The following is a 57,671-nucleotide window of genomic DNA, read 5'->3' as shown; positions in this document are numbered from 1 at the left end:
GGAGATGGGCGCGGATGCGGTTCTGATCAACAGCGCCATTGCTCTTTCGGGACAACCTCCTCTGATGGCAGAAGCCATGGCCAACGCCGTTAATGCAGGGCGCCAATCCCTGCGGGCTGGGCGGTTGCCAACCCGCCCAGAAGCCTCTCCAAGCTCCCCCACAAGCGGACGGATCAACGGCTAGCAAGGAACATTCCGTCCATCAACCCATTCACCGCCTCGACGTAACAACACATCTCGGGACGTAAAGGAGCATGAAGGAGCAGGGGCGCAACAACGATCCACTCCATAAGGTCCCGTTCAGTTGCAGCTCAATCCATGCAGGTCACTGAAGAAGATGGCGGTCGCCTCAACGCCTTCGCAAAGGAACCGCGCATGGAAGTCATCAGCGAGGGAGCCTCTCTCAGCAACGGCTCTCGGCTCCTGATCATCTCCGGCGCAGTGCTTGTTGTCGCACTCATGGCTCTGTCCGTAGCCGTCAGCTGAAAACCCTGTAGTAGCTTGCCAGAAATCAGCGGCTTGCTCGCTTCAGCAGGAGTTTGGGTTGAAGGTTCTCGTTTTAGGTGGTGACGGCTTCTGCGGCTGGCCTTGTGCGGTGAATTTGGCCGACCAAGATCACGATGTTGTGATCGTGGACAACCTCAGCCGTCGCAAGATCGACATCGACCTTGAGGTGGAATCGTTGACGCCGATCGTGAGCATCGGTGAACGTCTGAACGTGTGGGAAAGCATTGGCGGCAAGCCCATGCGATTCATCCATATGGATATCGCCCACGAGTACCAGCGGCTTCTCGACCTCATCATCGAAGAGAAGCCGGATTCGATCGTGCACTTCGCCGAACAGCGAGCTGCGCCTTACTCGATGAAGAGCAGTGCTACCAAGCGCTACACCGTTGACAACAACGTCAACGGCACCCACAACCTGCTGGCAGCGATCGTGGAATCTGGCCAAGACATCCACGTGGTGCACCTCGGCACGATGGGTGTGTATGGCTATGGATCCCACCGTGGCGCCACCATTCCTGAGGGCTACCTCAAGGTGGAAGTGCCCCAACCTGACGGCAGCCGTTTTGAAGAGGAAATTCTTCATCCGGCCAGTCCTGGCAGCGTTTATCACATGACCAAGACGCTCGATCAGTTGCTGTTCCTCTACTACAACAAGAACGACAAAGTCCGAATTACTGACCTTCACCAAGGCATTGTTTGGGGCACCAACACCGAGGCCACGGATCGCGATCCGCGCCTCACCAACCGCTTTGATTACGACGGTGACTACGGAACGGTTCTGAACCGCTTCCTGATGCAAGCAGCGATCGGATATCCACTCACGGTGCATGGCACCGGCGGTCAAACCCGCGCCTTCATTCACATCCGTGACTCGGTGCGTTGTGTGCAGCTCGCGCTCGAAAATCGACCTGAGAAAGGCGAACGGGTCAAGATCTTCAATCAAATGACCGAGAGCCACCAGGTGGGCGAATTGGCCAAGAAGGTGGCTGCTTTAACAGGTGCTCAGGTCAACAATCTCCCCAATCCACGCAACGAAGCCGTTGAAAACGATCTGATCGTGGACAACCGCTGTTTCATCGAGCTGGGGCTCAAACCCACCACACTTGATGACGGGCTGTTGAAGGAGGTGGTGGAAATCGCCACACGCTATGCGGATCGCTGCGACCGCAATCGCATCCTCTGCACGTCGGCCTGGACCAAGACTCAGGCCCAAGCCATTGGCAACGCTTCCTAATCGGGACGAATCCTTGAAAATCGCCTTTTTTACAGAAACGTTCCTCCCCAAAGTTGACGGCATCGTGACCCGGCTCACCAAAACGGTGAAGCATTTGGTGGATGCAGGAGACGAGGTGGTGGTGTTCTGTCCGGAAGGCGCACCGAGCCATTACATGGGAGCCAAGGTGGTGGGAGTTCCCGCCATGCCCTTGCCGCTCTACCCAGAGCTGAAGCTGGCCTTGCCGCGGCCTGCTGTCTCCGAGGCCATCGATGCCTTCCAGCCGGACCTGATCCACGTGGTCAACCCAGCGGTTCTGGGATTGGGAGGCATCTGGCTCGCCAAGACCAAATCCATCCCACTGATCGCCAGTTATCACACGCACCTGCCGAAGTATCTCGAGCACTACGGCATGGGCATGCTCGAACCCCTGCTGTGGGAGCTGCTCAAAGCGGCCCATAACCAAGCTGTGCTGAATCTCTGCACCTCCACCGCAATGGTGCAAGAGCTAAGTGATAAGGGCATCCAGCACACCGCCTTGTGGCAGAGGGGCGTGGATACGGAGCTGTTCCGGCCAGAGTTGCGTAGCCCCGAACTCCGTCAACGCTTACTCGGTGAATACGACGACCGCGGCGCGCTTCTGCTGTATGTCGGACGGCTCTCCGCAGAAAAACAAATCGAACGGATCCGTCCGGTGCTCGAAGCACTACCCGATACGCGACTGGCACTGGTGGGCGATGGCCCTCACCGACAGCAACTGGAGAAGCATTTCGAGGGAACCGCCACTACCTTTGTGGGCTATCTGGCTGGCGAGGAACTCGCTGGGGCTTACGCCAGCGGTGATGCCTTCCTCTTCCCCTCAAGCACCGAAACCCTTGGCCTTGTGTTGCTCGAGGCAATGGCAGCTGGATGCCCAGTGGTGGGAGCCAATCGCGGCGGCATCCCGGACATCATCAGCGACGGCGTCAACGGTTGTCTCTACGAACCGGACGGTGCAGATGCAGGGGCAGGTAGCTTGATCGAAGCCACCGGCAAACTGCTCGGCAATGACCTCGAGCGTCAAGCCCTCCGCAATGCCGCCCGATCGGAAGCCGAACGATGGGGCTGGGCCGGGGCAACAGAGCAGCTACGCGGCTATTACCGCCAGGTGCTCTCCTCAGACATCAGCTCAGCGGCGTAAGTCAATTCTGTTTGCGATTGCGGTTCCACACCTCAATCACTTTCTTGGCCATCGGCAAAGCATGCACTGAACCACCCCCCGGCGTGTTCTGAGCGAAGGCCACCACAACGATCTCTCCATTCGGATAGGGGGCATAACTGGCAAACCAGGCATGATCTGGGCCTCCCGTGCTGTCCTCTGCTGTACCGGTCTTACCAGCCGCAGGAGGAATGCCCTCACCATTCAGGCCATAGCCGGTGCCGTCCTCCACCACCTTGCGCAAGCCTTCACGGATCTTGGCCAGGGTTGATGGCTTGATCGGCACCTTGGTACGCCGCGATGGAGCTGTCCAATCCAAGCCTTGATCAGCAAGGTGGGGCGTTACCAACCAGCCACCATTGGCAAACACGGAATAAGCCCTTGCCAATTGGAGAGGGGTGATCTGCACCACGGACTGGCCAATCGAAGCAGAGGCCATGTCCTCAGGAATCCAAGGAGTGGAACCAGGCTCCGCCCAGCCTCGCCCCTCCTTTGCCCACTCTTCATCTCCAACGAGACCCACATTTTCCTCCCAACCGATTTCGATCCCCGTCTTACGCCCGAAACCAAGTTGAGTGGCCGCTTTCTTGAGAGCGAGCGAGCCCGAACCAACACCGACTTGATAGAAAAACGTATTGCTGGAGAAGCGCAGGGCGTCGGCGTAGCCAATCCGTCCAAATCCAGCGCCATTGTGATCAGGAAAACAATGGCCGCCATAGGTGATGCAGGAGGTGGTGTTCAACTTGACCTCCGGCGGAAATTTGCCCGACGCCATTCCTGCCATCGCTGTCACGGGCTTCCAAGTGCTTCCAGGGTCATAGGCATTCATGGCACGGCTTAACAGCGGCTTTTTGGGATTGGAAAACAGCGCGTCGTATTCCTTTTGAGTCGTCACCAATTTCGAGAAAAAATTGGGGTCAAAATTCGGGTTGCTCGCAAGGGCCAAGATCGCTCCGTTGCGAGGGTCCATAGCCACGATTGCGCCGCCAGGTTTATCAGCCAAAGCCTGCTCAGCCGTCTTCTGAAGATCAAGATCGAGAGTGAGCGTGAGGTCTTTACCGGCAACAGATGGACGATCACCTAGATGCCTCTGCACTTCCCCCATAGCATTCACTTCAAGCATTTGCCCGCCCCACTTGCCCCGCAAGTGCGACTCGTAGGCCGCCTCTACCCCGATGCGTCCAATCCGATCGCGAATCTTGTAACCCCGATCAGCCAGTGCTGTGTATTCCTCTTCAGTGATCGGCTGGGTGTAGCCGAGCGTATGGGCTGCCAGTGTTCCGTAGGGATAGGCACGAAGAATGTCCACGTCCACTTGAGCGCCCTTCAGTCCGAGGGACTGCTCCCGGAAGCGAAGCACCTGCTCGGAACTGAGTTCGCTGGCCAAATTGATGCGGTAGCCATTGCGATCCGGCCCCGACTGGCGGCGACGATCCAGGGTCATCGGGTTGAGATCCATAAGACTTGAAAGGCGATCGCGCAGCTCCGGCCAGGCCGCGTCATCCACCAAGCGCGGCTCCACATAAAGCGAATAGGTGAGCTTGCTGGAGGCCAATACCCGCCCTTTGCGATCAAGGAGACGACCACGCGTTGGCGATCTGGGTACGAGTCGTATGCGGTTTTCATCCGCCAGCTGCCTGTAGCGAGGGCCCTCCAACACCTGGAGCCACACCAACCGAGCAACCATGGCGCTGCAAAACAACAGCACCAATCCGAACAAAACCAGGGGCTGCTGGCGCAAGCCGCTGTGACGCTGAGCGTCCCTTTGAGGAGAAGCGGAGCGCGTCATGCCCTCTAGCTCTCTTGCTCAAGCTGAGCTTCTAAGGCCTGAAGCCGTTGCGTAATCCTCGCCAGAACTTCATGCAACTGGTGTTCTTCCTGTTCTGGTGAACTTCCTTCTTCAATGACGTCAACCACTTCAGCTGAAGGCTCCTCCACAGCCACCTGCACGGGCATCACTGGATTACCGAGTCCAGGACTCACTTGATCGAGTCTTTCACGCACACCCTTCGCAGCAGGTTCACCTTCATCGCGCAACTCTCGCAACGGATCCGACGCACCTGAAGTGAAAGGCTCCACCACCTTGGCTGGACCTCCAGCGCGGACTCGCTCGACCAAAGCAAGCCCCACGGGCAAGACCTCCTGCATCAACGTCAGTCTCAGGGTGTCGAACGGTTGATTCTCAGCCATGAGCAGACTCGTACTCAGCGGACTCCAGTCTGCTCCGGAGGAGGCAAAAGTGTCGGACAACTTGAATTAGATGACCCGATCCACCAGCCACCAACACCTGTGAGCACCAACAAGGCCACAGCTGGGGCCAAAGCGTGATGAGTCGCTTCTAAAGCAAGCCATTCCCCCCACGAACGCCAAAAACGATCACGATCAAATCGACGTCGTTCCCTAGTTTCCTGCTTGGCACGTCGCCGGTACGACTTCTCAACCCAACGCTCGAACGATCGCTTCTTGGTGATCGCCATCTTGCGCTCCACCTCCAGCAAATGCCCGGAGCTGAGCTCTGGATGAAACGTCCCTATCAACTCGAGGCTCTTGAGGAACATCTCCACAGCTCCGTCCTTGATCTCCCGGTTGGAGTCATCCAGCAGGGTCCAGTCGAGCTCGGGATAAAAGCGACTTCGATTCGAGGCAATCTGCTCTTCGGGAAGCTGACCCGGTTCGCGCAACCAACGATCTGTATTGCTGTCGAAGCGACGCCAATACAAGAAAGGGTTGATGTAGATCGTTTTCCCTGCCAACAAAATGCTGTCTTGCTGAAGACGGCGCTGAAGCTGGAGGTCCTGCTCTTGAGCAGCGGTCAAGGGATTGATGCCGGGCGCTAAGGATATCGACGCCAAGGCTCATCCACCAGCCCCCTACCAAAATGCACGCAAGCAAGGTCAACCATCCAAATCAATCAACTGAATTTCTCACCAAGAGCTCGAACATTTGAATGCAATACACTTAATCAAGCCGAAAAGACGCTTTTTCACGAGCAACCATTGAGCAGTATTTGCAGTTTTTAAAGAGGTAGCGCAAAAGAGATCTTGCTACTTCTGAGGCAGATTTACTCAATAACAGCTAACACAAGAGGTCAAGGCAGAGCTGTCAACGTGATTTCTTTTCTATTGAATTCTTGAAAAACCAAACCCTGAACAGCAGGCCCCAAGACACGTAATAGCAACCAGGCCTAACAACAAGCCTAGAACCTTAAGCCTTGAATAAAGAATTCGCCAACAACACAACAATCAACCTATAGCCAGCGCAATGAATCCAGCCAGCCATACAAGCCATACATTAAGAATCCTCTTTCAGCCCACTTCGCTCTGAGCGACATTCAACATGCTTACTTAATAAGCCCAGGAGATTAAGACGATGTTGATAAGGATAAGCGCGAGGCTGGGAAATCTTTTGCCAGCAATCTACAGAGAAGAGCCAACTGAGGTCATAATTTTCAACAGACTCCTTTTCGTTGTCGACAATATCTACCGAAAAGTCATAGGCGGACATCCCATACCTGTTAATAACTCCGTTATTTATCGGATGCGAAAATATTGTATAGAAATGATCTATTACCTCACCTCGCTCAAATTTTTGACTCAAAGATTTATACGGGAGGTCACAGCGATAACATTTCCCCTCTTGAACGATTTCGAGGGAAGAATAATAGGCATGCTTAGTCATGGACCCGCACCAAACAAGAGTTCCGGAAGATTCCAGAAAATCATAGCCGGAACGGCCATATTTTCCACCGCAGACTGCAGCCGTACACAGAATGACAGCGAAACATACTCATGCCGGAGCATTCAACCAGAAGGCCTATCTCTTATCAAGTTACTACACAATTCAAGGCAATCACACTTCAGCCTCTGCAATCGAGCACAAATACTAAACTTTAAAAGAGCTTATTTAGAGCTATTCCCACTCAATAAGTCGGTTTCCCAAGAATGAGGACTGAACTGGGTTCTCAGCACTCATTTTACGGGGTGAAACTGGGGTGAAACTCATTTGTCCCAGTGAGATTGGACGAAAAAGTTCTCCTAGACACATCGGTAGAGAAACTGTTGGGTTTTGCCTCGTAGAGAAGTCATTAGAGGCAAAAAAAAAGGAAGGTCCCCCCAGACCTCCCCAAGTTCGACGCATTCCCGTGTGAGGAACAAGGAGAGTTTTATATATCCGCACGAACTCTTTTGTAGGGACGAGCACCTAATCAGGGTTCCGCATCAGCACCCCAGACAGCAGGAACCTTTTGCCACCCATTTCGTTTTGGATGGTGATTGCCTTTGGTTTGCCACCAGTGCGGGTGTGCCTGCTTTCCACCCTCCATCCCTCCCATTCGTTCCACTTGGAAAACGGAACGTTGCGGGCATCGGTCTTGGCACCAAGAAACGGCACCAGATAGTTCCGTAACTTCCCCTCAATCAGGGCATACCTCTCCTTGGTGATGCTTCTTCTCCCTGCGGCATCCTTGCCCTCCCATTCCTCACGGATACGGGCACGTTTGGTTTTGAGAAACCTTTCCACCACCTCCTCAACAGGCATCGGCAGAACACTTCCTCCCTGTTTGAGAGTGACCCTGATTTCCATCACCATCTCCTCTGCCTTTGCGATGGCATCTGCCCTCTCAATCACCTTCAAGGACTTCCTGATGCCCTTCGTGTTCGGCACGGGCACTCTTATCTGCCACGCACGTGCCTCAACGGGCAGATGAACCTGCTTATCCAGTCATTTGTAGATGTAGGGCACAGGTGCCTCAACATCCACTCTCAGGTGCCTCAGTGCCTCATAAAGGGCATATGAGTTGGCATTACTTCCCCGACTACCCACAACAGACCTCCCGTGCCTGAATACCTAGGCATTCTCCTACGATTTCTCTACAAATAGTCGTAGAAATGTGCTGTTTAGAAGTGGTCTTTTTCTCTACGTCATCTCTACAAACGGACAGAAACCATCCGTAGAGAAAACAGGAGTTCCACGACATCTCCATAGAGACAGTGACAAGGTGACAGGTGAAACGAAGGTGAAACACACCACCCGAGAACCCTTGTCACTCCGTCACCTAAATCTCAGGTGAAACTTGGGTGAAACCGACTTTTTGAGTGAGAGACAGAGGTTTTACCCCCTGAACTATTCCCACTCAATCGTTCCTGGAGGCTTGCTAGTGATGTCCATTACCACGCGATTCACTCCTTTCACCTCATTCACAATCCGATTGGAAATCACTTCCATAAGGTCATAAGGAAGCCTCGACCAATCAGCGGTCATGCCGTCCTCACTCGATACACAGCGCAGCACGATCGGCCAGGCATAAGTGCGCTTATCACCCATCACACCCACTGAGCGCACGGGAAGAAGCACCGCAAACGCCTGCCAAATGTCGTGATAGAGCCCCGCTGCGTTCACTTCCTCGCGCACAATCAGATCTGCATCACGCAAACAATCGAGCTTTTCCTCCGTGACTTCGCCCAAGATGCGAATCGCTAGTCCAGGGCCTGGGAATGGATGGCGACTCACGATCTCCTCGGGCAACCCAAGCGTTCGACCAACCTTACGAACTTCATCCTTAAACAGCTTGCGTAGGGGCTCCACCAACTTGAAGCGCAGATCCTTAGGAAGACCTCCCACGTTGTGATGGCTCTTGATCTTCACAGCCACACGCTCCCCGGTTTTGGGATCCACGTTGGTGCCAGCACTTTCAATCACATCCGGATAAAGCGTGCCCTGGACTAAATAATCAAATGGGCCTAGACGGCGACTCTCTTCTTCAAACACACGGATGAATTCCGTGCCAATGATTTTGCGCTTCTCTTCTGGATCCGTAATGCCATCAAGCTTTTTGATAAACCGTTCACGAGCATTGATATACTCAACATGAATATTAAATTTACGATCAAAGAACTCCATCAGGAATTCAGGTTCGCCTTTACGCATGAAGCCTTGATCAATAAACATGCAGGTAAGTTGATCTCCAATCGCTTTCTTCAATAAAAAAGCAAGGGTTGAAGAATCCACGCCTCCTGAGAGAGCAAGCAGCACTCTCTTTTGACCAACTTGATCACGCACATTTGCCACTGCTTCATCGATAAAAGCCTCAGTGGTCCAATCCGGTTCACAACCACAGATGTGATACACAAAATTGCGAATCATCACCATTCCACCAGTGGAATGAACCACCTCAGGGTGAAATTGAACGCCGTATAAGCGTCGCTTGTGATTCGCGATAGCCGCCTCAGGCGTATTCGCTGTATGAGCCAAACGCAGGAAGCCGTCGGGCAAAGCCTCCACGGAATCACCGTGACTCATCCACATCGTGGAGCCACTCTCAACATTCGTGAGAAGTGCAGTGGGGTCATCCACCTTGAGCGGAGCCTTGCCGTATTCAGCCTTACCCGTAGCCGCGACCACCTGACCACCAAGCTGCTGAACCATCAACTGCATGCCGTAGCAGACCCCCAGCACAGGGACGCCCAGATCCCAAATCGCTGGATCGCAGAGGGGAGCCTCATCGGCATAAACCGAACTTGGGCCTCCGCTGAGGATGATTCCACGCGGAGCCAAGGCCCGTAATTCTTCAGCGCTGGTGCTGTAGCCCAACACCACCGAAAACACCTCCGTCTCACGAACGCGGCGTGCAATCAGTTCCGAGTACTGGGAACCGAAATCAAGAATGACGATGGCCGGTTTGCGCTGACCTTCGCTCTGGACTGATGACATACCGCACTAGGACCGTCAAAAGAACGGCCTTCCAAACCTTCAGTTCCTTCAGCGTAGAGAAGGACCAAAGCCTGCCTCATCCCCTTCCGAATGAATGCCAAGTCCGCAGCAGGCGAGAAGGGAGAGTCCTGTCAATCCGGTCCAACGCAACTGGCGTTGGCGATCAAATAACGCCGCACCAACCCGCATAGGCCAAGTGCCATAACGCTTTAGGTAAGCCTCGCTTCTTACTTCAACCGCCTGTGCGATCGCTTGCCAGACCTGATCTGCCCTTGTGGAATCGCGCTTCTGAAGCTCTTGCAGCGCCGATTCCATCGACGCACAACCCAGTAGGTCTTTGATCAGATCCACACCAAGTCCCTGCTGCAGGGCAATCGCCGCAAGAACCTCTAATCGACCATCCGCCAAATGGTGGTGGGTATGGAAGATCCCGCCAGCCAATTTGACCAGCTTTCCGTGATAGCCGAGCAACAGCAGGTTGCTAATGCCCGCTTCCGCACTGGCCACAAGCAAAGGTCCAATCCAGTTCCCTGCCTTAAGCAGAGGCTGTTGATCAGCAAGACCCAGTTGATGGGCGAGATCCAACCCGTTTTCCCCAATCACAAGGGTGAGGGATCCGCAAAAATCGGCTGCTCCCGCAATCGCCTGAAGAGCATCAAGGCTGGCGCGCAGCTGATCCGGCGATGCACTCGATTGCACCTCGGCTTGCGTGCCGATCAAGGCCAAGCCATCCACCACGCCAAACGCTGCATTACTCGTGCGCTGGGCCAGCTCGCGGCCGAGCGGAAACACAACTTCCAACTGCAGACATCGACCAGTAGGAACCAGGTCGCGCAGATTGGCCTCCATCACGCGGCGGGCGAAATCAGAAGCGCAAAGATCACCCTCAGACCCCTGTCTACCGAGCCCCTCCCCCGGCACGATCTCCAACCAACCTGTTTCCGGTTGACTCCAACGCACCTGAACCCAAATTTCTAAATCTCGAGTGAGATCGAGACCTGGTCCTGGATCACAGCGGCTGATCGCCAAAGCTTGCTCTCCTCTTTGCAAGGGCGCTGCCGATTGAACCTGCACGCTGAGGGGCTGGTCGCGACCTGGAATCTTCAGCGATTGTGGATTTTCGAACGCCTGTCCACACAACACTTGCGTAGCCGCTCGAGCTGCGGCGGCAACCCAGACGGGGAGAGTCAGCCCTTGGGGGGAGTCTGTGCGGGATTGCGTGATACCGAATAGCAAGCAGATCGTTTTTTAGAATGAACGATTGGCGCTCTTCCGGACGTGCAGGACAAGCTCACCCTGATGATCCCCGGACCCACCCCGGTGCCAGAAACGGTTCTGAAAGCGATGGGACGCCATCCCATCGGGCACCGCAGCGGTGAGTTTCAAGCGGTGGTGGAACGAACAACCGCCCAACTGCGCTGGCTGCATCAAACCAACAACGACGTGCTGGTGATCACCGGTAGCGGCACAGCTGCTATGGAAGCTGGAATCATCAACACACTCAGTCGTGGAGATCGGGTGATCTGTGGCGACAATGGCAAGTTTGGCGAGCGCTGGGTCAAGGTGGCGCGTGCCTACGGCCTTGAGGTGGAGGTCATCAAGGCGGACTGGGGACACCCCCTTGACCCAGAAAACTTCCGGACCGCGTTGGAAGCCGACAGTGACAAAACGATCCGAGCGGTGATCCTGACCCATTCAGAAACATCCACAGGCGTGATCAACGATCTTGAAACGATCAGCCGCCACGTCCAAGCCCATGGCACAGCACTGACTATTGCCGACTGCGTCACCAGCCTGGGAGCCACCAACGTGCCCATGGATGACTGGAACCTGGATGTGGTTGCATCTGGATCCCAAAAGGGCTACATGATGCCGCCAGGGCTCAGCTTTGTTGCAATGAGTGAGCGAGCTTGGAAGGCCTACGAACGCTCGGATTTACCCAAGTTTTATTTGGATTTGGGTCCCTATCGGAAAACTGCAGCCAAAAACAGCAATCCATTCACGCCTGCAGTGAATTTGTACTTCGCTCTCGACGCCGCACTGGAGATGATGCAGGCGGAGGGGCTTGAAGCGATTTTTGCGCGCCATGCGCGTCACCGTGACGCAGCAATAGCTGCGATGAAAGCGATCGGATTGGCGCTGTTTGCAGCCGAAGGCCATGGGAGTCCGGCGATTACGGCAGTTGCACCTGCAGGAATGGATGCGGAACTGCTGCGTAAAACCATTAAAGATCGCTTCGACATTCTGTTAGCGGGCGGTCAAGACCATCTCAAAGGCAAAGTGTTCCGCATTGGCCATCTCGGCTTTGTCTGCGATCGAGATGTTTTAACAGCCGTAGCTGCCATTGAATCCGTGTTGCATTCACTTGGCTTCCACAAGGGTCAGATGGGCGCTGGACTTAGCGCTGCATCAGCCGCTTTAAGCAATAATTAGAACAATTAATCATCAACTCGATTATCGGGCGTGCGATAGAATCACGCCTATGCGGGTGTAATTCAGCGGTAGAATGTCAGCTTCCCAAGCTGGACGTCGCCGGTTCGAATCCGGTCACCCGCTTGGTCAAGATCTTGGTTTAATCAATTGCATCACCTGAGGACCAACGGTGCCTGCGCGCCGTTCCTGTTCAAGTGCTTTCAAAATGAAAGATCCTGAAGACGAGACATCGCCCGCTTCAGCTGCAGATTGTGCTTTCTGAAAAAACACACCTGCTTTAGCAAGATGCTCCTGTTTTTGATTGGGAGCAGATTGCACCATCGTTGAAGTTCTATCGAGGACCGAATTCAACACTAAATGGACTTAAGTTTCAATAGTCTAACGAATGAATGACAAGTCAATCTCAACTCAAGTACCTGGCTCTTCGATGTTGCCCCCGAGTTCAGCAATCTGACCACGAAGCATTTCGCATCTGCTGGCATCTCCCCGCGTGATTGCAACAGCTAGAGCGAATTCCAGCTTTTCAAGCTGGTGACCACCTTCAAAGAAATTTTGTCGGTTGCGCAACATGACTTCGCACATCGCTGCGGAATTGGTGGGTGAATGAGCCATAGGTGGCTTTATTCAAATTGTGGCAACCATGGGATGGGTTAGGCAGCCAAGTCTTGCTCCGAGGACATATCAGAGTTGGATTGATCCACCCATTGCGGCTCAGAACGCAGTAGTAGGTCTCTGCAGTCGGTCAGCAAACGATCGACCCCATCAAGCCGTTCCATCTCATCTGTGGGCATGGTGTTGACCTCAGACGACTGGCGTTCAAGCTGAAGCTCCAAACTCTCAAGGCGATTCTCAAGCTTGATCAGCCGCTGAGATAAAGCATTCAGGGTCTCCGCTACATCCTCAGCGGTACGCGTAATGCGGAAGGAAACGGACTGGGTCATCGCCCTAATAAACAGATATGCCCCGATAACAGCACATCAGAACCACTCGATCCAGACTAAGGATCAATCTGCAGCGTGGTGTTCATGCCCCCACTCACAACGGTGCTCCTCTATCTCCTCGCCGGCACGAGCATGGGATTGCTTGCCACACGCACTGGAATCCCTGCTGCACCACTGGCAGGAGCACTGATCGGAGCCGCCATGGTGAGCATGAGTGGACGCCTCGAGGTGGCTCAATGGCCAACAGGCACAAAGACCTGTCTAGAAATCGCCATTGGCACGGTGATCGGCACAGGCCTGACCAGAACCTCGCTCGATCAATTACAACAGTTGTGGAAGCCTGCGGTCTTAATCACGCTCACCCTCGTCCTCACCGGAATCGTGGTAGGGCTGTGGAGCAGCAGACTGCTAGGCGTTGATCCTCTTGTCACCCTGCTGGGTGCAGCGCCTGGAGGAATCAGCGGCATGAGCCTGGTTGGAGCTGACTACGGCGTTGGCGCAGCTGTTGCTGCACTGCATGCCGTTCGCTTGATCACTGTCTTGCTGGTCATTCCTGTTGTGGTGAAACTGCTAACACCACTTGGGCTGGGTGATTCCTGACTCGGGCCTAGACAGAGCGACTCCAATCGATATTTTAGTTTCTGATCGCTTCAATCGTCCTGCCATGGCCCTTCTGCGCCAGCGCCTTGCGCTCCTCCTCTCTCTGGCGGGTATCGCTGGACTTGGCTTGACCCCTTTAGAAGCGATCGCCGGGACGCCTGAGGCCGTTAAGGGCGCAAAAATTTATTGCTACATGAGAAGCAGCAATAACGATCACACCGTTAGCTGGGAAGCGGCTTATGCCTTGATCAAACGCCAAAAAAGCGGAATGTTCAAAACGTCACCAGAACATGCTGCAGTGATGATCACTGAGGCTGTTGTGGAAGATCCAGGCAGCTACCCCGACTGCGGTCAGTACCTAGGGGATCTTTTTGGAGGCAGCAAAGGTTCTGCAAAATCATTAAACAGCGTCCTCAACTCAACCAATTCGAGCAATTCATCAACGACTTCAGAAACCTCCTCCGACTGGGACAAGGACGACCGCTATAGCTATTGATGTTCCCTTCCATACGATTCATTCCCATCCTGATGATTGGCGGTTTGCTTCTCACAGGTTTGGGATGCCGCAGCCGATCCGAACCGAAGCCTGCAACCGTCTCACCTGAAACGTCCATTGCGGATTGCATGTCAGATCTTGATCTGAACAAGCTCGACAAAGCACTTCAGCGTTGCAATGAGGTCGTCGACGCCCATGGTGACAAACCAGCGGCGCTTGCTGATCGCTCGCTTTTGCTCACCCTGATGGGCAAGACCGACCAAGCCTGCGCAGACGTGACCCAAGCCATCTCTCTATTGCGCCAAGACAAGGGATCCACTGATCCAATGGTGGTCCATGAATTAAATGTGCGTCATAAATCCTGTAAACAGCGAGACACCATCTTGGGCAACGGTTGACGATCGAGCGTGACGCGACGCGGTCCCAGCAACAGTTCGATCCGTTCGGCTTTGCTAGCCACCAAACCGTCCACGAGCTGATCAGCAAGACCAAGCTGAAGCCAATGGCTGGTCAGCCCTCCTTCCATACCAATGCGATGGCAACGATCTTCCGCCTGATCAATGTCCCCAGGCGTCCAAGGCCGTTCGAGAAGAACAACATCCTGAGAGCGGTGGAGCGTAAAACCAAGCCCACCAGCAGCGAAGGTGGCCAAAAGTAAATCGGTCTCCCCAGCTTGAAAGCAGTCCACAGCAAACTGCCGCTGATCAGGTTTCTGACGGCCTGTCAGCAAAACACCTCCCAGACGTTCGTGGAGCAGCAGCAACGGATCCACAAAGCTGCTGAACACAACGATCGGCTTGTGCTGCTGCCGCAAACGCTGAATCAACTGTTGCGCAGCTGGCAACTTGAATTCGGCTGCAATTTGCCGCAAAGCTGTGAGCACCGCCAAAGATTCAGCGTCAGAACGCACCAAACCCTCCGCCACCCTTTGGCGATAGTCATCGATGACCAACCGAAGGCGGTAATCAAAACCCTTCACCTCCTCAGCGTCGAGATCGATCCCTTCAAACATCCTTCGTTTGGGAGGGAGGTCCAAAACCTGCTGCTTACGGCGATGCAAAACAAGCGGTCGGGTCAGGCGACGCAGCTCGTCCAATCGGCTGGCTCCTGCGGTTTGCCAACGCTGCCGTCCGCCTTGCTCGCGGAAATGCCCCTGACAAAACAATTCCTCGTAAGAGTGCTGATCTCTAGCAATGGGATGGTCCATCGCAGCCAGCAAGGGATAAAGCTGATCAGGCCGGCCGTTCTTCATAGGAGTGCCGGTGAGCATCCAAATGGCTCGGAGACGGGGATGCCGGGCAAGGCGTAGGAAACTCTGAGTGCGTTGTGCATGCAGTGTTTGGGCGTAATGGGCCTCATCCACCAGAAGCAAAGTACCCGCCTCCGGGAGCTCAGACGGAAGTCGCGCCCAGCTGCAAAGGTCCGGTATTAGATCAAGGGCCGCGGCCTCTCGGCGCCAATGCGAATGCAATCCCACAGGAGCCACAACCAACAAGCGCAGCGGCAAGGCACGCAGCAAGGCTCTAGCCGCAAGCAACACAGTGAGCGTTTTGCCAAGACCCATCTCATCTGCCAGCACCGCGCCGCGCCGCGCTAACAACCAGCGAGCACCCGAGCGCTGGTGAGGCATCGGTAAGCGACCATCACGCAAACGTTGATCCAGATCCGCGTGCGCGATCAGATCTCGGTGAGGCGGCAATGGGGGTAGCGGATGGCGGTGCCAATGCAACCAACGCATCAGCTCCTCATCCACCCGAAAGCGCCGTTCAAAACGCTGCAACAGAGCCTCAGCTGAGGCAAGAGGAAATTCCCAACCCAGCCGAGAACCACGCCATACGCCCCTTGGACGAATTCTGCGCATCTCCGCATGGGTCACCGCATCAAAGGGGTAACGGGCCTGGACCAAACCAGACGGAGTCAATCCCAGCTTGCAAGATGTTGGTGATGAAGCCGTGATTCAGATTCAAAGACTCAGACGCTAGTCCTCTACACAGCTCCGTAGTGCGCTGGCCCCCACAGCACCCGCGGTTGACTGTTCCAATCATCCATTGATCCGTCCAAAACCCGCATGACCGTGAAAATGCAGCGTTCGACACGTTGACGAACCCTGCCCTCACGTCAGACTCTCAGTAGCTGAGGTGTGGGGATGCACAGCCGGGATGCGGTTTTCCTAGAGGATCTCTGTCCCAAGCTGCGCAATCGACGCTGGCGTCAATCGATTCATCTCCATACCTGCAACCGCTGTATTTATTGCGGCAAACCTTCTGAATCGATCGACCATGTCTTCCCCCTGAGTCGAGGGGGCATGAGTGTGACCGAAAATTGTGTTCCAGCTTGCCTGTCTTGCAACGGTCAGAAATCTGACGCCGATGTTTTTGATTGGTATCGCCGCCAACGCTTTTATGACCCGCGCCGCGCCATGGCCATTCGCGCCTGGACCGATGGCGATCTGCGCCTCGCCATAAGATTGCTGCAGTGGGCCCAGCCTGAACACAACCAACCACCCAACTCCAAACGAGCAAACGACACTCTTACTAAGGGAGATGATGAGCAGAGTTGGGGGCTTCGTACAGCCTGATCACCACACCCGACAGGCAGCTGCGGAGTGATAGTGCTGACAGATCGAGGCGCTTTGCTCCGGCCTCTCTGGAGCCAACAACAGGGCACCTGTCACCAGAGCCGCAGCTAAGAGCGCTGAGCCCGTGCGAAGCCTTGCAATGTCCTGGGCCTGCGCTCTACCACGACGAGACACCCGACTCTGGGGCAGCATGGAATCTCGTGAGGGCGCCAGTGAAAAGGAAGAATCAGCCACAACAAAACCGCGATTAATACGTTTGTACTGATGCTGAACGATCTTGTCAACCGCTGCGCTCCTCTCCCGTCGGGCGCCACGTTGTGCATTCTTGGAGCTGGATTCAGCGGTGGCCATCTCGCCAAGCTGTCCAAAGCGCTTGGGACAAGAGTGATCTGCACGAGCCGCCGACCGGAATCCGGCAGCGATCATCTGCCCTTTGACAGCGCCAAAGGGATCGTGCCCGGCCACGAAGTACTCGCCTCCGTCACCCATCTGATCAGCACAATCCCACCCACCAAAGAGGGAGCGGATCCAGTGCTGTCGTGTCTTGGAGAGCAGCTGCAGCAGCTTCCACTCCAATGGGTGGGCTATTTCTCCACCACCGGCGTCTACGGAAATAGCAATGGCAACTGGGTGAATGAAACCAACGAGCCCCAACCCACTCAACTCCGCAGCCAGAAGCGATTGGACTGTGAGCAGCTCTGGCGCAAAAGCGGCCTGCCGGTGCAGATCCTGCGCTTACCGGGGATCTATGGGCCAGGCCGCTCCCCTTTGGCTGCCGTCCGCTCAGGCGAAGTCACTCCTGTGGATCAACCAGGGCAGATGTTTTGCCGAATCCACGTGGATGACCTAGCTGGAGCCTGCTGGCATCTCATGCATCGAGCCGCAGCAGGACAGCGACCAACAGTGGTGAACATCAGTGATAACAGGCCCGCCTCCCGCCTCGAGCTTCAACGTTTTGCCGCCGAACTCTTGGGATGCAAACTCCCAGCACCGATCCCCTTCAGTGAAGCCCAAGCCACCATGAGCCCAATGGCTCTCTCCTTCTGGGCAGACAACCGCAAAGTGAGCAACGCACTCCTGCGAGACGAACTGGGCTACACCTTTCTGCATCCGGATTATTCAAGCGGTCTCAAGGATTGTTTCGAGGCTGAAGGCTTCAACGCGATGAATCCTGAACCCGAGGCGGAGCCTTAAGCATCGGCAGTTCATGCAACGGAAGCGGCTTGTCTGAACCGGTTTCAATGAGTCCTGCATCATCGAGCAACCGCTGCCACTGCACTTCAATCCAGCCCTTCCTCAACGCCGTTCCCAACCCGTAAAGCAATAACCCCAGGAGCAACCAGCGCAGCATGTCCTTCTCTCATCCCTCCTCTGACGCTACCCACCGCCTGGTGATTGCTCTCGGTGATCCTGCTGGAATCGGCATGGAAGTCACGTTGAAAGCCCTCGCAGACCCTCGATTGCCAGATGGACTGAACCCACTCGTCGTTGGCTGCCGAAAAACTTTGGAGCAGACGTACACCAGGCTCAAAGCCCAACAGTGCCCCCTGCTGATGGATCCCAGCAATCTGGACATTGACGATCTACCGATCCATGACGCAATCACCCCTGGGAGACCAAGCCCTGAAAGCGGCGCATCCAGTTTTCGCTGGCTGAGTCATGCCGTCTCACGCGTGAAAGAGGCGCAAACACTGGCTTTGGTCACAGCGCCCATTGCGAAACATGCCTGGCATGCCGCAGGACACGACTATCCAGGCCAAACAGAGCGTTTGGCAGAACTCGACAATGCGCGTCAAGCCTCAATGCTGTTCACAGCCGTCTCACCAAACCATGGCTGGAGGCTGAACACCCTTCTTGCCACAACGCACATTCCACTGCAAGAGGTTCCCACTGCACTCACCCCCGACCTCATACTCCGCAAGCTGGACGTGCTCAGCGAGTTCTGTCTGAGGTTCAATCCCAACCCGCGCTTGCTCGTTGCTGGCCTCAATCCCCATGCTGGAGAACAGGGCCGCCTTGGCAGTGAAGAAACCAACTGGCTCATCCCCGCACTCCACCAGTGGCAGCACAACCATCCCCACATCTATTTGAGCGGGCCTCTGCCCCCTGACACCTGCTGGCTCAGCGCTGCCAAGGCCTGGCAGCAAGGAGGTCAAGCGGAATCACCGGATGGAATCCTCGCTTTGTATCACGACCAAGGCTTAATCCCCATGAAGCTGATGGCCTTCGATGAGGCCGTGAACACCACGCTCGGACTGTCGTTCCTGCGCACCTCACCAGACCACGGAACCGGCTTCGATATCGCAGGACAGGGGGTGGCGAGATCGACGAGCATGGTGGCAGCGATTCGGGCCGCCTGGGAGCTCAGCCGGGCTTAACCCGCATCAATACCTGACCAAATTCAACAGGGGTGCCGTTTTCCACCAGGATTTCAACCACTTCGCCAGCCAGCTCAGATTCGAGCTCATTCATCAGCTTCATCGCTTCAAGAATGCAGATCGTTTGGCCTACTCCAATGCGAGTCCCAATCTCTACAAACGAAGGCTCTCCTGGCGCTGGAGCCCGATAGAAGGTCCCAACCATGGGGGCCGTCACTTCCAACAAATCTGAGCGAGATCCAGCCGCAGGCGGCGGGGTTCCGGCAGAGAATTCAACAGCAGGACTCTCTGGCGGAGGAGCGACCGGTGCAGATGCCACTGGCGCCAATGGCGCAGCCACTGTGGTCACAGGTAGGTTGCGACGCACTTCCAGGCGGAAGTCGTCTCCCTCCAGGCGGAATTCCTGAATATCACTCTCGACGAGAGCGGCAAGCAGGGTGTGGAGCTGATCGTGGTCGAGCTGCATGATTAACCGTTCTCCCGTCCCAGATAGGTGTCGTTGCGAGTATCAACCTTAATTTTCTCGCCGATCGATAAAAACAGGGGAACCATCACCTGAGCACCGGTTTCCAAAATGGCTGGTTTCGTACCCCCAGTTGCTGTGTCTCCTTTCACGCCGGGATCGGTCTGAGCGATCTCCAACACAACCGAATTCGGCAATTCAACTTCTAAGGGCTTCTCATTCCAGGTCACGACATTCACCTCCATGCCCTCCTTGAGATATTTACGACTGTCTCCGATCTGTTTGGCCGTCAGACGCGTCTCTTCATAGGTAGACATATCCATGAAGACGAAATCTTCGCCCTCCATGTAGGTGTGTTGAAGCGTCGACTTCTCGAGCAGAGCCTGTTGAAGCATCTCCCCAGCTCGGAACGTTTTCTCCACAACACTGCCGCTTTGAACGGCCTTGAGCTTCGTGCGGACAAACGCAGACCCCTTGCCTGGCTTGACATGCAGAAACTCGACCACGCGCCAGACAGCACCGTCCAGCTCGATCGTGGTGCCAGTGCGAAAGTCGTTGCTGGAGATCATTCCCGCGGAACGGTTCAGTGGATCATACGGCTGTGCCAAAGTCCTGACAGCACCTGGGGTTCTCCTTGGCTCACCGCCGTCTGACCGCTCTGCTTCTTGCCTGGCTAGCCGCCTTTGGCCTCTGGCTTGCCAAACCGGTATGGGCAGACCTGCCTCAAGGCAATGCCGTACAGGATCCTGCGGCGATCCTGCGCGATTCATTGCCGATGAATCAAGAGGATCTACGCGAGCTTCAGCATCGGCTGGAATCCACCAGTAACGATTTACGTGCCAAACGCTGGGGTGCTTTGGGCCGCACGGTGAGCCGCACCCAAAAACTAGTGGCCACCCAAGGCAACAACATTGTTGAAGCCGTTCCTGAAGAACAACGCAGCCAGGCAGAGCTGCTGCTCAACGAGGTGCGCTCTGACCTGGTCAAGCTTCAGGACGAGGCGGATGCCAATGATCGAGATGGATTCATCCAAATCCGTCGCGACACCCTGAGCCGGATCGGTGATCTTGAAGCACTTCTGATCGACGATCGTCTTCCTGACATCCCTTCCGAATTCGATGCCTTGCCACGGCTTGCTGGACGGGCAACCGTGGTGATCGAAACAACGCAAGGAAACCTCACAGCCGTTGTGGACGGTTACAACGCTCCTCTGACAGCAGGCGCCTTTATCGATCTCAGCCTGAAAGGCTTTTATGACGGCCTCCCTTTCAATCGCGCCGAAGATTTCTACATCCTGCAAACCGGAGATCCAGAAGGTCCTGATATCGGCTACGTGGACCCAAAAACCAAACAAGAGCGACACGTTCCCCTAGAGATTCGCATTCCAGGCGAAACCGACACCCTCTACAACGAAACCTTCGAAGATGTTGGCCTGTTCAAAGCAGCAGCAGTTCTTCCTTTCTCCACCCTTGGGACTCTGGGCTGGGCCCATTCCGACCAAGCCCTTGACGATGGATCGTCGCAATTCTTCCTGTTCCTCTACGAAGCAGAACTCACCCCTGCTGGTCTCAACCTTGTAGACGGGCGCAATGCCGCCTTCGGCTACGTGGTGGATGGCTTTGATGTTCTCGAAGAACTGGGCGTCGACGACGGAATCAAACGCATCCAGGTGATCGAGGGCGCCGATCGACTCCAAGCTCACGCCTGATGCTGACGTGAGCATCACGCTGGCCGAACTTGGCGAAACGCAGCTGCTGGACCGTCTGGCCCGCTTTGCCCCTCCAGGCCAGCTGAACGACGACACCGCCTTGCTACCGCCTGATTCAAGGGCACTGCTGGTGAACACCGACGTCATGGTCGAAGGTGTTCATTTCAGCGACGCCACCACGGCCCCTGCCGATGTGGGTTGGCGTGCTGCAGTGGCCAATCTGTCTGATCTAGCTGCCAGTGGCTCCGAGCAGGTAGAGGGAATCACCGTGGGCCTGGTGGCTCCTGGCAGCACATCTTGGTGGTGGGTTGAACAGGTGTATGAAGGCATCTCAGAAGCCCTTGAGCGTTTTGGTGGAACTCTCTTGGGAGGTGACTGCAGCACCGGCAACCAAAGAGTCCTCTCGATCAGTGCGTTTGGACGACTCGGACCGCTGCGACTGCATCGGGCACTGGCACGACCTGGTGATCTGCTGATGAGCAGCGGCCCCCATGGGCTGAGCAGACTTGGACTGGCACTCCTGCAGGACACCGCACTCCCCACCCCACTCTCACTTCCACCCATGCTGAAAAAGCAGGCGATTCGTTGCCACCAGCGGCCATGGCCAAGATTTGATGCTCTTCAGACTCTGATGGCCTGCAAACCCGAGCAGCTTCCCTGGAGAGCCGGTGGGACCGACAGCAGCGATGGCCTACTCGCTGCAGTGGAGAGTCTCTGTCGCAGCAGTGGCTGCGGCGCTGTTCTGCGCAGAGAGGCCCTCCCACGCGCCGATGACTGGCCCTGCGAGGAGAGATGGGATCGCTGGTGCCTCAGTGGCGGCGAAGATTTCGAACTGGTGCTGAGCCTGCCTCCTGAGTGGGCTGAATCCTGGAAACGGCATCAGCCTGAAAGTCGATGCTTCGGCACCATCACCGCCGAGACAGGAAGGATTATCTGGAACGAAGATGGTGCGCTCCTACAGCCATCAGGGTTCTCCCATTACCGCTGAAAGAACGCACAAAAAAACCCTCCCTTAGGGGAGGGGATGAGATCAAGTCTCGAACCTGAGGATTACTTCCAGCCTTTGGCAACAACCTCAGCCAAGTCAACGACACGCTGGCTGTAGCCCCACTCGTTGTCATACCAAGCAAGAATTTTCACAGCTTTGTCGCCCATCGCATAGGTGAGATCAGCGTCAAAGATGGTCGATTCGTTCGTGCCGGCGTAGTCGGTGGAAACGAGGGGCAAGTCGGTGTACTTGATGATTCCCTTCATGCCGTTTTCAGAGGCGCTCTTCATGGCAGCTTTGACCTCCTCAACACTTGGGCCCTTGGATGTTCCAAAGGTCAGGTCAACAGCGGACACATTCGGAGTAGGAACGCGCATGGCGAAGCCAGTGAGCTTACCCTTCACTTCGGGGTACACCAGGGCAACAGCCTTAGCTGCACCCGTTGTGGTGGGCACCATGTTCAGCGCTGCTGCACGGGCACGACGCAAGTCGCGATGGTTGTTATCCAGAATTCTTTGGTCACCGGTATAGCTGTGAATGGTGGTCATCAAGCCCCATTCCATGCCGAAATTCTGATCCAGAACCTTGACGATTGGCGCCAGGCAATTGGTGGTGCAACTTGCGTTGCTGAGAATGTCCCAATCTTCGTGGCGATACTGATCGTCGTTGACTCCAACCACGAACGTGCCGACCCCAGCACCCTTACCAGGAGCGGTAAGAATCACCTTCTTGGCACCAGCCTGGATGTGCATGCTGGCCTTTTCATCAGTGTTGAACACACCGGTTGATTCGATGACCAGATCAACACCCCATTCCTTCCAAGGGCAATTGAGGGGGTTGCGATCGGCGAAGAATTTGATTTCCTTGCCATTGATGAACATGGAGTCATCAGTGGTTTTGATATCCACTGATGGGTCCAAGCGACCCAAAATCGAGTCGTAGGTGAGTAGGTGAGCGCTGGTCTTGGGATCAGACGTGGAGTTCATACCCACGATTTCCAGACCAGTGTCAGCACCGCGGCTGATCCAACCTCGCAGCACATTGCGACCAATTCGGCCGAATCCATTGATGGCAACGCGCAGGGTCATGGCAGAAATAAAGCGGTCTTACCGCTAGGAGGTTTTGGCCGCAGATCATACAGAATTTATTTGGAAATTCCTCCTATTGATCTGCTTAACAATTAAAAGGAATGACCTTCTAGCAGTTGGCCACAGGGAAAAGCTGGATTATCGTTTGCCCTCACGTTGACTCCCCTTGGCCGATTCGATCCAGCCCGAGAAGCACATTCACTTCATTGGGATGGGTGGAATCGGCATGTCGGCACTGGCTCTGATCCTTGCTGAAAGGGGCCATTCCGTGAGTGGATCCGACCGGAAACTCACACCTGCAATGCAGGCCCTTGAGACCAAAGCACTCGCCATATTCGAAAGCCAGGTCTCGAAGAATTTTGCCCATCTCCAATCACGCGGCATTGAAGAGCCCTTGGTGGTGGTCAGTACGGCCATACCGAGCACCAATCCAGAGTTGATCGAAGCGCAGCGCTTGGATCTAACGATTTGGCATCGCTCCGACCTTTTGGCCTGGTTGATCGAGCAACAACCCTCCATCGCTGTGGCTGGTAGCCATGGGAAAACCACCACAAGCACTGTCTTGACCACCCTCCTCGCCACGGTTGGCGAAGACCCCACAGCGGTGATTGGTGGTGTCGTCCCCTGTTACGGAAGCAACGGTCACAAAGGCAACGGTCGTCTCCTTGTCGCTGAGGCCGACGAGTCCGATGGATCACTGGTGAAGTTCAAGGCCAGTCTCGGGATCATCACCAATCTCGAACTGGACCATACAGACCATTACCGCAATCTCGACGACTTGATCGAGACGATGAAAACCTTTGGCCGCGGCTGCAAACGCCTACTCATCAATCACGACGATCCAATTCTGAAAGAACACTTTCAAGCCGATGCCTGTTGGTCTGTTCACCATGTCGAAACAGCGGATTACGCCGCTTTACCTGTGCAACTCGATGGAGATCGCACCATCGCCGACTATTTCGAGCAAGGGCAAAAGGTTGGTCAAATCACGCTTCCCCTGCCAGGCCTGCACAACCTGAGCAACGTAGTGGCCGCCCTGGCGGCTTGCCGCATGGAGGGGGTTCCCTTGGAGGCTCTTTTGTTGGCAGTAACCGAACTGCGTTCGCCAGGTCGTCGCTTTGATTTCCGAGGCGAGTGGCAAGACCGACAAGTGGTTGATGACTATGCCCATCACCCCAGCGAAGTTCAAGCAACTCTGACCATGGCCCAGCTGATGGTGCAAAGCGGCCGAAGCCCCTTACCCCGAACACCCCAACGCCTTCTCGCTGTTTTCCAACCGCACCGCTACAGCCGCACACAAGAATTTCTCAACGCCTTTGCCCAGGCACTCGTGTCCGCTGACGCCCTCGTTCTTGCCCCGATTTATGGCGCTGGTGAACAACCGATCGAGGGCATCAACAGTGAGCTTCTGGCTCGCTCCATTCGGCTGATCGATCCCAATCAGCCCGTCTTTGTGGCTAGCACTATGGAAGAGCTCGCAGGTCTGGTGAAACAACACAGTCAGCCTGATGACTTGATTTTGGCGATGGGTGCTGGAGATGTGAACAGTCTCTGGGAACGCCTGTCACAGGAAGGAATTGGAGGAGAGGCGTCATGTTCACCGGCGATCGCGGCCTGAATGCCCTTCTCGAGTCGGGGGTTCTCCAACAGGAGGTGCCCCTCGCGAACTACACCACTTGGCGGGTGGGAGGTCCAGCTCAATGGTTGGCCGAACCCAACAATGCTGAGCAATGTCTTGAGCTTCTCCAATGGGCCAAAGCTGAAGGTCTGACGACCCGAGTGATTGGAGCGGGATCGAACCTGCTCATCGCTGATGCTGGTCTTCCGGGCCTCACACTTTGCTTGCGCCGTCTCCAAGGCAGCCAACTGGATGCCGAATCAGGGCAGGTAAAAGCCTTGGCGGGTGAACCACTTCCAACACTCGCCAGGCGCGCAGCCAGACTTGGATTACATGGACTGGAATGGGCCGTTGGCATCCCTGGAACCGTGGGTGGGGCCGCGGCCATGAACGCCGGAGCCCAAGGCGGCTCAACAGCCGACTGCCTGACAGCCGTGGAGGTGATCGATCAATCGTTAACGGACACGGTGAAGACCACCACGCTGCTCAGCAATACCGATCTCGCCTACGACTACCGACACAGCCTCCTTCAAGGCAGCGACCAAATGGTGGTTGCAGCGCAGTTCCAATTGGAACCTGGCCACGACGCCAAGGAATTGATGCGAAAGACCAGTGGCAACCTCAGTCACCGCACCACCACCCAGCCTTACCAATGGCCAAGCTGCGGGAGTGTGTTCCGCAACCCAGAGCCCGAAAAAGCTGGTCAGCTCATCGAGGGCTTAGGGCTCAAGGGGAGACGTATCGGAGGCGCTGAAGTCTCTTCGGTGCATGCCAATTTCATCGTGAACGTCGGCGATGCCACAGCCGATGACATCCGCGCCTTAATCGACTTAGTGCAGAACGAAGTGGAACGTATGAACGGAATCACTTTGCATCCTGAAGTGAAACGCTTGGGCTTTCAAACGACCGATTAGCCTTCGCGTCACTTCACTGGTGTCATGGCAGGGTTTGGACTTCCCAATTTCGGACAGCTCACTGAGGCATTCCGAAAGGCTCAACAAATCCAGCAAGACGCGCAAAAGTTGCAAGAGGAACTCGATGCCATGGAGATCGAGGGCAACAGTGAGGACGGTCGAGCCAGCATCTGGTTGTCTGGCAATCAACAACCGTTGAGGGTGCGTCTGGATCCTTCACTGCTCAGCGAAGGACAGGAGGCCACAGAGGCCGCCACACTCGCCGCCTTGCAATCGGCCTATGAACGCTCCACCGGCACCATGAAAGAACGCATGGAAGAACTCACTGGCGGCCTCAATCTCAACCTCCCCGGGATGGGCGGCTAAGTCCGAGAAGATCCTCCACTGCTCGCCTATAGATCGGGTAGCGCTCCCAATCGCGCGTGACTCCGCATCCAGGTTCATCACGGTGCAAACAATCTCGAAAACGGCAGGGATGCTGCTCGAGCTGGACGCGTAATTCCGGAAACAACACCTCAAGATTTCTAGGGTCGTCTGGCAAATCTGGCCGATTAAAACCGGGCGTATCGGCAACGCGTGCCTTGGCTCCCAAGTGATGCAACTCCACATGTCGAGTGGTGTGACGTCCACGTTGCAGCCGTCCTGAGACGGAACCGATTCGCAAATCGAGTTCTGGGATCAAAGCATTCAGCAATGAGCTCTTCCCAACTCCTGAGGGACCGCACAACACCGACAAAGACGATTCGGCAAGGCGTTGCTTCAGCTCAGAGAGCCCAAGGCCGCTGAACGTCGACACCAGCAAAGGGGGATAGCCCCAGGCCTGAAGGCGCACGCGCAGACGCTCCAAAGCTTCCGGCTCTAAGAGATCGGTTTTGGTCAAGACCAGCTGCACCGCCAGTGACGTTCGCTCTGCCGTCAACAGAAAACGACTGGCCTGATCAGGATCAAAAGCCGGTTGATCCACAGCCAATGCCACAACCACCGTGCTGGCGTTGGCTACGGGCGGCCTTGTCAGAAAACTGACGCGAGGTTCCACATCAGCGACCACTGCACGGGCATGACTCACATCGATGGCTTCCACCCGCACGCGGTCACCGACGTAGACCGCCTCACCGCGATGACTCAGGCGCGTGCGGCGAGTACACAACAGTCGTGAGGGAATCAACTCAGACACCTGATCCAACTCCACCTCCAGGTAGTTGGCCTGGAGCGCAACAACCATGCCGGACTGAGCCGGCTGATCAAGCACCACCACACACCACCAGAAGGCGCACCCAATCGCTGGCTTGATCCATCACCTGTACTTGATGGCCATCCCGAGTCAGCCCCGGTATCACCATCTCCTCAGGCTCACCCCGATCGAGATCAACCTGAAAATGCTGCCCGGGACGCATGGCCTCCAAAGCCAAACGGCAACGAATGAAATTGGTTGGACAGGGAGTGCCCCTTAGATCCAGATAATGATCAGGTTGGGCATCACTCATCTGTCAGCGTTGCCCGAAGAGTCGAGCAAATAGGCCACTCTTGTGGTGATGGTGCTGCTCACCACGGGCTGAATGGTGTCCAGCCAAATCTTCGAGGAGACCGCGTTCTTCATCGTTGAGACGGGTCGGCAATGTCACCGTGACGGAAATGCGCTGATGACCACGGGCCACTGGATTTCCCAGCTTGGGGATACCTTTGTTTTCAAGCGATAACACGGAATTGGGCTGGGTTCCTGCCGGAATGTCCAGCGATTCGGGTCCATCCACTGTTTCCACCTCAATGGTGTCGCCAAGGATTGCCTGCAGATAACTCACCTTCACCTCCGAAAGGACGGTGAGCCCATCGCGCCTCAGGCTTGGATGTGATTTAACCGTGAGAAATACATATAAATCTCCAGAAGGACCGCCACGTAGCCCAGCATTTCCCTCACCGGAAACCCGCAGGCGGGTGCCCGTGTCAACACCAGCGGGAATGTTGATTCGCAATTTCTTACGGACCTGCGTGACCCCTTGACCCCCGCAGGAACTGCAAGGGTCAGCAATCACCTGGCCACTGCCATTGCAACTGGGGCATTCAGCCACCTGCTCAAAATTCCCAAAGGGAGTCCGCGTAGCGCGACGCACCTGCCCAACTCCACCACAGGTAGTACAGGTAGTGGGACCACTCCCCGATTTGGCACCGCTCCCGCCACAGGTGGTGCAGGTCTCGAGGTGGGGGATGCGAATCTCCCGCTCTTGACCAAAGACAGCCTGGTCAAAATCAATCGTGAGGTCGTAGCGCAGGTCATCTCCCTGTTGAGGCCCTCGCCTGCGCTGACGACCTGCACCACCAGCAGCACCACCAAACCCACTGAAAAAGGTTTCGAAAATGTCTGCGAAACCACCCATATCGCCCATATCGGGCATGCCACCGCCGCCACCGAGCCCAGCCTCACCGAACTGGTCATACCTCCCGCGGGTTTGGGGATCGCTCAGCACCTCGTAGGCGCGGCCAATCTCCTTGAAGCGATCTTCAGCTCCAGCCTCTTTATTGATATCAGGGTGATATTGGCGAGCCATCCGCCTGTAGGCGCGCTTCAGGGTGTCGGCATCTGCATCCCTGCTCACCCCAAGTAGGTCGTAGTAATCGGCCATCAGCTCGTCATTCCGCTGCGCACACTAGGCATAAGTTTTGAATCATTCGCTCGGCGCAGGCATCGGGGAGCCATCATCTCCCTGAATTGGTGGAGCGCTCTCACCACCCTCTGTCGCTTGAACCGCGGCATCTGATTGCTGCGGTCCAGGTCCCATCGACACCTTGACTAAAGCGTGACGCAATACCTTGCCGCTGAGGTGATAACCACGCTGCAATTCTTCAACCACCACATCTTCTGGATGCTCGTTACTAGGTTCGCGTAACACCGCTTCATGAAGACTGGGGTCGAACTCTTGTCCAACAACCCGCATTGGGGCCACACCAAGTTGCTTGAGAACATCAACGAGTTGCTTGTAGAGACCCTGATAACTGCGGTGCAGCGATTGGGCTTCTTCTCCTTGAGGATCAAGCTGTTGACGAGCGCGTTCGAAGTTATCGACCACAGGAAGAATTTCCGTCAGGGTGCTGCAGGTGATCTGCAGCTTCAGGTCGTCCTGATCCCGGCTCTGACGTTTGCGAAAGTTGTCAAAGTCGGCCGCAATGCGCACGTACTGAGCACTCAATGTTTCGTGTTCTTGGCGGAGGGTGCTGTGCTCGCGCTCCAGTTGCTCAAGCCGCGCTTCATTGTCCTGAGCAGAGGGAACTCCCTCTGAAGCAGAGTCTGAAGAAGCAGCAGCGGGTGTCTCCTCAACAGAGGATGTGGGGTCCTGCTGGGCTTCGGGAACATCCGATGCCGAATCGTTAGCCGGGATGGAAGCGTCGCCGCTCATACTGACCAGATGCAAAATCACGTCTAGACATGTTGAAGGGTCACATGGACCCACCACAAGCGCGGAAAGCCGAATCAGCATGAGCGCCGACTCCACCCGAATGCCGCTACCGCCTGCTCTGCCGGCAAAGCTGATTTCAGAGGCAGAGCTCGCCGCTGGAGAAGCGCTCCTTCATTCCGGGCAAGTTTTAGACCTTGAAACCTGGAAGCAACTTCAGGCGCTCCCCATCCACCTCACCGACGACGGCCTCATGGTGGCCATCGCGAGCAGCAGCGACCGAAACAGCCGTGAACAGCTCAAGCAGGTTTTAAAAAGCCATGGCTACATCACCAAACTTGTATTGGCCAATGGAGCAGATCTAAAACGGATTCTTGATCCACAAGAATTCAACTCAGATTCAAATATCAGCCAAACATCAATTAGCGAGACAGCGAAATCACTTCTCGATGGATTTGACACTGAAGGAATCTTAAGTGCCGATCCAGATGAAGCTGAAATTCAGAGCAATTCGGCCTCCTCGCTAGACATCAATTCATCAATAACCGGTGCATCTCCAGTTGTCACATTGGTGGATCGTATCTTAATTAAGGCATTAGACATGAATGCCAGTGATATCCATGTAGAGCCGCAACAATCAGGATTGCAAATTAGGCTTAGAAAGGATGGCGTACTCACCAATTTAGCGCAACCACTCCCGATTAAACTAATCCCAGCGATTACCTCTCGCTTCAAGATCATGGCTGATCTTGATATCGCTGAACGGAGGCAAGCACAAGATGGTCGCATCCGTAGACAGTACAAAGGACGAACTGTTGACTTTCGCGTCAACAGTCTTCCCAGCCGCTATGGAGAAAAGATTTGCTTGCGGTTACTCGATAGTCAATCAACTCAGTTAGGGCTGGACAAACTCATCTCCAATCCCAACACACTGGAGCTTGTACGAACCCTTGGTTCAAAGCCATTCGGCATGATTCTTGTGACCGGACCAACAGGATCTGGTAAATCCACAACTCTGTATTCCTTACTAGCCGAACGCAACGAACCTGGGATCAATATCTCCACCGTGGAAGATCCTATTGAATACACATTGCCTGGTATTACTCAATGTCAGGTGAATCGAGAAAAAGGATTTGACTTCAGCACTGCTCTTCGTGCCTTCATGCGCCAGGACCCAGATGTGCTGTTAGTGGGTGAGACCCGTGATCAGGAAACAGCAAAAACTGCCATCGAAGCCGCGCTAACAGGGCACCTGGTCTTAACCACCCTTCACTGCAACGATGCCCCGAGCGCCATCGCCCGACTCGACGAAATGGGCGTTGAACCCTTCATGGTGAGCGCATCCTTGCTCGGCATCGTTTCTCAACGCTTACTCAGGCGCGTATGCAGCGAGTGCCGAATCCCCTACCACCCAGATTCGCGAGAATTAGGCCGCTTTGGCCTCATGACGAGCGATGAAGGCAATATCACCTTTTTCAAAGCCAAACACCACGAAGGGCCAGAAACGCCATGCCCCACCTGTCAGGGCACCGGTTACAAGGGCCGTATCGGTGTGTACGAGGTGTTACGCATGAATGAAGCCCTGGCGGCATCGGTCGCCAAGGGCGCAACCACTGATCTCGTTCGCCAATTAGCACTTGAAGCAGGAATGAAAACCTTGCTCGGCTACAGCCTTGATCTCGTGCGAGAAGGTCACACCACTCTGGAAGAGGTGGACCGAATGGTGTTGACAGATGCGGGACTGGAATCGGAACAACGTGCCAGGGCCCTAAGCACAGTCACTTGCCGTGGATGTGGTGGCGGACTGCAAGAAGGTTGGTTGGAATGCCCGTACTGCCTGACACCCCGTCAGTGAGAGCTCCGGGCATGGAACTAATGATCGAAGACTTGATGGAACAGCTGGTGAACGGAGGCGGAAGCGACCTCCACATCGCCAGCGGACAGCCGCCTTACGGCCGATTCAGTGGCGAACTGCGGCCGATGCAGGAGGAGCCGCTCAGTGAAGAAGGCTGCAACCGCCTGATCTTTTCCATGCTCAATAACAGCCAACGCAAAACACTCGAACAAACGTGGGAGCTGGATTGTGCCTATGGCCTAAAAGGGGTCGCACGTTTTCGCGTGAATGTGTACCGGCAGAAAGGCAGCTATGCCGCCTGCTTACGTGCTCTTGGGAGCAAAATCCCCAGCATTCAGTTGTTGAATCTGCCTCCAGTCGTGGTGGAAACCAGCAAACGCCCCCGGGGTCTTGTTCTGGTCACGGGTCCTACTGGCTCCGGCAAAACCACAACACTCGCAGCGCTTCTCGATCACATCAACCACACGCGGGCTGAGCACATCCTCACCATCGAAGACCCGATCGAATTCGTTTACACCAGTGATCTCAGCTTGGTGCATCAACGCCAACTCAACGAAGACACGCGCAGTTTTGCCAACGCTCTGCGCGCTGCTCTGAGAGAAGACCCAGACGTGATTTTGGTGGGTGAAATGCGTGATCTCGAAACGATTCAACTGGCGATCAGTGCTGCAGAGACAGGGCATTTGGTGTTTGGAACCTTGCATACCAGTTCTGCAGCTCAGACGGTTGATCGGATGGTGGATGTGTTTCCACCGAGCCAGCAAACCCAGATCCGCGTGCAACTCTCAGGAAGCCTGACTGCGGTGTTCTCTCAAACGCTCTGCCGACGCCAAAATCCTGCACCTGGGCAATTCGGTCGCGTTATGGCTCAAGAAATCATGATCAACACGCCAGCCATCGCCAATTTGATCCGCGAAGGCAAAACAGCTCAGCTGTATTCCCAAATTCAAACCGGCGGCGAGCTCGGCATGCAAACCCTGGAAAGAGCCCTTGCCAATCTGATTGATCAGGGTGAAATCAGCCTTGATGAAGGACAAAGCAAAGCCAGCAAACCCGCGGAACTGGAACGCCTGTTGAACAACTGAATTGGTCGATTAGCCCATGGTCTCTTTCACCGCCACTTACACCTCAGCTACAGGCCAACCGCGAACGGTCACGGTCAAAGCAAACGATGCTGTTTCGGCCCGTCGTCTGCTACGGAGGCGCGGAATTAAAGCGGATGAGCTTCGCCAAGACACAAGCAAGCGAAAAGGAAAAGAGAAATTCCAGGCCGAATCCAAAGGAGCAGGTGGAAGCTCATCAGCAGGGTGGCTGTCGATGGATCTGGGAGAAGCTTTCCAGAAACCACCTGGGGTGAAAGAGAAAGCCATTTGGGCCAGCAAGCTGGCCGCGCTCGTGGATGCAGGGGTCCCAATTGTGCGCAGCCTTGATCTCATGGCCACGCAGCAAAAATTGCCGATGTTTAAAAAAGCTCTCACCAGCGTGGGACTCGAGGTAAATCAGGGCACGGCAATGGCAGCAGCAATGCGCCAATGGCCCAAGGTCTTTGACCAACTCACCATCGCCATGGTGGAGGCAGGCGAAGCCGGCGGTGTTCTGGATGAATCCCTCAAACGCCTCGCCAAGTTGTTGGAAGACAACGCGAGACTCCAAAACCAAATCAAAGGTGCCCTGGGTTACCCCGTAGCAGTGCTGGTGATCGCCATTTTGGTGTTTTTAGGAATGACAATCTTTTTGATTCCCACTTTCGCCGGAATCTTTGAAGATCTAGGAGCCGAATTACCGTTATTTACGCAATTAATGGTGGATTTAAGCGCCTTACTCCGCTCCTCCGCCTCAGTCGTGTTCGCTGGAATTCTAATGATTGGCGCCTGGTTAATCGGCCGTTATTACAACACCCACAAAGGCCGCAGAGTTCTCGACAAATTAATCCTCAAGCTGCCGTTGTTTGGTGATCTCATCATGAAAACTGCCACGGCTCAATTTTGCCGAATCTTCAGCTCACTCACGCGCGCTGGTGTTCCAATCCTGATGTCCATGGAGATCTCCAGTGAAACAGCTGGCAACTCGATCATCTCTGACGCGATTCTGGACTCACGCACCCTGGTACAGGAAGGCGTGTTGCTCAGCACAGCCTTGACCCGCCAAAAGGTTTTGCCTGACATGGCGCTGAGCATGCTCTCCATTGGGGAGGAAACGGGAGAAATGGATCGAATGCTGAGCAAAGTTGCCGACTTTTATGAAGACGAAGTCTCAACCTCGGTAAAGGCACTCACCTCGATGCTGGAGCCCGCGATGATTGTGGTGGTGGGAGGAATTGTGGGTTCGATCCTTTTAGCGATGTACCTACCGATGTTTACGGTGTTTGATCAGATTCAGTAGAACATCACAATGATGCTTAAACAGTGACCAGCATCAACAAGCAAAAACACAAAAATAGGTTTTACACCATTTCCCAAAACTGACCTCGAAAGCCTCTCAGACAATTCTCAGATGGAATGAGAAACTCATGATAGTCTCATGAGTCTTAAGAGTTTCTTCATGAGCGATACACAGGCGCCTCAACTTCTCGGCGTCACGCTCGACACCACAACTCTTGATCCTTCAACACCTGGCGGTGCTTTCCTCTCTGGAGCCATAACATTCTCTGACGACCTGTCTGGTCTTAGTAATATCTATATCACTTACACAGAAGTAAACAGCGGCCAGGAAATCCAACTTAGCTTCAATCTATCTGAATTTGGTGGAAATGCGCTGACTGGTAATGCTCTGAATGGCACAATCACAAGTAGCAGACAACTCGATCGCTTCGCGGCCAGTGGTGATTACATTATTAGTTCAATTCAGGTCGATGACCAAGCCGGTAATGGTGAATTCTACTCACGCTTTGAAGATAACTGGGATACTCAACTTGATGCACTCAATATCGCGGAAGCGGCCCGTTCATTCACTGTTGCAAACAGCAGCGCAGACACCCAGGCACCTCAACTAATCGACGTCACTCTCGACACCACAACACTTGACCCCTCAGCACCTGGTGGAGCTTTTCTCTCTGGAGCCATAACATTCTCTGACGACCTGTCTGGTCTTAGTAATATCTTTATCACTTACACAGAAGTAAACAGCGGCCAGGAAATCCAACTTAGCTTCAAGCTATCTGAATTTGGTGGAGATGCGCTGACTGGTAATGCTCGGAATGGCACCATCACAAGTAGCAGCCAACTCGATCGCTTCGCGGCCAGTGGTGATTACATTATTAGTTCAATTCAGGTCGATGACCAAGCCGGTAATGGTGAATTCTACTCACGCTTTGAAGATAACTGGGATACTCAACTTGATGCACTCAATATCGCGGAAGCGGCCCGTTCATTCACTGTTGCAAACAGCAGCGCAGACACCCAGGCACCTCAACTAATCGACGTCACTCTCGACACCACAACACTTGACCCCTCAGCACCTGGTGGAGCTTTTCTCTCTGGAGCCATAACATTCTCTGACGACCTGTCTGGTCTTAGTAATATCTTTATCACTTACACAGAAGTAAACAGCGGCCAGGAAATCCAACTTAGCTTCAAGCTATCTGAATTTGGTGGAGATGCGCTGACTGGTAATGCTCGGAATGGCACCATCACAAGTAGCAGCCAACTCGATCGCTTCGCGGCCAGTGGTGATTACATTATTAGTTCAATTCAGGTCGATGACCAAGCCGGTAATGGTGAATTCTACTCACGCTTTGAAGATAACTGGGATACTCAACTTGATGCACTCAATATCGCGGAAGCGGCCCGTTCATTCACTGTTGCAAACAGCAGCGCAGAACCTCAAACCGGAGAAGATAGCTCAGCACCGACCATCACAGGACTAAACCTAAGCGCTACTACGATTGATCCCTCTCAGCCAGGAGGAGCCTTCCTCACAGCAGATGTGAGCTTCACGGATGACGCTTCAGGCATCGACTTCCTATTTCTAAGTTTTGAGTCTGTTGATAGCAATCAAGAAATTACATTTTCTCTTCTACCATCTGACTCACTTGAAGGCAACCTGTTAGAAGGATCGATAGGAACAAGCGAATTCATTGATCCCTTTGCAGCCAACGGAGAATATGTCCTCAGACAAATAGAAGGATCAGACAAAGCTGGTAACCAGTTTGTCTTTAGAGATAACTCTGAGCTTCCTGTAGACAATTCTGATTGGGAACAATTTCTCTCCGATTCCAACATTCAGCAAACTTCATTTGAAATTAATAACTCCCAATCAGACATCACAGCACCGACCATCACAGGACTAAACCTCAGCGCTACCACGATTGACCCCTCTCAACCAGGAGGAGCTTTCCTCACAGCAGATGTGAGCTTCACGGATGACGCTTCAGGCATCGACTTCCTATTTCTAAGTTTTGAGTCTGTTGATAGCAATCAAGAAATTACATTTTCTCTTCTACCATCTGACTCACTTGAAGGCAACCTGTTAGAAGGATCGATAGGAACAAGCGAATTCATTGATCCCTTTGCAGCCAACGGAGAATATGTCCTCAGACAAATAGAAGGATCAGACAAAGCTGGTAACCAGTTTGTCTTTAGAGATAACTCTGAGCTTCCTGGAGACAATTCTGATTGGGAACAATTTCTCTCCGATTCCAACATTCAGCAAACTTCATTTGAAATTAATAACTCCCAATCAGACATCACAGCACCGACCATCACAGGACTAAACCTCAGCGCTACCACGATTGACCCCTCTCAACCAGGAGGAGCTTTCCTCACAGCAGATGTGAGCTTCACGGATGACGCTTCAGGCATCGACTTCCTATTTCTAAGTTTTGAGTCTGTTGATAGCAATCAAGAAATTACATTTTCTCTTCTACCATCTGACTCACTTGAAGGCAACCTGTTAGAAGGATCGATAGGAACAAGCGAATTCATTGATCCCTTTGCAGCCAACGGAGAATATGTCCTCAGACAAATAGAAGGATCAGACAAAGCTGGTAACCAGTTTGTCTTTAGAGATAACTCTGAGCTTCCTGTAGACAATTCTGATTGGGAACAATTTCTCTCCGATTCCAACATTCAGCAAACTTCCTTTGAGATAAAACGAAGCGACAGTGACAACGGCGCAGTGGATGCAGATAACAACGGTCTTGTAGACAACACCCCCGTCTACACCCTCTTTAACGACGGTGACCCACTCACCATCACTAAAGAACGCTCCGACGGCAGCACACGCACTTTCTCAGCAACAGGTATCCCCAACTGGGATGCCACACAAGCCGTGAATACCGAAGATAACTCTGGGAACTTTTATGTTCTCCTTGAAGGCGCTGACGGCAGCACACGAGAAGATCAATTCAAGGTTTGGACGACTGATATCAGCGGCTCGATTGCATCCAGCACCGGTTGGCGCTCCGCTGAACAGCTCGTTCAAGCTGGATGGGAAGAACGCTTCAACATCGATTTCGATGGCGACGAGCTCATTGGCATCCCTACCGCTGATGAAGACCAGAATGGTCTTGTAGACAACACTTCCGTTTACACCCTCTTTAACGACGGTGACCCACTCACCATCAGCAAACAACGTGCCAACGGCAGCACACGCAACTTCTCAGCAACAGGCATCCCTAACTGGGATGTCACACAAGCCGTCAATGCAGAAGATAACTCTGGGAACTTTTATCTTCTCCTTGAAGGCGCTGACGGCACCACACGAGAAGATCAATACAAGGTTTGGACGACCGATAAAACCGCCTCATTTTTATCCGGTACCGGCTGGCGCTCCGCTGAACAGCTCTCCGATGCTTGGGGCGAGTTCTTCTCCATCCTTAACTCAACTGATTCCACAACAACCTCGATATCAGTCTGAGCTAGCCAGCAATCATCCAGCCAAAAGCTCTGCTTGAGCAGGGCTTGTTAAGTAGGCCCATCAACAGGAGCCAATGCTGCAGCAATCGCTTTACCCGCAAGCCAGCCGCCGCTCCAACAGGCCTGGAAATTAAAGCCTCCGGTTACCCCATCCACATCCAGTAATTCACCCGCTAAATACAACCCAGTGCAACGACGACTTTCCATCGTTGCCAAATTCACCTCGCCCAGATCAACGCCACCAGCGGTCACAAATTCTTCCCCGAACGGGCCGCGACCCTGGACCGATAAACGTTGAGCGCAGAGGGTCTCCACCAAATTGCGTTCCGCCTTTACGGGAAGATCTGCCCAGCGGCGTTCTCCAGCCACTCCCGCCTGCGTCAAGAAGGCAAGCCAAAGACGTCTGGGCAAATTCTCAAACGGCTTGGCAGCCACCAGCGTGCGTCGCGCCTGCTCACGCCGCGCCTGTTGCAACCTCTGCTGAACACGCTCACGCCCCAATCCACCACTCCAATCCACTCGCAACTCACCCTTGTAACGACTGGCATGGAGGGCCCGCGCTGCAAATGCGGTGAGCCGCAAGATCGCAGGCCCGCTCACACCCCGATGGGTAATCAGCACCCGGCCCTTCTCACGAAAGCGCTGATCACCAACCTTTAAATCCAAGCTCACGTCATCCAGCGCAATGCCGCTGCACGCGGTCAAAGCAGGAGCCTGCAATTTCAAGCTGAACAGCGACGGCACCGGCGGCACAATCCTGTGACCTAAATCCTGAGCAAGACGTCGTCCACTGGGATGGCCGCCAGTGGCCAGCAACACGCGCTTGGTGTGATGAAGGGCAGAGCGTTGATCGCAGAGTTGAAAGTCTCCACCGGCGGAGCAGCTGAGTTCACGCACAGCTGAGCCGCACTGAATCTTTACCCCTGCTGCTAAAGCAGCCCGCCTCAGGCACTCCACAACCGCCTCAGAGCGATTCTGCTGGGGAAACATGCGTCCATCGGACTCTTCCACAAGCGTGAGTCCGTGCTCATCGAACCAAGCAATGGAATCCCCGCACGCAAACTGACTGAAGGGACCCCGCAATGGTTTGCTTCCCCGGGGGTAATGACCCACCAACTCCATGGGATCCCAGCAAGCATGGGTGACGTTGCAGCGACCGCCACCGCTGATGCGCACTTTTGTGAGCACTTCTGGGGTCGCCTCCAAGATCAGAACATCACGAACCCCTCGTTCGGCGGCGGTGATCGCTGCCATAAAACCGGCAGGCCCACCACCGATCACGATCAGGTCATGCCGTGGGTTGGAAACGCAAGGCGACTCCGTTGTTGCAGTAGCGCTTACCCGTCGGTCGGGGACCGTCATTAAAAACATGGCCCTGATGCCCACCGCAGCGTCTGCAGTGATATTCAGTGCGAGGAAGAATTAATTTGAAATCTACTTTTGTCTCCACACCGCCAGGAAGAGGCTGCCAAAAACTGGGCCAACCGGTACCGCTATCAAACTTGGCGGTGGAAGCAAACAACGGCAGGTCGCAACCGGCACAGAGGTAGGTGCCCTCTCGTTTTTCGTTGTTAAACGGACTGGTGAATGGTCGTTCTGTGCCTTCCTGACGCAACACCTGGTAGGCCTCAGGCGACAGACGTTTTTTCCATTCCCCATCGCTGAGATCCCAAGTTGCCTCACCGGCCTTAGAAGCAGCCAACACTTGATCCGGGGCTCTTAAGACTCCCACCATCCCGGCAATCGAGGCCAAAAGCATCGAACGTCGGCTCAACAACCAAGGCTGCATCGAAGTCGTCATCTGCAGTGTCTTTAAACGCTTCCAGTTCTAAAGCGACAAGGGCAGGGAGCGAGGCAGCATGGAGGAATGGATTCCCCACTCAACCCCGACCGGGAACCCGCCTGGCGCTTCAGTGTGGCGCCCATGCTGGATTGCACGGATCGGCATTTCCGCATGCTGATGCGCCAAATCAGCAAACAAAGCCTGCTGTACAGCGAAATGGTGGTGGCGCAAGCTCTACACCACAGCAAGCGCCGTGAACGGCTGCTGGACTTCGACGCAGAGGAACATCCAATAGCGCTACAGGTGGGGGGCGACGATCCTGCGTTACTAGCGGACGCCACGCGGATGGCAGCTGATTGGGGGTACGACGAGATCAACCTCAATGTGGGCTGCCCGAGTCCAAGGGTGCAAGCCGGGAATTTTGGGGCTTGTTTAATGGCAGAACCGCAAACCGTGGCGCGTTGTGTGGAGGCCATGGTGGCGGCATCATCCCTTCCCGTCACGGTGAAACATCGCGTAGGGATCGATGATCTCGACAGTGATGACCTGCTCAGACAGTTTGTTGACCAAGTGGCTGAAGCTGGAGCCCTACGTTTTTCAGTGCATGCCCGTAAAGCATGGCTGGAAGGATTAGATCCCAAACAAAACCGCACGATTCCTGCTCTTCAGCACGATCGAGTGATCGCCTTAAAAGAATCCAGGCCGGCTCTCACCATTGAATTAAATGGTGGCCTTGATACCCCTGAGGATTGCCTCAACGCCCTAAAACACTGCGATGGGGCGATGGTTGGACGGGCCGCCTATGCCCACCCACTGCGCTGGCGTGAAATCGACAGCCTGATCTATGGCGCGGCGCCGCGCCAAGTGCTGGCCTCCGATGTCGTGCTTGGGCTGATCCCCCACGCCGAACGTCATCTTCAGCGAGGAGGACGACTTTGGGATCTATGCCGCCATCTCGTCCAGGTTGTAGAAGCGGTGCCTGGAGCAAGGTATTGGCGCAACAATCTGAGCACCAAAGCTCAAAGAGCTGGTGCTGGGATTGAAATCATTGAGGAAGCAGCCCAGCAACTGCTTGATGCCGGGCTCTGAGCAGCACCGAGAAGGCGATCAGCCTTCGGCACCGCCATAGCCACTGTTGTCGTCGGCTCCACCACGGCGGCGACGGGTACGGCCATCGTCGTAGGCACTGCCGCCAGCTGGAGGAGCTCCACTTCCATAGCTGCGATCTTCCCAGCCACTCGCACCAGAGCGGCGCTCACCACCACCGCCGTAGTTGCCACCGCCACCACCGCCGTAGTTGCCACCGCCACCACCGCCGTAGTTGCCACCGCCACCACCGCCGTAGTTGCCACCGCCACCACCGCCGTAGTTGCCGCCGCCACCACCGCCGAAATCGCGACGAGGGGCACTGCCACGGGGCTCAGCTTTGTTGATGCGCAGGGGACGACCCATCAGCTCAGCACCTTGAAGCGCCTCAATGGCAGATGCTTCGGCTGCTTCGTCGCTCATTTCGACAAACGCAAAGCCACGTTTACGACCGGTGTCGCGCTCTAGAGGGAGGGCACAATTCGTGACCTCTCCATAGGTGGAAAACAATTCAATGATGTCTTCCTGCTCAGCGCGGAACGGAAGATTGCCGACGAAAATGCTCACTTATCTGATGGACCGAAGTTAAGAGGGGCCGATGGAATCAAAGGGCCAACAATTCATGGACCTGAAGAAGATCGTTGAACCTCTGGCTCCTTCAGCGTAGTCCGATCTGAGCCGAATGATCACCAATCAAAAAACCTGATCGGCAAGCCCAAATCGTTGGTTCCAAATCGCCAGCTGTTCATTGACGCGATCGAAACCTGTTCCCCCTTCACTGGTTCGAGCTGCCACCACATTGCGAGGTGTTAACGCCTCAAACAAATCAGCCTCGATCGCAGGATGAAACTGCTGCCAACGCTCCAGAGTCAGTTCGCGAAGAAGCACGCCTTCTTGAAGGCAATGTTTCACGACGGCACCCACCAATTGATAGGCCTCACGGAAAGGAACCTGCTTAGCCACGAGATAGTCGGCCACATCAGTGGCATTGGAATAGTCCGCAGCAACAGCCGCCTCGAGGCGTTCGGTTCTGAAGCTCAGGCCTTCCTGCAGCAAAATCGTCATCGCTTCAAGGCATTGCGATGTGGTGGCCACCACATCAAAGAGCGCCTCTTTGTCTTCCTGAAAATCTTTGTTGTAGGCCAGTGGTAGGCCCTTAATCATCGTGAGAAGGCCTTGCAAATGGCCAAACACGCGCCCGCATTTGCCACGCACCAATTCAGGTACATCGGGATTCTTTTTCTGCGGCATCAGGCTGCTGCCCGTTGCACAGCGATCGGTGAGCCGTACAAAGCCACATTCCTCGGACGCCCAAAAAATCACCTCCTCAGCAAGACGACTGAGATGCACCATCACCAATGAGGCCGCGGCCGAAAATTCCACGGTGAAATCGCGATCACTCACAGCGTCCAGGCTGTTGGCATAGATGCCATCAAAGCCAAGGGCCGATGCAGTGCTCCTGCGATCAATCGGTACCGGAGTGCCTGCCAAAGCTGCAGCACCCAGAGGAGACAGATTCAAGCGTTTGCGCAAGTCCGCCATCCGCTGCCGATCCCTTTCCACCATCTCCACATAGGCAAGAAGATGGTGTGCGAGGCAGAGAGGCTGGGCACGCTGCAGATGCGTGTAGCCAGGAATCAGGGTGTTGCTGTGGAGGTTGGCTTGGTCAAGCAAGGCGCGCTGAAAACCAAGCAAATGCTGTTCAAGCTCATCCAAACGCCGCCTCAGCCAAAGCCGCAAATCAGTTCCCACCTGGTCGTTACGACTCCGTCCGGTGTGCAATTTCTTGCCAACCGGGCCAAGCAGGGCAATCAGGCGTCGCTCAACAGCGAAGTGCACATCTTCATCGGCGAGCCCTGGCTGAAAGAGTCCTGACGCCGCTTCCTGGCGGACTTGTTCAAGACCACCCACAAGTTGATCTGCCTCCTCGACCTGGATCACACCGCAATCAGCGAGCATGCGGGCGTGGGCGATCGACCCATCCAGATCCTCTTGAAGAAGAGTGATATCAAAGCCAATCGAAGCATTAAAACGTTCAATCGCCGGATGCAATCCCTGCTCAAACCGGTCACTCCAGGTTGCGGAGCCTCCACCGGTCACACCCCCTGCCATGTCACTCTCCTCTGCGCTTGTCCTCAGCTTGTCAGGCCAAAGACCTGGGTACAGACGGCAGCATGATCTCCTCTTTGACCTTGAGCACCACCATCGAGGCATCGTCATCCAACTGACGGGTGGGTCCCACAAAACGATCGAGGCGACTGAACAACTGGTCAAGAATCCCTTGGGAACCAGTTCCTGATCGACAGGCTTGCTCAAGCGAGCGCATCAATCGCGCTTCATCAAAGCGATCACCTGTGATACCAGGGGCTTCAGTCACTCCATCCGTGTAATAAAGAAGAACGTCACCTGGCTCAAGCACAAGTGATTCGCAGCCATATTCCGCCTCAGGCTGAAGACCAATCAACAGCCCGGGGGCGTCCAGGCGCATCAATTTCCGTGATTGGGCACGCCATATCAACGGCGGGTTGTGGGCGGCGTTGGCATAGCGAAGACGCCTAGTGCGTGGATCGAAATCTGAATAAAACAGCGTTACGAACCGATGGGACTGAGACAGATCCTCCAGCGCTAATTGGTTGAGGTCATAAAGAATGCGATCGGGCGGCAAACCACTCAAAACCTCTGCTCGCAGCATGCCGCGCAGCATGGTCATCAACAATCCTGCTGGCACCCCCTTACCCATCACATCCCCCATCACGAAGGCCCAACGGCCGCGCTCCCGACGGCGCCCAATCAGTTCTGGCCGCGTTGGAATGAAGTCGTAGTAATCACCGCCAACTTGAAAGGCCGGCCGGCAACGCGCCGCAAGATCCACGCCTTCGATCACAGGGCAGTGATCAGGCAACAACTGGGCCTGAATATCCGCTCCAATGCTGAGCTGACGATCAACCCGTTCGTGGCGACGGGCCTCCTGAAGCATCAAATCATTTTCGATCGCAACCCCAGTGAGGTCTGCCACCAACTGCACATGTCGGCGATAGACGTCACTCCAAGCAAGAGGACTCGAGGGATTGAACACATAGAGGCGTCCCCTCGGACGACCACGAGCGATCAACGACGTTGCAAACAAGCCAGCACTTCCAAGCTGCCGCTGGACCAAGCGATCCATGGCACGCACAAGGCTTTCGTCGGATCCAAACCCGATGATGTTCCCAGGTTCATGAGCAGCAAGCGCTCGCAACATGCCCTCCGTGCGTGAACCAGGAAGCATGTGAAGCTGGTCACGCCAAAGGCGTCCATCAGCCTGAAACGGAACAAGCAGTGAACCCTGCACCCCCACAAGCCGGGCAGCCACCACTGGCACCAACTCCAAAAAGCGGTTGAGGTTGCTGAAACTGCGCAAAGCAAACCCAAGCGACACCAGCAGCTCCTGATTGGAACGCTGCTCCCGCGACATGCTCTCCAACAACTGTCGGAGCGAGGCTGTAGCCGTCAACGATTGATTGATTCCACGTTGAGGAGAGGCCGGATGTCTCCATGAAGGTGTGCTGCTCACGGCCTAGCACCCAGCAGAAGGCGCAACGTAGCAAGTTCAGCTTGATCAGGCCGCAATGCGAAATGCATCAACGCGATGCCAAGAGGGCCTCCACAAACTCAAAACTATTGAAGGGACGAAGGTCTCGAATTCCCTCACCAGCTCCAATAAAGCGAATCGGCAACTTTGCTTCTGAGGCAACAGCCAGTGCCACACCACCTCTGGCTGTGCCATCAAGCTTGGTGATCACCACACCTGTAAGCCCAGCTGCGCGGGCAAACGCCATTGCCTGCTTCAAGCCGTTCTGACCCTGACTGGCATCAAGCACCAACAGCGATTCCACATGGGCTTCGGGAGCAAGACGATCCACCACACGGCGGATCTTTTCAAGCTCTTCCATCAAGTTGTGCTTGGTCTGTAGGCGACCAGCCGTATCTACCAGAACCAAATCAGTGCCTTTCGAACGGGCGGCGCCGATGGCATCAAACACCACTGCTGCAGGATCCGCATTCGCTGAGGGATTGGCCACAACTGGCACATCACTGCGATCTCCCCAAACCTGCACTTGCTGAACAGCAGCAGCACGGAAGGTGTCAGCCGCTGCAATCAAAGCGGAATAACCACTGCGGACGGCAAGATTGGCGAGCTTGCCGAGGGTTGTGGTTTTACCGACGCCATTCACACCAACCAAAAGCCAAACATTCAAGCGATCCCTTTGAGGAGCGAGGACCTCAACAGCACTGGACTTAATCGGCTCATCGAGAAGGTCACGAAGCTGTTCCTTCAGGAAACGAATGCCTTCACTCGGATCGACAACCTGTTCGTTCATCCGCTGCCTCAAGGCATCCAGCACCTGATCCGTGGCCTGAACGCCCGCATCAGCTCTCAACAAAAGCGATTCGAGATCGTCGAGCACCTCTGGCGTCAACGGATCGTCGCCCAGGTTCTCCAGCAGACCGGTCACGAACCCTTGGCGGGTTTTCTCCAGGCCTTGTCGAAGTCGCCCTAACCAATCGATCTCCTCGAGGGTGACCTGCTCGGCGCTCCGCCCTTGGGCCGCTAAAACTTCAGCCGACCAGGTGAATGCATCGTCGAAGTCTCCGAGGCTGGGTTCGTCCTCATCAATGTTCGGAGCGTCTTGAGCATCGGCTGGAACAACGGGAACAGGATTTGGCTCAGCAGGTTGCTCTAGCTCCTGCTGACGCTGATCCCGCTGGGCAGCTGCCTGTTCAAGAAAAGACAGCGCCGGAGCGGGAGGTGTAGGAGTTGTGGCAGGAGAAGCAGATGCTGCGGGAGTGGGAGCGGGAACAACAGCAGGCTCCACAACAGGGGCCGGTTGTGCAGGCTCGACTGAGGGAGCTTCGAGTGCAGGAGGTTCTTCTGAGGGAGAAACAACAGAAGGGACAACGGTTTCTGGCACGACCGCTGGAGGCTCCATGACTGGAGGCACAACCACGTTCTGTACAGATGTGGAATCATCCTGAACCGTCTTGGCCGCCTCAGCAGCCTGAGCTTTCTGGGCTTTTAAACGTGCATAAGCCTGGCGTGCCCACTCAAGAGAATCGTCTTCCGACTCAGTCGATTGGGGTTCCGACGCTTGCACGTCTGCTGGTTGGGTTCCAGAAGGTTCAGTCGCAGATGGTTGCGGCGCAGAAGACTGATCGGATTGGACCTCTGGATCAACTAGTGGGTCAGCTGGGGTTTCAGGAGGAACGGATCCGCGATTAAACCAGTCGTAGACCATGATTTCAGGACAACACCAGTGAGGGGGCGTTCTGCAGACGACGCAGCACACCGTTGATCATCTTTCGTCCTTGCTCATCACTAAAGCGATGAGCTAATTCAACAGCTTCGTTGCAAGCCACAGCCGCAGGTGTCTTGAGTTCCGAAAGATCAATCACGGCCAAGCGCAAAATATCGCGATCGATGCGCGGTAACCGGGTGAGGCGCCAGCCCTCCATCACACCATCGAGCATCTGATCAATGGCTTTGCGTTTTTTCAGCACAAACGTCACGCGTTGCATGGCCTCGCGACGCACCTGATCTTGATTGGATAGGGCCAATAAACGAGGCAACTCAAGACTGGCCGAAAGACCATTCAAAACTTGTTCGGCCCCAGTGAGGGACGACTGCAATGACTCACGAACTGAGGCTTGATCGGAGGAAGGGCCATCCTTAAGTTCACTCTCAAGCAGGTGTTGCTGAGCTTTTTCCAGATCACCAGCACAACAGTCCAGGACTTCTGTCCAATGCTGCATCAAGCTGTCGAGGGCTTTTTGGAGCAAGGTGTCCAGGGAAAAATCGGGGGGATCATCCACCCGTTCAGGGCATTGACCGAGCACCAGCAGCGCTAGTTCACGGGACAGGGATCGAGACTGCATGGACATACGGCCGAGTCGAGTTCAGGCTCCAGTGGTGGACGACGACGGTGACACAGAACCCCTCAGCTGAGAGATCAGGCTGGAAAAACTTCGATTCACAGGAGCTTCACGCTCATCAGGATTCACAATGCCAGCGGAAATGATCGTTCGGAATGCATCTTCCACTGAAATGTCCAGATCTTTGACAGATTTTTCGGGAACCAAGGTGTACCAGCCCGTTGTGGGGTTTGGTGCTGTGGGGATAAACACACTAAGAAGGGGCTCAGTGAGCTCAGCTTGTAGGGACGGACCCACCTCACCTGTCACAAAGCCCACGCTGTAGAGACCCTCACGGGGATACTCCACTAAGACCACACGCCGAAAACGCTGAGAGTTATCTCTCAAAAACGTGGCAAGAAGCTGTTTCAGGGTTTTGTAAACCGAGCCAGCAAGAGGAATGCGTTGGAGGGTTTCTTCGCCGAACTCAAGCAACCAGCGACCGACGATATTCCTCGCCATCAGGCCGATGAGCAAAATCGCAAAGAGCGGTACCGTTAATCCCAGCGCCAGGTTGATCAAATCCTGGAGAAGAGGATTGAGGGTGATGAACGGATTGAACTGCTTGGGAATCGAAGTGAGAAAAGCCAGCACAAAACGACTGACCGTGGTTGCTAACCAAATCGTGGTTGCTAGCGGAATGACCACTAACAACCCTGCGATTAAATCGTTTTTCAGATCTTGCTGAAGCCTGGCGCTAAGCGGCAGGTCAGGTCTTGTATTGGACTGCACCAAGGAACGCCTGTGGCCTAAGGCTGACGTGATCTCACCAACCTAACCAGCAGATCGATTAGATCACGGCCGCCAGAGCCAAGAGCACGAAAGCAACGGCAAGAATCACCGCACTCAAGGTCCCTCCGAAGCGACGCTGATTCACAGCAAGGTTGCGCTGACGTTCCCCCTGCTTGATCTGCTGTTCCATCTGCGCCAGCTGCTTATCGATGAAAGCCTGAGCAGCTTTGACCTGGTCTTCCTCACTGGCATCAGCAGGCAACTGTCCTGCCTGAGTGAGCTGGTTACCCAGCATTTTCACGTTTTCAGGGTTAGCCGATTGCTGACGAGCCATCTCCAACTGACCCTTTTGCTGCTCAAGCGTTTGATCCGATTCACCTGAAAGGTTCTGATTGCCTGAGATCGAAACAGGAACAACAACGATCATCAAAATCGCCAACAGCGCAGAAATCACGCAAACCAACCAACGAATTGGAGGTCTTGCTGTCTCCGGTTGGTCAAGGCGCGAGCCCAAAAGCATGAGCAAAAGCCCGATCAGCCCCATAGGGGCTTGATTGACCAAGCGCTCAATTAACAGTTGCTTAAAGACTCCGTCGGCCCAATCGGCTGCACTCAAAAGCACAGCCATCTGCAATGCCAGCAGCACAACCAGGGTGATGCCCAACCACCTCAGAACAAATGAAAGTCGTAAGGCTTGAGAACCCGAAGGGGATGCGGACACGTCACGATGCTGAAAGTTGATTGATTTTACGGCCCATTTCCGTGATGTCGTCCTCTGGGCAAACCCAACTCACTGCAGCTCTCAAAGAGCGTGCCCGCCAGGAAGGATTCGATCCTGTGGGGATCGCCTGTCTACCGGGAAGTTCACGGCTGCAAATGCGAACGGCATCCTTACAGCGCTGGCTTGACGCTGGTTTTCAAGCAGAGATGGGCTGGATGGCTGCTCCGCGAAGGCTCGATGCGAGAACACTTCTTGATGGAGCTCGAAGCTTGCTTGCCGTTGGGCTGAATTACTACGTCTCCGAATCACGCCAACCGAACAGCCTTGCGATCGCTCGCTATGCATGGGGCCGTGACTACCACCGCGTCGTCAACCAAAGGCTGCGCCGCGTTGGCCGCTGGCTTGAAACACAAAGGCCCGCATCACGCTGGCGGGTTTGCGTGGATGCCGAACCCCTACTGGATAAGGCCTGGGCAGAAGAGGCTGGGCTGGGCTGGATTGGAAAACACAGCAACGTGATTCATCCGCAACGCGGGTCTTGGATGGTGATTGGCCACTTGCTCAGCACAGAAGATTTAGTAGCGGATCAGCCTGCCCAACCTCGCTGCGGCCGGTGCAGAGCATGCATGGACGCCTGTCCAACCGACGCCATAAGGGAGCCATTTGTCGTTGATTCACGACGATGCATCGCCTATCACACAATTGAGAACCGAGATCAGCAGCTTCCAGATTTGATTAAGGCTGGGATGGGTCCATGGGTCGCAGGCTGTGATATTTGCCAGGACGTCTGTCCGTTCAATCAGACTGAGCTCCCATCGAGTCAAGATCCAGAGGTCCAGCCCCGTCCCTGGATTTTGGATCTAAGCGCTACGCAGGTTGAGCAATGGGATCCGTCAACCTGGGATCAGAAGTTGCGCGGATCAGCACTCAGACGCATCAAACCTTGGATGTGGCGACGCAATGCCGCCTCAGCAAAGTCAGTAGATCCACCTACTGTGTCTACATCTGAGATTCGGTGATGGGATCCCACAGGCGGTCAAGCCAATCATTCAAAAAAGCTTGGGTGTCAGCGGCCCTGATGAGCGCGATCGGTCTGTGCAGCGCTGAACCCGCCAAAGCCCTTATCCCCTATGTCTTCACGCCCAGCACACAAGAATTAGAAGGGGCTGGAATCGGCATCGGTCGCACTGCAGCGCAATTGCTAAGGCTTGGACAACCCAAAGAAGCCGCCCGCTTAGCAGCTCTGGCTGTGCGTCTACAACCCAACGATGAAAGGCTCTGGTCCGTGTTGGCTGAAGCGCAACTACGGAGCGAACAACTCGACGACGCAGCGGGATCCCTGGCCCGTGCGAAATCACTCAACCCAACCAACGCAGGACTTTGGTTCGCAGAAGCATCCCTAGCGCTGCGAGACAACCGTCCGGACGACGCCATCCCCCTCTTGGATCGAGGTCTCAAACTTGATCCCAAAAACGCGACGGCCTATTTCGACCTTGGCAACGCCAGGGTGATGCAATCCAACAAGAAGCAAGCCCTCAAGGCTTTTGAGCGTGCAACAGCGATTAAGCCCAGTTTCTGGGAAGCATTAAACAATCAAAGCCTGGTGTTATTTGAAATGGGAAACACCAAAGAAGCCATTCGTCGCTGGCGTTCCGTTTTAACGATCAATGCCAACCCAGAGCCGATGTTGGCCCTAGCTGCGGCGTTGAACAAAGTGAATCCTGGAGATCAGGAATCATTGGAGCTCGCTCAAAAAGCCCTTGCCGAATCTCCGAATTACGTTTTGCCTGGCCATCAAAAAAAACAACTATGGGGCCTGAAATTACGCAGAGCTACAGCTGAACTGTTCAACAATCCCAGCCTTCAAAACGCCGTCGAACGTGCCGAGGCGAATGCAGATCCAAAAAGCGCTAATTAACCAAAACCCTGGTCAAGCAGGAGATGATCTGTAGGCTGACTTACGTCTGCCCTCTTATTTCCCTGCAGGATGGCTGAGGAGCGCGTTCAATCGATCGCCCTGCATCACGAGATGCAGCGCTCATATCTCGAATACGCAATGAGCGTGATCGTGGGCAGAGCGCTCCCAGATGTGCGTGATGGACTGAAACCCGTCCAACGCAGAATTTTATTTGCGATGCACGAACTGGGGCTCACCCCAGATCGTCCTTATCGAAAATGTGCCCGTGTAGTCGGGGACGTGCTTGGTAAGTACCACCCGCATGGTGATCAAGCGGTTTATGACGCCCTAGTGCGGTTGGTCCAAACCTTTTCCAGCCGTCACCCGTTACTGGATGGTCACGGCAACTTTGGCTCGGTGGATGACGATCCACCAGCCGCCATGCGGTACACCGAAACACGGCTAGCGCGGATCTCCCACGAGGGATTACTCGATGAAATCGGCGATGACACCGTTGATTTTGCCTCCAACTTCGATGGATCCCAACAGGAGCCCACCGTTCTTCCGGCCCAGCTTCCGTTTTTACTTCTGAATGGCTGCTCGGGCATCGCTGTTGGCATGGCCACCAGCATCCCTCCCCACAACCTCGGCGAGGTGGTGGATGGTCTGATTGCTCTTGTTCAAAACCCCGATCTAAGTGAAAACGAAGTCCTAAAACTGATCCCTGGGCCCGATTTCCCTACGGGTGGAGAAGTTCTTCTTGGGAGCGGCGTCCGCGAAACGTATTTAAGAGGCCGAGGCAGCATTCCCATGCGTGGCGTTGCCCATATCGAGGAAGTGCATCCCGGCAAAGGAAAGCATCGGCGGAACGCTGTAATCGTGACCGAGCTCCCTTACCAACTCAGTAAGGCCGGCTGGATCGAAAAACTGGCTGAACATGTCAACGACGGAAAAATTGGTGGCATTGCCGATATCCGTGATGAAAGCGACCGCGAAGGGATGCGCGTGGTGGTGGAACTCCGCCGTGATGCCGATCCAGAAACAGTGCTGACTGACTTGCAACGGCGCACTTCACTCCAAAGCAACTTCGGCGCAATCCTGCTGGCCCTGGTGGATGGCAGACCCCAGCAACTCACGCTGCGGCAACTCCTCCAAACCTTCCTGGATTACAGAGAGCTCACGATCATCAGGCGTACCAACCATGCGCTGCGCAAGACGGAAGATCGGCTTGAAGTGGTGGAGGGGCTAACCACCGCCCTGGCATCACTGCAACAAGTGATTGCCATGATCCAGGAAGCAAGAGATGCGGCCAAGGCAAGGGCCAGCTTGATGGTGCATTTCGATTTAAGCGAACGGCAGGCTGATGCTGTGCTGGCCATGCCACTGCGCAGGCTCACAGGTTTGGAACAGGAAAGCCTGCGTAAGGAAGCTGACGATCTTCGGAAGGAAAGACAGCGACTCACCCTGCTTCTTGAAAACCGGGACCAATTGCTTGATGCCCTGATCCAGGAACTGCGCCAACTCAAAAAACGCTTTGCAACGCCAAGACGCACGCGGCTGGTAGAAGGTGGTGACCACCTACTTGCCGAGCGGGCCGCCAGTCAAAGGCCCAATGCCGAACTACAAAGGCGCCAGGCCCTGGATGCCCTACCTAGCGATTCAAGACTGCTCATTCAAGACGATGGACAGGTGAAAATCGTCAGTCCTCAGCTGCTTGGACGCCTGCATCTCAATGATCCAATACCCATGGGAGATGAACCTTCTCCAGCCCTGATCAGCCTGCCCATCCAGCCGCCACCGCGTCTTTTGGCTGTAACAGTGAGCGGTCGTGTAGCGCTTGTGCGCTGGGAGTTTGCAGGACAGCAACAAGGAACCCTGGAGCGATTCCTACCCACAGCCCTAGAAGGCGATGAGGTGGTGTCCCTTCTGCCTTTGCCCAATCCGGAGGATCTTGTCGCCAATGAGACGAAATCCCTTGGACTGTTGACCAGCGATGGACGCTTCAAACGGCTTCCGCTCAAAGACATCCAAGAATTGTCAGGACGAGCCGCCACCGTTTTAAAACTAAAAGAAGGTGTGAGCCTGAAAGCAGCCTTGATCTGTCAAGACGGAGCTGATGTGGCCGTCATCAGCGATATCGGCAGAGTTTTGCGTTTACAAGCAGAGGAAACCAATCTCCCTGTGATGGGCAAGTTGGCCCAAGGACCAATCACCATGCGTTTGCTCCCTGGTGAACAATTGGTCACCGCAATCGCCGGCCACGCTGAACGCCCTACAACCATCCTGTTGGCAAGCCAAACAGGCCGTCTGCAATGGTTGGAACTTACCTGCATCCGGTCCTGCAAACGAGGTGATCTCGGGGAAATCGGCTGGGAGTTCGATTCCGAATCCACCAGTGGGAGCGAGAGGATTGCAGCAGCTTGTCTCGCCGATTCCCTGATCGGTGTAGTGACATCAAGCGGTCGTCACGGACGACTGAAAGTGAACGAGCAAGATCAGCTCACGCTCAAAGACAACGAATCAATCCTGCGATTGGTGCCCTTGATCAGCTGATCAGAGATTCGTTGCCGCCACCCCTGATGGTTCAAGCATCAATTTGCTCGCCTTGATCGAGGCGTCCATCGGAACCGGATAGTTCCCATCGAAGCAAGCTGTACAGAAATGTTCAGACTGAGCATGCGCAGCTTCCACCATCCCTTCCTTGCTGAGATAAGCCAGCGAATCCACCTTGAGATGCTCCTCAATCTCTTGCAACGTGAGTCGAGCAGCGATCAATTGATCCTGTGTATCGGTATCGATGCCGTAGAAGCAGGGATGCGTTACGGGTGGTGAACTGATGCGCATGTGCACCTCAATGGCACCTGCATCACGGAGAGCCTGAACCAATTTTTTACTGGTGGTTCCACGAACGATCGAGTCATCAATCACCAGAACCCTTTTGCCACTTAAAACATCTGGAAGTGGATTGAGCTTCACGCGAATCCCAGCCTCACGCATGGCCTGGGTTGGCTGGATGAAGGTTCGGCCGACGTAGCGATTTTTGATCAGTCCATCGGCATAGGGAACGCCACTGCTCTGGGAATAACCGATCGCAGCTGGAATTCCGGAATCAGGAACACCAATCACAAGGTCCGCATCAACAGCGGATTCACGGGCCAGGATCTGGCCGATGCGCTGTCGATAGCTGTACAGCGATTCACCAAAGAAACGACTATCAGGGCGAGCGAAATAGATCATTTCAAACACGCACATGCGTGTGGTGGGTTCAATCCAGCGATGACGTTCTGGTGTGGGATCACCGCAACGAAACACCACTAATTCGCCAGGTTCAACATCAGCAACGAACGGAGAACCAATGATGTCGAGCCCACAGGTTTCACTACTAAGAACCCAGTGCCCAAGATCTTGCTCCCCGAGGTAGCCGTACACCAGCGGGCGAATCCCATAACCATCACGCAAGCCGTACAGGGCATCTGAGGTTCCAATCACCAAACTGAAAGCCCCCTGGCACTGGGATGCGGCCACTTTGATCCCCTCAGTCCAATCCAAGCCCCCATCCACAGCCTGCTGAACCGCATATGCGATCAACTCCGAATCGGTCGTGGACGTGAACTCCACCTCACCGTCATCCACCTGAGCTCGCAGCTCTGCTGCATTCACAAGATTGCCGTTATGCGCCAGCGCAAAGGGTCCGAGACGGGTCATCAGGACCACGGGCTGGGCGTTGCAAACCTTGCTACTCCCGGTGGTGGAATAACGGTTATGGCCCACGGCTAAACCACCGGGCATGCGCTCGAGCACATCCTGATCAAACACCTGGCTCACCAAGCCCATGTCCTTGTGGAGCCTGACCTTTCCTTCGTTGAAAACAGCAATGCCAGCGGATTCCTGACCCCGATGCTGCAGGGCATAAAGACCGAAGTACACCAGGTTCGCTACCGGCTGTTCCAGGGCCTGAACAGCGAAAACACCGCAGGCTTCTTCCATGCGATCGGGACGCTCTATCTCGAGCTGATGCACCGGCCGCCTCGACTTCGGATGGGTCTCAAGATTCTGCATCAAACCGCTCCGAGGCGACGGGGAACTGCTTGTTCGTATTGCTCTCGCAGGGTCTCAACGGCCAGATCAATTACTGGATGTTTCTCCACCGCCAACCGAAAACAACCATGGTCGGCAACGGTTCCAATCTCTGTTACTGGAACACTTCGATGCTCTTGCGAGGCCACCAAAGAATGCCAAGCACTGCGCTGCTCTGCGCGAACCGAAACGACAATGCGCGCACCACCTTCAGCAAACAAAACACGATCCAGCCGAGCAGACCTATGGGGCAGGTTGAGATCAACTCCGAGGCCAGAGGCCAGGGTACTTTCCGCGAGCGCTACAGCTAAACCACCATCACTGCTGTCATGAGCTGAGGCCAACACACCCTGGGCAAACGCCTGCCGAACCAAAGCTTGAACTTGACCCTCTAATTCCAGATCCACGCTCGGTGGACGGCCAGTGAGCAACCCATGAACAGCTCCTTGGTAGCTACTGCCCGCCAAGCCAACACTTTCATTCCCCTCCTCATCGGTGGAGACACCAAGTAGCACCACAAAATCGCCAGGTTGACGCCAAGCCAAACCTCCGGAGCGGTCGAGATCTTCCACCAGTCCCACCATGCCCACAACAGGCGTGGGGTGAATGGGCTGAAGACTGCCATCATCTGCCCTCGTTTCGTTGTAGAGAGAGACGTTGCCACCGGTAACAGGGGTGCCCATGGAGCGACAGGCATGGGATAGGCCACGGCATGCCATCGCCAACTGCCAATACCCCTTTGATGTTTCCGGGGATGGGAAATTGAGGTTGTCGGTCACAGCGATCGGCTGGGCTCCAACACAGCTGAGATTGCGGGCAGCCTCAGCCACCGCTGCGATCGCTCCCCGCTCTGGGTCAAGCGCCACCCAGCGATTTGGACAATCCAGCGTGGCCGCAACGCCACGCTGAGACATTTGCAGCGATGCATCACCCTGTTGAGGACGGAGACGAACAACAGCAGCATCAGCACCACCGGCTCGAATCACCGTATTGGCCAACACCTGTTGGTCGTATTGGCGATAAATCCAGCGCTTGCTGGCAATCGTGGGGTCATCAAGCAAACGCAGCAGATCTGCATTCCAATCGCGATCGATGGCAGGACTAGGAAGATCAGATTCACGCCAGGTCCAGTGCGTCTGGATGTCATCTGGGGGCTCGGAAAGCAGCTCGTGCTTGTTGATCGGTGTGTCTTCTGCCAAAGCCCTGGCCGGAACTTCTGCCGCCACAGCACCGTGTTGCAGCACCCTCACCACCTTCTCTTCCAGGACGCGACCCACAACCGCTGCCTGAAGCCCCCAACGCCGGAAACGCTGCATCAGCTGCTCCTCCCGACCAGCACGCACCACAAACAACATGCGCTCTTGCGATTCCGAAAGTAGGAATTCGTAGGCGGTCATCCCTTTTTCTCTTGCTGGCACCCGATCGAGGTCCAACTCGACACCGACATCTCCCTTAGCAGCCATCTCCGAACAACTACAGGTAAGACCTGCAGCACCCATATCCTGAGCGGCGACAACATCACCGCTTTGAAAGGCTTCCAGACAAGCCTCAATCAAGCCCTTCTCGAGAAAGGGATCTCCGACCTGCACAGCAGGGCGATCATCCAGTGAATCCGCACTGAGCTCAGCGCTCGCAAAACTGGCACCTCCCATGCCGTCTCTGCCCGTGGTGCTCCCCACGTACACCACCGGATTACCAACCCCTGCGGCTCCCGAGCGGACGATTTCATCCGTTTCCATCAGGCCCAGGGCCATGGCGTTCACCAAGGGGTTGCCTCGATACGACGGATCGAATGCAACCTCTCCACCCACGGTGGGCACGCCAACGCAATTGCCGTAGTGGGCAATGCCAGCCACAACCCCTTCCACCAATCCACGGGTCGCTGGTTCGTCCAGCGGTCCAAAACGCAAGGCATTCAGCAATGCAATCGGCCTGGCGCCCATCGTGAAAATGTCACGAAGGATGCCACCAACCCCCGTAGCAGCACCCTGAAAAGGCTCAACAGCTGAAGGGTGGTTGTGGCTTTCAACTTTGAACGCCAAATGGTGACCTTCTCCCAGATCCACCACACCGGCGTTCTCTCCAGGGCCGACAAGAATGCGTGGGCCTTCCGTTGGAAAACCACTCAAGAGGGGTCTGGAATTGCGATAACAGCAATGCTCTGACCACATCACACCAAACATGCCCAACTCAGCGCGGTTGGGATCCCGTCCAAGCCGACGCTGAATTTCGCTGTAATCCGTTTCGGTGAGCCCCTCTTGGCGCAAAGCCGCCCCAAGATCAAATGCCGCAACCGCATGGGAGGACTGGGTCACAACCGATGAGTCATCTGTACCCAGTCTTGCCGACGATCAGACCCAAGGATCTTCCTCGTGATCAGGCCAATCATTTCGATCCGTCGGATCATTTCGTACTGAACGGCCACGCTCAACCCGAGGGGCATCGGTCCAATCACCATCATCCCAGTCATCGAGTGGGTCCACCGTGGGCGCTGCTGTTGACGAATAGGAAGAGGCAACGTCAGAAACCGCGGGGGGCTCGTCCCAAGGCGGTTCCTCTAACCAACCCTCCAGGCGCTCGCCAGCGCGATCTCCAAACTGCTGCAGCTGTTCCCGCCAGTGCCTGGAGCGCTGAAGAAAATCCTGACGAACACTGGCCCGAGCCAGAGGCAAATCATCGAGTTCATGGATGGCCGAAGACACCAAGCCTGGCTGTTGGTCAACGATTCGATCTGGCAACAAGCGCCAACGACTGGTTCCAGGCAGGCGAGGGTCACTGCGTGCCACGAGGTAATGACTGATCTGCCCGCTCGCTGGCAGGAAAGCCAAATCAGCGATGATGCCGACCCTCTCTCCATCGGCATTTAGAAGATCGGCATCCAGCAGGGTTGGCAACCGATCCAAGGTGATCTGATCAGCTTCTGCGGGAGCCCCCTTGACAAAGACCTGCTGATCGTCGAATCCACGACATTGATCAAGACGCCAAACATCCCGGCTTGTACGCAATGCAGACGGACGACTCACCCAGCCGAGCAGACGATGCACAGGCGGGTGCATCCAAGCCATGACCCCTGGTCCATGATCAAGGCCTAGATCACAGCGCACCCGGTGGTGCAACAGATCGCTCAAAAGGAGCTGGTCCGGAACAGTCAAGGCGTCGTTAACGGTTTCAGGTACGGATCTGAACAGGCATTACCAGGTAGGTGAGGCCAGGATCATCATTGGCAGGGGTCAAGATCGCCGGCGTCGTTGGGGCATTGCATGACAACCTGACGCGATCACAATCCATGGCCTTGAGGCCATCCAGCACGTACCGCGCATTGAAGGCAATTTGTACAGCATCGCCGTTGATCTCGGCAGGTAAAGACTCAGAACCACTACCCACATCTTGGGCATCAGCACTGATCTGAACCAACCCCGTGGCTGGCTCAGTCGCGATCCGGACCACATTGTTGTGTTGGTCAGCCAAGACAGCGATCCGTTCCAAAGCAGAAATAAAAGCCCGTCGATCGAGATCAATCGTGCGGCTAAAACCATCAGGAATCAGCTGGCGGTAATTGGGATAGGTGCCTTCCAGGGTGCGGCTGGTCACCATCTGATCGGCCGCGAGCACGACAACCTGACCTCGCTCACAAAACAGGCTGACCGGATCGCCTCCTTTCCAGCTCGCCATTAATCGCTCCACCTCACGCAGGGAGCGTGCTGGCAGCGTGACGGCCAATTCATCAGGCTCAGACTCTTCAGCACTGATCTCGGCCTGCAAGGCATCCTCAACCGTCAACATGGCAAGCCGATGCCCGTCGGTGGATGCGGCCTCCAAACGTTTCTGATTGAAGCGCAGATGCACGCCTGTGAGGAGCTGTTTGGCTTCATCACCACTGCTTGCGAACAAGGTTGCACGCAAGGCTTTCAGCAGTGATGCGGGATCCACCCGTAGAGCTGTGCCGTTCTCCACGAGCGGGAGCTCGGGGAAATCGTCAGCAGGCATTCCACGCATCTGATAGCTACCGCTGGAGCTGGTGAGCTCGACCTGGTCAGCGCCCGCATCACTGGACAACGACACCGGCGAATCACTGGACAACTTGGAGACGATTTCACCAAGCAAGCGAGCGGGCAGAGTCACCGCACCACTGGTGTCGACAGAAGCAGCTAGTGACGTCTGAATGCCCAAATTCAGATCAAATCCTGTGAGGCTGAGACGATCAGTGCCTGCATCAGCGGTAAGCAACACATTGGCCAACACCGGATGGGTTGGACGTGAGGCGACAGCCCGACTGACCAACTGCAGAGCTGCGTTGAGTTCTGCCTGGGAACAGACCAATTTCATGAGGTCCGAGTCAACGGCGTGAACAAATCTCTCCTCACAATTTCACAGGCAAGGGAGAAGCGCAATGGTTTCACGTTTTTTTCGTGTTCCCCGGCTTTAGGGCTGTTTTTATTCTCTTAAAAGAACTACGAAAACAGCCGTAGTAGGTCTTGTGGAAACAGGGGAAACGATGT

General features: G+C 55.0%; 56 protein-coding genes and 1 tRNA gene (1 of these 57 running past the window's edge). 25 read left to right on the top strand and 32 right to left on the bottom strand.

Going from position 1 to position 57,671, the window contains the following annotated elements; genetic code table 11:
* From SYNC_RS00300 to SYNC_RS00285, 4 genes are all read left to right on the top strand, one after another.
* On the top strand, positions 1–184 hold the end of the coding sequence (locus SYNC_RS00300) for a thiazole synthase (protein WP_041426218.1). It extends 626 nt beyond the left edge of the window; only the last 184 of its 810 coding nucleotides appear in the window; the start codon falls outside the window, past its left edge; its stop codon occupies positions 182–184.
* A 134-nt stretch (positions 185–318) separates the two neighbouring features.
* Positions 319–486, top strand: a complete 168-nt coding sequence (gene psb34 / locus SYNC_RS00295; protein WP_011618044.1) for a photosystem II assembly protein Psb34 — start codon at positions 319–321, stop codon at positions 484–486.
* Between the two features lie 58 nt (positions 487–544).
* A complete protein-coding gene (locus SYNC_RS00290; RefSeq protein WP_011618043.1) occupies positions 545–1,741 on the top strand; it encodes an NAD-dependent epimerase/dehydratase family protein in 1,197 nt (398 codons plus the stop codon).
* Between the two features lie 13 nt (positions 1,742–1,754).
* Complete coding sequence (locus SYNC_RS00285) at positions 1,755–2,900, top strand: glycosyltransferase family 1 protein (RefSeq protein ID WP_011618042.1); 1,146 nt, start codon at positions 1,755–1,757, stop codon at positions 2,898–2,900.
* A gap of 1 nt (position 2,901) precedes the next feature.
* On the opposite strand, the gene mrdA is transcribed toward SYNC_RS00285, so the two are convergent.
* From mrdA to cbiD, 6 genes are all read right to left on the bottom strand, one after another.
* Positions 2,902–4,707 carry a penicillin-binding protein 2 gene (gene mrdA / locus SYNC_RS00280; protein WP_011618041.1) on the bottom strand — a complete coding sequence of 602 codons (1,806 nt, stop codon included), beginning with the start codon at positions 4,705–4,707 and terminating at the stop codon, positions 2,902–2,904.
* Between the two features lie 5 nt (positions 4,708–4,712).
* Entirely contained in the window at positions 4,713–5,108 is a 396-nt protein-coding gene (locus SYNC_RS00275) for a hypothetical protein (RefSeq protein ID WP_041426216.1), read from the bottom strand.
* Positions 5,109–5,122: 14 nt separating this feature from the next.
* Positions 5,123–5,734, bottom strand: a complete 612-nt coding sequence (locus tag SYNC_RS00270) for a hypothetical protein (protein ID WP_041426822.1) — start codon at positions 5,732–5,734, stop codon at positions 5,123–5,125.
* A 1,384-nt stretch (positions 5,735–7,118) separates the two neighbouring features.
* Entirely contained in the window at positions 7,119–7,550 is a 432-nt protein-coding gene (locus tag SYNC_RS00260; protein WP_237699238.1) for a hypothetical protein, read from the bottom strand.
* A gap of 489 nt (positions 7,551–8,039) precedes the next feature.
* Positions 8,040–9,626: a glutamine-hydrolyzing GMP synthase gene (gene guaA, locus SYNC_RS00255; RefSeq protein ID WP_011618037.1), complete on the bottom strand. Its 1,587-nt coding sequence runs from the start codon at positions 9,624–9,626 to the stop codon at positions 8,040–8,042.
* A 48-nt stretch (positions 9,627–9,674) separates the two neighbouring features.
* Entirely contained in the window at positions 9,675–10,850 is a 1,176-nt protein-coding gene (cbiD, locus tag SYNC_RS00250) for a cobalt-precorrin-5B (C(1))-methyltransferase CbiD (protein WP_049750374.1), read from the bottom strand.
* Positions 10,851–10,904: 54 nt separating this feature from the next.
* On the opposite strand from cbiD, the gene SYNC_RS00245 reads away from it, so the two are divergent.
* Positions 10,905–12,059 (top strand): alanine--glyoxylate aminotransferase family protein, encoded by a 1,155-nt coding sequence (locus tag SYNC_RS00245; protein ID WP_011618035.1) that lies wholly within the window; start codon positions 10,905–10,907, stop codon positions 12,057–12,059.
* A gap of 51 nt (positions 12,060–12,110) precedes the next feature.
* Positions 12,111–12,182: transfer RNA gene (locus tag SYNC_RS00240), tRNA-Gly, on the top strand.
* 3 nt (positions 12,183–12,185) lie between these two features.
* Here the strand turns inward: SYNC_RS00240 and SYNC_RS00235 are convergent.
* The 3 genes from SYNC_RS00235 to SYNC_RS00225 form a co-directional block, all read right to left on the bottom strand.
* Positions 12,186–12,380 carry a hypothetical protein gene (locus SYNC_RS00235; RefSeq protein ID WP_041426210.1) on the bottom strand — a complete coding sequence of 65 codons (195 nt, stop codon included), beginning with the start codon at positions 12,378–12,380 and terminating at the stop codon, positions 12,186–12,188.
* An 87-nt stretch (positions 12,381–12,467) separates the two neighbouring features.
* Positions 12,468–12,671, bottom strand: a complete 204-nt coding sequence (locus tag SYNC_RS14485; RefSeq protein WP_011618033.1) for a hypothetical protein — start codon at positions 12,669–12,671, stop codon at positions 12,468–12,470.
* Between the two features lie 38 nt (positions 12,672–12,709).
* Positions 12,710–13,000 (bottom strand): hypothetical protein, encoded by a 291-nt coding sequence (locus tag SYNC_RS00225; RefSeq protein ID WP_011618032.1) that lies wholly within the window; start codon positions 12,998–13,000, stop codon positions 12,710–12,712.
* Between the two features lie 84 nt (positions 13,001–13,084).
* Between SYNC_RS00225 and SYNC_RS00220 the strand changes: the two genes are divergently transcribed.
* The 3 genes from SYNC_RS00220 (at position 13,085) to SYNC_RS00210 (ending at position 14,494) form a co-directional block, all read left to right on the top strand.
* The gene (locus SYNC_RS00220; RefSeq protein WP_011618031.1) at positions 13,085–13,600 is read left to right on the top strand and encodes an AbrB family transcriptional regulator; all 516 of its coding nucleotides are present in this window, start codon (positions 13,085–13,087) and stop codon (positions 13,598–13,600) included.
* Positions 13,601–13,664: 64 nt separating this feature from the next.
* Positions 13,665–14,096, top strand: a complete 432-nt coding sequence (locus SYNC_RS00215; RefSeq protein WP_041426820.1) for a DUF6554 family protein — start codon at positions 13,665–13,667, stop codon at positions 14,094–14,096.
* 32 nt (positions 14,097–14,128) lie between these two features.
* Positions 14,129–14,494: a hypothetical protein gene (locus tag SYNC_RS00210; RefSeq protein ID WP_237699237.1), complete on the top strand. Its 366-nt coding sequence runs from the start codon at positions 14,129–14,131 to the stop codon at positions 14,492–14,494.
* On the opposite strand, the gene SYNC_RS00205 is transcribed toward SYNC_RS00210, so the two are convergent.
* Entirely contained in the window at positions 14,449–15,957 is a 1,509-nt protein-coding gene (locus SYNC_RS00205; protein WP_041426818.1) for a DEAD/DEAH box helicase, read from the bottom strand. The genes SYNC_RS00210 and SYNC_RS00205 overlap by 46 nt on opposite strands.
* A gap of 285 nt (positions 15,958–16,242) precedes the next feature.
* On the opposite strand from SYNC_RS00205, the gene SYNC_RS00200 reads away from it, so the two are divergent.
* Complete coding sequence (locus SYNC_RS00200; protein WP_011618028.1) at positions 16,243–16,674, top strand: HNH endonuclease; 432 nt, start codon at positions 16,243–16,245, stop codon at positions 16,672–16,674.
* On the opposite strand, the gene SYNC_RS00195 is transcribed toward SYNC_RS00200, so the two are convergent.
* Positions 16,675–16,866, bottom strand: coding sequence for a hypothetical protein (locus SYNC_RS00195; RefSeq protein ID WP_011618027.1), 192 nt, complete (start codon positions 16,864–16,866; stop codon positions 16,675–16,677).
* Between the two features lie 72 nt (positions 16,867–16,938).
* Here SYNC_RS00195 and SYNC_RS00190 point away from each other — a divergent pair, with 72 nt between their 5' ends.
* Positions 16,939–17,868 carry an SDR family oxidoreductase gene (locus SYNC_RS00190; RefSeq protein WP_011618026.1) on the top strand — a complete coding sequence of 310 codons (930 nt, stop codon included), beginning with the start codon at positions 16,939–16,941 and terminating at the stop codon, positions 17,866–17,868.
* Here SYNC_RS00190 and SYNC_RS00185 read toward each other — a convergent pair.
* Positions 17,831–18,025 (bottom strand): hypothetical protein, encoded by a 195-nt coding sequence (locus tag SYNC_RS00185; RefSeq protein WP_041426208.1) that lies wholly within the window; start codon positions 18,023–18,025, stop codon positions 17,831–17,833. The two genes, SYNC_RS00190 and SYNC_RS00185, sit on opposite strands and share 38 nt — an antisense overlap.
* Between SYNC_RS00185 and pdxA the strand changes: the two genes are divergently transcribed.
* Positions 18,024–19,052 (top strand): 4-hydroxythreonine-4-phosphate dehydrogenase PdxA, encoded by a 1,029-nt coding sequence (gene pdxA / locus SYNC_RS00180; protein WP_011618025.1) that lies wholly within the window; start codon positions 18,024–18,026, stop codon positions 19,050–19,052. The genes SYNC_RS00185 and pdxA overlap by 2 nt on opposite strands.
* Here pdxA and accB read toward each other — a convergent pair.
* Both accB and efp read right to left on the bottom strand, forming a co-directional pair.
* On the bottom strand, positions 19,039–19,518 hold the full coding sequence (gene accB, locus SYNC_RS00175) for an acetyl-CoA carboxylase biotin carboxyl carrier protein (RefSeq protein ID WP_011618024.1): 480 nt from the start codon (positions 19,516–19,518) through the stop codon (positions 19,039–19,041). The two genes, pdxA and accB, sit on opposite strands and share 14 nt — an antisense overlap.
* Before the next feature lie 2 nt (positions 19,519–19,520).
* Positions 19,521–20,084 (bottom strand): elongation factor P, encoded by a 564-nt coding sequence (gene efp / locus SYNC_RS00170; protein WP_011618023.1) that lies wholly within the window; start codon positions 20,082–20,084, stop codon positions 19,521–19,523.
* A 65-nt stretch (positions 20,085–20,149) separates the two neighbouring features.
* On the opposite strand from efp, the gene SYNC_RS00165 reads away from it, so the two are divergent.
* A complete protein-coding gene (locus SYNC_RS00165; protein ID WP_011618022.1) occupies positions 20,150–21,223 on the top strand; it encodes a peptidylprolyl isomerase in 1,074 nt (357 codons plus the stop codon).
* A gap of 7 nt (positions 21,224–21,230) precedes the next feature.
* Complete coding sequence (thiL, locus tag SYNC_RS00160; protein WP_011618021.1) at positions 21,231–22,211, top strand: thiamine-phosphate kinase; 981 nt, start codon at positions 21,231–21,233, stop codon at positions 22,209–22,211.
* 62 nt (positions 22,212–22,273) lie between these two features.
* On the opposite strand, the gene gap is transcribed toward thiL, so the two are convergent.
* Complete coding sequence (gap, locus tag SYNC_RS00155; protein WP_011618020.1) at positions 22,274–23,299, bottom strand: type I glyceraldehyde-3-phosphate dehydrogenase; 1,026 nt, start codon at positions 23,297–23,299, stop codon at positions 22,274–22,276.
* Positions 23,300–23,465: 166 nt separating this feature from the next.
* Between gap and murC the strand changes: the two genes are divergently transcribed.
* The 3 genes from murC to SYNC_RS00140 are packed head-to-tail and all read left to right on the top strand — an operon-like array spanning position 23,466 to position 26,197.
* Positions 23,466–24,917, top strand: a complete 1,452-nt coding sequence (murC, locus tag SYNC_RS00150; protein ID WP_011618019.1) for a UDP-N-acetylmuramate--L-alanine ligase — start codon at positions 23,466–23,468, stop codon at positions 24,915–24,917.
* Positions 24,893–25,831: a UDP-N-acetylmuramate dehydrogenase gene (gene murB / locus SYNC_RS00145; protein ID WP_011618018.1), complete on the top strand. Its 939-nt coding sequence runs from the start codon at positions 24,893–24,895 to the stop codon at positions 25,829–25,831. The genes murC and murB overlap by 25 nt, the downstream gene beginning before the upstream one ends.
* Before the next feature lie 24 nt (positions 25,832–25,855).
* Positions 25,856–26,197 (top strand): YbaB/EbfC family nucleoid-associated protein, encoded by a 342-nt coding sequence (locus SYNC_RS00140; RefSeq protein ID WP_011618017.1) that lies wholly within the window; start codon positions 25,856–25,858, stop codon positions 26,195–26,197.
* Here SYNC_RS00140 and rsgA read toward each other — a convergent pair.
* The 4 genes from rsgA to grpE are packed head-to-tail and all read right to left on the bottom strand — an operon-like array spanning position 26,172 to position 29,220.
* Positions 26,172–27,086 carry a ribosome small subunit-dependent GTPase A gene (gene rsgA / locus SYNC_RS00135; RefSeq protein WP_011618016.1) on the bottom strand — a complete coding sequence of 305 codons (915 nt, stop codon included), beginning with the start codon at positions 27,084–27,086 and terminating at the stop codon, positions 26,172–26,174. The two genes, SYNC_RS00140 and rsgA, sit on opposite strands and share 26 nt — an antisense overlap.
* Complete coding sequence (locus SYNC_RS00130; protein WP_011618015.1) at positions 27,073–27,315, bottom strand: sulfurtransferase TusA family protein; 243 nt, start codon at positions 27,313–27,315, stop codon at positions 27,073–27,075. Before SYNC_RS00130 ends, rsgA begins: the two co-directional genes overlap by 14 nt.
* Positions 27,316–27,318: 3 nt before the next feature.
* On the bottom strand, positions 27,319–28,449 hold the full coding sequence (gene dnaJ / locus SYNC_RS00125; RefSeq protein ID WP_041426205.1) for a molecular chaperone DnaJ: 1,131 nt from the start codon (positions 28,447–28,449) through the stop codon (positions 27,319–27,321).
* 42 nt (positions 28,450–28,491) lie between these two features.
* Positions 28,492–29,220, bottom strand: coding sequence for a nucleotide exchange factor GrpE (grpE, locus tag SYNC_RS00120; RefSeq protein ID WP_041426204.1), 729 nt, complete (start codon positions 29,218–29,220; stop codon positions 28,492–28,494).
* A gap of 79 nt (positions 29,221–29,299) precedes the next feature.
* On the opposite strand from grpE, the gene SYNC_RS00115 reads away from it, so the two are divergent.
* The 4 genes from SYNC_RS00115 to SYNC_RS00100 all read left to right on the top strand — a co-directional run bounded on the left by SYNC_RS00115 (position 29,300) and on the right by SYNC_RS00100 (position 36,928).
* On the top strand, positions 29,300–31,072 hold the full coding sequence (locus SYNC_RS00115; protein WP_237699236.1) for a GspE/PulE family protein: 1,773 nt from the start codon (positions 29,300–29,302) through the stop codon (positions 31,070–31,072).
* An 11-nt stretch (positions 31,073–31,083) separates the two neighbouring features.
* Positions 31,084–32,157 (top strand): type IV pilus twitching motility protein PilT, encoded by a 1,074-nt coding sequence (locus SYNC_RS00110; RefSeq protein ID WP_041426203.1) that lies wholly within the window; start codon positions 31,084–31,086, stop codon positions 32,155–32,157.
* Between the two features lie 16 nt (positions 32,158–32,173).
* Positions 32,174–33,454, top strand: coding sequence for a type II secretion system F family protein (locus SYNC_RS00105; RefSeq protein WP_011618010.1), 1,281 nt, complete (start codon positions 32,174–32,176; stop codon positions 33,452–33,454).
* Positions 33,455–33,613: 159 nt separating this feature from the next.
* Positions 33,614–36,928, top strand: coding sequence for a hypothetical protein (locus tag SYNC_RS00100; protein ID WP_041426202.1), 3,315 nt, complete (start codon positions 33,614–33,616; stop codon positions 36,926–36,928).
* A gap of 47 nt (positions 36,929–36,975) precedes the next feature.
* Here SYNC_RS00100 and SYNC_RS00095 read toward each other — a convergent pair whose 3' ends face one another.
* The gene (locus tag SYNC_RS00095) at positions 36,976–38,181 is read right to left on the bottom strand and encodes an NAD(P)/FAD-dependent oxidoreductase (RefSeq protein WP_237699319.1); all 1,206 of its coding nucleotides are present in this window, start codon (positions 38,179–38,181) and stop codon (positions 36,976–36,978) included.
* A gap of 34 nt (positions 38,182–38,215) precedes the next feature.
* Positions 38,216–38,728: a peptide-methionine (R)-S-oxide reductase MsrB gene (msrB, locus tag SYNC_RS00090; RefSeq protein WP_011618007.1), complete on the bottom strand. Its 513-nt coding sequence runs from the start codon at positions 38,726–38,728 to the stop codon at positions 38,216–38,218.
* 66 nt (positions 38,729–38,794) lie between these two features.
* Here msrB and dusA point away from each other — a divergent pair, with 66 nt between their 5' ends.
* A complete protein-coding gene (dusA, locus tag SYNC_RS00085; RefSeq protein WP_011618006.1) occupies positions 38,795–39,799 on the top strand; it encodes a tRNA dihydrouridine(20/20a) synthase DusA in 1,005 nt (334 codons plus the stop codon).
* A gap of 18 nt (positions 39,800–39,817) precedes the next feature.
* On the opposite strand, the gene SYNC_RS00080 is transcribed toward dusA, so the two are convergent.
* From SYNC_RS00080 to SYNC_RS00050, 7 genes are all read right to left on the bottom strand, one after another.
* Positions 39,818–40,363, bottom strand: a complete 546-nt coding sequence (locus SYNC_RS00080) for an RNA-binding protein (RefSeq protein WP_011618005.1) — start codon at positions 40,361–40,363, stop codon at positions 39,818–39,820.
* 126 nt (positions 40,364–40,489) lie between these two features.
* A complete protein-coding gene (gene argH, locus SYNC_RS00075; RefSeq protein WP_011618004.1) occupies positions 40,490–41,908 on the bottom strand; it encodes an argininosuccinate lyase in 1,419 nt (472 codons plus the stop codon).
* Positions 41,909–41,939: 31 nt separating this feature from the next.
* Positions 41,940–43,349 (bottom strand): PP2C family protein-serine/threonine phosphatase, encoded by a 1,410-nt coding sequence (locus SYNC_RS00070; RefSeq protein ID WP_011618003.1) that lies wholly within the window; start codon positions 43,347–43,349, stop codon positions 41,940–41,942.
* A 67-nt stretch (positions 43,350–43,416) separates the two neighbouring features.
* On the bottom strand, positions 43,417–45,072 hold the full coding sequence (gene ftsY, locus SYNC_RS00065) for a signal recognition particle-docking protein FtsY (protein ID WP_011618002.1): 1,656 nt from the start codon (positions 45,070–45,072) through the stop codon (positions 43,417–43,419).
* Between the two features lie 4 nt (positions 45,073–45,076).
* On the bottom strand, positions 45,077–45,709 hold the full coding sequence (nusB, locus tag SYNC_RS00060; RefSeq protein ID WP_011618001.1) for a transcription antitermination factor NusB: 633 nt from the start codon (positions 45,707–45,709) through the stop codon (positions 45,077–45,079).
* A 21-nt stretch (positions 45,710–45,730) separates the two neighbouring features.
* Positions 45,731–46,480 (bottom strand): DUF502 domain-containing protein, encoded by a 750-nt coding sequence (locus tag SYNC_RS00055; protein WP_011618000.1) that lies wholly within the window; start codon positions 46,478–46,480, stop codon positions 45,731–45,733.
* Between the two features lie 55 nt (positions 46,481–46,535).
* Positions 46,536–47,198 carry an HpsJ family protein gene (locus SYNC_RS00050; protein ID WP_011617999.1) on the bottom strand — a complete coding sequence of 221 codons (663 nt, stop codon included), beginning with the start codon at positions 47,196–47,198 and terminating at the stop codon, positions 46,536–46,538.
* Between the two features lie 44 nt (positions 47,199–47,242).
* On the opposite strand from SYNC_RS00050, the gene queG reads away from it, so the two are divergent.
* The 3 genes from queG to SYNC_RS00035 all read left to right on the top strand — a co-directional run bounded on the left by queG (position 47,243) and on the right by SYNC_RS00035 (position 51,648).
* Complete coding sequence (gene queG / locus SYNC_RS00045) at positions 47,243–48,217, top strand: tRNA epoxyqueuosine(34) reductase QueG (protein WP_011617998.1); 975 nt, start codon at positions 47,243–47,245, stop codon at positions 48,215–48,217.
* 59 nt (positions 48,218–48,276) lie between these two features.
* A complete protein-coding gene (locus SYNC_RS00040; RefSeq protein WP_369791614.1) occupies positions 48,277–49,116 on the top strand; it encodes a tetratricopeptide repeat protein in 840 nt (279 codons plus the stop codon).
* 69 nt (positions 49,117–49,185) lie between these two features.
* Positions 49,186–51,648 carry a DNA topoisomerase (ATP-hydrolyzing) subunit A gene (locus SYNC_RS00035; protein WP_011617996.1) on the top strand — a complete coding sequence of 821 codons (2,463 nt, stop codon included), beginning with the start codon at positions 49,186–49,188 and terminating at the stop codon, positions 51,646–51,648.
* On the opposite strand, the gene purF is transcribed toward SYNC_RS00035, so the two are convergent.
* Genes purF through dnaN form a run of 4 tightly spaced genes read right to left on the bottom strand, consistent with a single transcriptional unit; the run spans position 51,649 to position 57,498 of the window.
* Complete coding sequence (purF, locus tag SYNC_RS00030) at positions 51,649–53,154, bottom strand: amidophosphoribosyltransferase (RefSeq protein ID WP_011617995.1); 1,506 nt, start codon at positions 53,152–53,154, stop codon at positions 51,649–51,651.
* The gene (gene purL, locus SYNC_RS00025) at positions 53,154–55,487 is read right to left on the bottom strand and encodes a phosphoribosylformylglycinamidine synthase subunit PurL (RefSeq protein WP_011617994.1); all 2,334 of its coding nucleotides are present in this window, start codon (positions 55,485–55,487) and stop codon (positions 53,154–53,156) included. The genes purF and purL overlap by 1 nt, the downstream gene beginning before the upstream one ends.
* 36 nt (positions 55,488–55,523) lie before the next feature.
* Positions 55,524–56,324, bottom strand: coding sequence for a hypothetical protein (locus SYNC_RS00020; protein ID WP_011617993.1), 801 nt, complete (start codon positions 56,322–56,324; stop codon positions 55,524–55,526).
* 16 nt (positions 56,325–56,340) lie between these two features.
* Positions 56,341–57,498 carry a DNA polymerase III subunit beta gene (gene dnaN / locus SYNC_RS00015; protein ID WP_011617992.1) on the bottom strand — a complete coding sequence of 386 codons (1,158 nt, stop codon included), beginning with the start codon at positions 57,496–57,498 and terminating at the stop codon, positions 56,341–56,343.
* Positions 57,499–57,671: the final 173 nt, after the last annotated feature.

The sequence above is a fragment of the Synechococcus sp. CC9311 genome, from assembly GCF_000014585.1.
GTDB lineage: Bacteria > Cyanobacteriota > Cyanobacteriia > PCC-6307 > Cyanobiaceae > Synechococcus_C.
The sequence above is the reverse complement of the archived record's forward strand: the minus strand, read 5'-3'. Positions and strand labels throughout refer to the sequence as shown.

Excerpts from the sequence above, each read along its gene's own strand:
- SYNC_RS00115 (WP_237699236.1), top strand. The coding sequence starts at position 29,300 with ATGAGCGCCGACTCCACCCGAATGCCGCTACCGCCTGCTCTGCCGGCA.
- accB (WP_011618024.1), bottom strand. The coding sequence starts at position 19,518 with ATGCAGCTCGACCACGATCAGCTCCACACCCTGCTTGCCGCTCTCGTC.
- SYNC_RS00095 (WP_237699319.1), bottom strand. The coding sequence starts at position 38,181 with ATGGCAGCGATCACCGCCGCCGAACGAGGGGTTCGTGATGTTCTGATC.
- SYNC_RS00140 (WP_011618017.1), top strand. The coding sequence starts at position 25,856 with ATGGCAGGGTTTGGACTTCCCAATTTCGGACAGCTCACTGAGGCATTC.
- guaA (WP_011618037.1), bottom strand. The coding sequence starts at position 9,626 with ATGTCATCAGTCCAGAGCGAAGGTCAGCGCAAACCGGCCATCGTCATT.
- SYNC_RS00110 (WP_041426203.1), top strand. The coding sequence starts at position 31,084 with ATGGAACTAATGATCGAAGACTTGATGGAACAGCTGGTGAACGGAGGC.
- SYNC_RS00225 (WP_011618032.1), bottom strand. The coding sequence starts at position 13,000 with ATGACCCAGTCCGTTTCCTTCCGCATTACGCGTACCGCTGAGGATGTA.
- dusA (WP_011618006.1), top strand. The coding sequence starts at position 38,795 with ATGGATTCCCCACTCAACCCCGACCGGGAACCCGCCTGGCGCTTCAGT.
- SYNC_RS14485 (WP_011618033.1), bottom strand. The coding sequence starts at position 12,671 with ATGGCTCATTCACCCACCAATTCCGCAGCGATGTGCGAAGTCATGTTG.
- purF (WP_011617995.1), bottom strand. The coding sequence starts at position 53,154 with ATGCAGAATCTTGAGACCCATCCGAAGTCGAGGCGGCCGGTGCATCAG.
- SYNC_RS00035 (WP_011617996.1), top strand. The coding sequence starts at position 49,186 with ATGGCTGAGGAGCGCGTTCAATCGATCGCCCTGCATCACGAGATGCAG.
- SYNC_RS00205 (WP_041426818.1), bottom strand. The coding sequence starts at position 15,957 with ATGCGCAGAATTCGTCCAAGGGGCGTATGGCGTGGTTCTCGGCTGGGT.
- SYNC_RS00220 (WP_011618031.1), top strand. The coding sequence starts at position 13,085 with ATGCCCCCACTCACAACGGTGCTCCTCTATCTCCTCGCCGGCACGAGC.
- msrB (WP_011618007.1), bottom strand. The coding sequence starts at position 38,728 with ATGACGACTTCGATGCAGCCTTGGTTGTTGAGCCGACGTTCGATGCTT.
- mrdA (WP_011618041.1), bottom strand. The coding sequence starts at position 4,707 with ATGACGCGCTCCGCTTCTCCTCAAAGGGACGCTCAGCGTCACAGCGGC.
- SYNC_RS00190 (WP_011618026.1), top strand. The coding sequence starts at position 16,939 with ATGCTGAACGATCTTGTCAACCGCTGCGCTCCTCTCCCGTCGGGCGCC.
- SYNC_RS00105 (WP_011618010.1), top strand. The coding sequence starts at position 32,174 with ATGGTCTCTTTCACCGCCACTTACACCTCAGCTACAGGCCAACCGCGA.
- SYNC_RS00235 (WP_041426210.1), bottom strand. The coding sequence starts at position 12,380 with ATGGTGCAATCTGCTCCCAATCAAAAACAGGAGCATCTTGCTAAAGCA.
- psb34 (WP_011618044.1), top strand. The coding sequence starts at position 319 with ATGCAGGTCACTGAAGAAGATGGCGGTCGCCTCAACGCCTTCGCAAAG.
- efp (WP_011618023.1), bottom strand. The coding sequence starts at position 20,084 with ATGATCTCCAGCAACGACTTTCGCACTGGCACCACGATCGAGCTGGAC.
- SYNC_RS00185 (WP_041426208.1), bottom strand. The coding sequence starts at position 18,025 with ATGCTGCGCTGGTTGCTCCTGGGGTTATTGCTTTACGGGTTGGGAACG.
- murB (WP_011618018.1), top strand. The coding sequence starts at position 24,893 with ATGTTCACCGGCGATCGCGGCCTGAATGCCCTTCTCGAGTCGGGGGTT.
- SYNC_RS00040 (WP_369791614.1), top strand. The coding sequence starts at position 48,277 with ATGAGCGCGATCGGTCTGTGCAGCGCTGAACCCGCCAAAGCCCTTATC.
- SYNC_RS00195 (WP_011618027.1), bottom strand. The coding sequence starts at position 16,866 with ATGCTGCCCCAGAGTCGGGTGTCTCGTCGTGGTAGAGCGCAGGCCCAG.
- gap (WP_011618020.1), bottom strand. The coding sequence starts at position 23,299 with ATGACCCTGCGCGTTGCCATCAATGGATTCGGCCGAATTGGTCGCAAT.
- argH (WP_011618004.1), bottom strand. The coding sequence starts at position 41,908 with ATGGCAGGGGGTGTGACCGGTGGAGGCTCCGCAACCTGGAGTGACCGG.
- grpE (WP_041426204.1), bottom strand. The coding sequence starts at position 29,220 with ATGAGCGGCGACGCTTCCATCCCGGCTAACGATTCGGCATCGGATGTT.
- SYNC_RS00215 (WP_041426820.1), top strand. The coding sequence starts at position 13,665 with ATGGCCCTTCTGCGCCAGCGCCTTGCGCTCCTCCTCTCTCTGGCGGGT.
- SYNC_RS00200 (WP_011618028.1), top strand. The coding sequence starts at position 16,243 with ATGCACAGCCGGGATGCGGTTTTCCTAGAGGATCTCTGTCCCAAGCTG.
- SYNC_RS00210 (WP_237699237.1), top strand. The coding sequence starts at position 14,129 with ATGATTGGCGGTTTGCTTCTCACAGGTTTGGGATGCCGCAGCCGATCC.
- SYNC_RS00130 (WP_011618015.1), bottom strand. The coding sequence starts at position 27,315 with ATGAGTGATGCCCAACCTGATCATTATCTGGATCTAAGGGGCACTCCC.
- nusB (WP_011618001.1), bottom strand. The coding sequence starts at position 45,709 with ATGCAGTCTCGATCCCTGTCCCGTGAACTAGCGCTGCTGGTGCTCGGT.
- SYNC_RS00275 (WP_041426216.1), bottom strand. The coding sequence starts at position 5,108 with ATGGCTGAGAATCAACCGTTCGACACCCTGAGACTGACGTTGATGCAG.
- queG (WP_011617998.1), top strand. The coding sequence starts at position 47,243 with ATGTCGTCCTCTGGGCAAACCCAACTCACTGCAGCTCTCAAAGAGCGT.
- pdxA (WP_011618025.1), top strand. The coding sequence starts at position 18,024 with ATGTCCTTCTCTCATCCCTCCTCTGACGCTACCCACCGCCTGGTGATT.
- dnaN (WP_011617992.1), bottom strand. The coding sequence starts at position 57,498 with ATGAAATTGGTCTGTTCCCAGGCAGAACTCAACGCAGCTCTGCAGTTG.
- ftsY (WP_011618002.1), bottom strand. The coding sequence starts at position 45,072 with ATGGTCTACGACTGGTTTAATCGCGGATCCGTTCCTCCTGAAACCCCA.
- SYNC_RS00100 (WP_041426202.1), top strand. The coding sequence starts at position 33,614 with ATGAGCGATACACAGGCGCCTCAACTTCTCGGCGTCACGCTCGACACC.
- dnaJ (WP_041426205.1), bottom strand. The coding sequence starts at position 28,449 with ATGGCCGATTACTACGACCTACTTGGGGTGAGCAGGGATGCAGATGCC.